Genomic DNA, 50,225 nt, shown 5'->3' with positions numbered 1-50,225 from the left:
TGAGAAAAACAATCTTGACACAATGAAGATTAATCACGCTATCTCTCCGTTGGAGGATACTTCCAAGATTAGCAAGACCAGAAGGGATATCGCTCTTATGATCACTATCCTTGCTGAAAAAGAAAAACAAAACTAAAAGATTATGGAAAGAAATCTTCGCAAGGAAAGAATCGGAGTAGTGGTCAGCAACAAGATGGACAAGACCATCATCGTTGCCGTAGAGATAAAGGAGAAGCATCCCCTCTATGGAAAGTTCGTAAAGAAGACCACGAAGTTTGTTGCCCAGGACGAGAAGAACGAGTGCGGTGAGGGTGATACCGTCCGCATTATGGAGACCCGTCCCCTGAGCAAGACCAAGAACTGGAGACTCGTAGAAATTGTAGAAAAAGCTAAGTAATTATGATACAGCAGGAAACACGTTTACAGGTGGCTGACAACAGCGGTGCGAAGGAAGTTCTTTGCATCCGTGTGCTTGGAGGTACACGCCACCGTTATGCGACAGTCGGAGATGAGATTGTCGTATCCATCAAGAGTGCAATTCCGGGCTCAGAAGCCAAGAAGGGTACAGTTTCAAAGGCTGTAGTCGTACGCACAAAGAAGGAAATTCGCCGTCCCGACGGATCTTATATCCGCTTCGACGACAATGCCTGCGTTCTTCTGAACCAGGCCGGTGAACTCGTCGGTACACGTATCTTTGGACCAGTTGCCAGAGAGTTGCGTGAAAAGAATTTCATGAAAATAGTTTCGCTCGCTCCAGAAGTATTGTAATTAAAAATTCGAATCAACTATGAGTAAATTACATGTAAAGAAAGGCGACACTGTTTTGGTCCTTTCAGGCAATGACAAAGGCAAACAGGGTAAGGTCATGAGCGTCGATGTCGAAAAGAATAGAGCTGTCGTCGAAGGCGTCAGAATCATTTCGAAGCACACACGCCCTAACACCGAACATCCACAAGGCGGCATCATCAAACAGGAAGCCCCTATCCACATCTCCAACCTGATGGTTGTCGACAAGAGCGGCAAACCTACCAGAATTGGCCGTAAGAAAGACGAAAACGGCAAATCAGTCCGTTATTCAAAGAAAACAGGCGAAATCATAAAGTAATATGAACTATCAACCCAGACTTAGAGGACAATACAAGAGTGAAATCGTGCCTGCATTGATGGAAGAATTCCACTACAAATCAGTGATGCAGGTTCCACGGCTTTTGAAAATTTCACTTAATCAGGGTATCGGCGCAGCTTTGGCCGATAAGAAACTGATTGACTATGGTGTAGAGGAAATGACAGCTATCACCGGTCAGAAAGCCGTACCGACTATTTCTAAGCACGACGTCAGTAACTTCAAACTGCGCCGTGGCAACCCGATTGGCGTGCACGTAACGCTGCGCGGTGACAAGATGTACGAATTTCTCGAACGTTTAGTCTGCGTAGCCCTTCCACGTGTCCGTGACTTCAGGGGTATCAACGACAAAGGCTTTGATGGCCGTGGCAATTACAGCTTCGGTATCACCGAACAGATCATTTTCCCGGAAATCGATATCGAAAAGGTTAACAAACTGAACGGTATGAACATCACCTTCGTCACTTCAGCCAATACTGACCAAGAGGCTTTGGCTTTGTTGAAAAAATTCGGTCTTCCTTTTAAAAATCAAAAAAAGTAAACCATGGCAAAAGAGTCAATGAAAGCGCGCGAGCGCAAAAGAGCACAAATGGTGGCCAAATACGCCGCTAAGCGTGCAGCCTTGAAGGAAGCTGGCGATTATGAAGCTTTGCAGAAACTGCCTAAGAACGCTTCACCAGTCCGTTTGCACAACCGTTGCCAACTCACTGGCCGTCCAAAGGGCTATATGAGACAGTTCGGCATCTCACGTATCAATTTCCGTGAAATGGCACTGAAAGGCTTGATCCCAGGTGTTAAGAAAGCTAGTTGGTAAACATTTAAGATTAGATTAAAGATGAATACAGACCCTATAGCAGATTATTTGACACGTATTCGCAATGCTGTCAATGCAAAGCATAGAATCGTTGAAATCCCGGCTTCAAACATTAAGAAGGCTATGACCCAGATCCTTTTCGAAAAGGGCTACATCCTCAACTATAAGTTTGAAGAAGGCGAAAAGAAATCACAGAATGTCATTAAGATCGCTCTTAAGTATCATCCTGTGACCAAAGTGCCTGCAATCACAACCATCGACCGCGTTTCACGTCCTGGTTTGAGAAGATATGCAGACAGCGAAAACCTCCCAAGAGTGATGAATGGCCTCGGTATCGCCATCATTTCCACTTCTCAGGGTGTTATGACTGACAAGGAAGCCCGTAAGCTCCACATCGGTGGCGAAGTTTTGTGTTACGTTAGCTAATTAAAGGAAGGAGATAGAGAATATGTCACGTATTGGTAAATTGCCTATCGCCATTCCGGCCGGCGTTACAGTGAACATCGACAACGATGCTCAGGTCATTACAGTTAAAGGTAAACTCGGTGAACTTTCACAGAAATTCTACGATCATGTCATCCTCGAAATCGAAGGCGACCAGATCCATGTCAAGCCAAACGAAGCAGTTGCTGAAGCTGGCTCAAAGCATGGCCTCTATCGCGCTTTGATCGCCAACATGGTCAAGGGTGTAAGCGAAGGTTTCGAAACCGTTCAGGAATTTGTCGGCGTCGGCTACAAGGCTGAAGCTAAGGGACAGATCCTTGAATTAGGTCTTGGTTTCTCTCACAACATCTTCTTCGAGATGCCGGCAGAGATTAAAATTGAAACCATCAACGAAAGAGGTAAGAATCCTATTTTGAAGATGCGTTCATACGACAAACAACTTCTTGGTCAGGTGGCCGCAAAGATTCGTTCAATGCGTGAGCCTGAACCTTATAAGGGTAAGGGTATCAAGTTCGAAGGCGAAGTCCTGAGACGTAAGGCAGGTAAAGCTGCTGGTAAGTAATCATTAATACCTCAGTAAGAAAATGGCAAAAACTAAAGAAGAAAGAAGACAAATCATCAAGAAGAGCATCAGAAAGAAAATCTCTGGTACTGCTGCCCGTCCACGCATGAGCGTCTTCAGAAGCAACAAGCAAATCTATGTGCAGCTGATTGACGACGAAGTCGGCAAGACATTGGCTGCTGCCAGCTCACGCGAGAATGGCATCGAAAATGAAAAGATTACGAAGATCGAACAGGCCGCTAAGGTTGGCACCCTGATCGCCGAAAAGGCTAAGGCTGCCGGCATCGAAGCCGTAGTGTTCGACCGTAACGGTTATTTGTATCATGGTAGAGTCAAGTCACTGGCTGACGGCGCTCGTAATGGAGGATTAAAATTCTAATTGTCATGGCAGAAGTTAACGTAAAAAGAGTAAAATCTAGCGAAATCGAGTTCAAGGAACGTCTCGTTAGCATCAACCGCGTCACAAAGGTGACAAAGGGCGGTCGTACTTTCACATTTGCTGCTCTTGTTGTCGTAGGCAATGAGAATGGTGTCGTCGGTTACGGTCTCGGCAAAGCCAAGGAAGCTACCGCCGCCATCCAGAAGGGCGTCGATGATGCAAAGAAAAACCTCGTTAAGGTTCCAGTATTGAATGGAACATTGCCTCACGAACAGTATGGTAAATACAGCGGCGCTTACGTTTACATCCAGCCAGCTACTCCTGGTACCGGTGTCATCGCAGGTGGTGCTATGCGTGCCGTGCTCGAAAGTGTCGGCGTGAAGAACGTGATGGCTAAGTCAAAAGGTTCTTCCAACCCTCACTCAGTGGTTAAGGCTACATTCGATGCTCTCACAAGAATGCGCGATGCTTATACTGTCGCCGAACTGAGAGGTGTGGATTTGGATACTGTGTTTAACGGATAAAACTTTTGAAACGATGAAAAAAGTAAGAATCACCCAAATCAGAAGTGGTATCGGAAGACCACAAGATCAGAAGGACACATTGAAATCACTCGGTCTGAGAAAGATGCACCAGTCAGCAGAAGTTGACATGGACAACCCTTGCCTGGCCGGTATGGTGAACAAGGTAGCTCACCTTCTTAAGATCGAAGAAATTTAATTGTTGAACTTAATCAAATCTGCAATATTATGGATTTAAGTAATCTCAAACCAGCAAAAGGTTCTGTAAAGAACAAGACAAGAAAAGGCCGTGGCCAAGGTTCGGGAAAAGGTGGCACATCTACACGTGGTCATAAGGGTGCTCAGGCACGCTCTGGCGCAAAGAACAAGATTGGCTTCCAAGGCGGTCAAATGCCTCTCGTCCGTTTGGTTCCTAAGTTCGGTTTCAAAAACCTGAATCGCGTGGAGTATTGCCCGGTTAACCTCTCAACTTTGCAGAAACTTGCTGAAAACGGCGTTTCAGTGATCACTCCTGAAGTGCTTGTCGAAAAAGGTATCACTCACAAGAAAGAACTCGTCAAGATTCTTGGCCGTGGTGAACTGACTGCAAAATTAGAAGTTAAAGCACACGCATTTTCCGCTAAGGCTCAGCAGGCTATCGAAGCTGCCGGCGGAACCTGCGAAAAATACTAATTCGCGATGAACAGATTAATAGAAACTATAAGGAACATCTTTAAGATCGAAGAACTTCGTAAACGTATACTGTTTACGTTGCTCATCATCTTGATCTACCGCTTCGGTTCGTTCGTTGTCCTTCCAGGCATCGACCCGAACCAATTGTCTGCGCTACAGAACAGCAGTAGCCAAGGCCTTCTCGGATTGCTCAACATGTTCTCCGGCGGCGCTTTCGGTAATGCTTCTATCTTCGCATTGGGCATCATGCCTTACATCACAGCGTCCATCATCATCCAACTGCTCGGCATGGCTGTCCCGTACTTCCAGCGCCTGCAGAAGGAAGGTGAAAGCGGCCGTAAGAAGATGAACCAGATTATGCGTTATCTGACTGTCATAATCGTCATCGTTCAGGCTCCTGGCTACATCAGAAACGTTATTTATCAATTGGGTCCAGCTGCTAAATTTGCTATCACTCCTTTTGATGGTGTTTCTAATCCAGGTTTCTTCTTCTGGTTCTCATCTGTCGTCCTTCTTGTCGCCGGCACCCTGTTCATCATGTGGCTCGGTGAAAAGATTACGGACAAGGGTATCGGCAATGGTATCTCCCTGATCATTATGATCGGTATCATTGCACGTCTCCCCGGTGCTTTCGTCGGTGAATGCGCAGCCCGCTTCGCACAAGGCGGCACTGGCCTTCTGGTTCTCGTTATTGAACTGATCGTTCTGTTCTTTGTCATGATCGGCACCATCGCCCTCGTGCAAGGCACCAGAAAGATTCCGGTACAGTATGCCAAGCGTGTTGTCGGTAACCGTCAGTACGGCGGTGTCCGTCAGTACATCCCGCTGAAAGTGAATGCTGCCGGCGTTATGCCTATCATCTTCGCTCAGGCTATCATGTTCCTGCCTATCACCATCGCCGGTTTCAGACAGACTGAGAGCTTGACAGGTTTCGCAGCTGCTTTCACCAATGTCAACGGTTTCTGGTACAACTTCGTTTTCTTCATCCTCATCATCGCCTTCACGTATTTCTATACGGCAGTTACCATCAACTGCAACCAGATGGCCGAAGATATCAAGAAGAACGGTGGCTTCATCCCTGGCGTCAAGCCTGGTAAGAAGACCGCTGAATACCTTGACAACATCATGTCAAGAATCACGTTGCCAGGATCAATTTTCCTCGCCATCGTCGCTATCATGCCTGCTATCGTTTCCCTCATGGGCGTCAGCTCGTCATTCTCACACTTCTATGGCGGTACTTCACTGTTGATTCTCGTTGGCGTTGTGCTCGACACATTGCAACAAATCGAAAGCCACCTCCTGATGCGCCACTACGATGGTCTGACCAAGTCGGGTCGTATCAAGGGTCGTGTAGGCAGAATGTAAGATTGAACTTCAGGCTTCGAGCCTCGCTATAATTCAGGAAGCCTCTGCTTCTTCAGTGGAAACAGAGGTCTCCTGAATCTTAGGTAAAATCCTCACCGACAGTGCCGTTTTTTGAAAATTATTGAAAAAATGACATCAGTTTGGAAAAGAATTACTACCTTTGCCGCCCGAAATAGCGTAGGACAATAGCGTTTTAAGCTCGTTGTCAGTATTTTAATAAAGAAAAAAGTAAAAGTAGAAGAATAAAGTATGGTAAAACAATTGTCAATAGAACAGGAAGGCACCGTTGTCGAAGCATTAGGTAATGCCATGTTCCGCGTCGAACTGGAAAACGGTCTGGTCATCACGGCCACTATTTCCGGAAAGATGCGTATGCACTACATCAAGATATTGCCAGGCGACAAGGTTAAGGTAGAAATGTCTCCTTACGATTTGACAAAAGGCCGTATCACATTCAGATACAAGAATTAATCGCGAACAATTAATAAGAATAGATATGAAAGTTCAAGCATCTGTAAAGAAGAGATCTGCCGACTGCATCATTGTGAAGCGTAAGGGCAGAGTGTACGTTATTAATAAGAAGAACCCTAAGGAAAATCAGCGTCAGGGTTAATCGAGTAGAATTACTAATTTAAGCATTAAGATAATATGGCAAGAATCGCTGGTGTAGATATCCCGAGCAATAAAGCTGGAGAAATCTCTTTAACCTACATTTACGGTATCGGAAGATCTTTGTCGAAGGAAATCCTGGCCAAGGCTGGTGTTGAACCAAGCAAGAAAGTTCAGGATTGGACCGACGAGGAACAGAACACTGTTCGTAACATCATTGCCGAACAGTACAAGACCGAAGGTGAACTTCGCGGTGAAGTTCAGATGAACATTAAGCGTTTGATGGATATCGGTTGCTACAGAGGTGTCCGTCATCGTGCAGGTCTGCCAGTGCGCGGACAAAGCACCAAGAACAACGCACGTACCCGTAAGGGCCGCAAGAAGACTGTTGCAAACAAGAAGAAAGCTACTAAGTAATCGTTAGGTAGTTGGATCATATTTAATTACAAAATCACAAATTACAAAATGGCAAAGACCAATAAAGTAACTAAGAAACGTGTTGTTAAGATTGAAGCTACGGGCATGGCTTTCGTGAAGGCTTCTTTCAATAACATTATCATTTCTTTGACTAACAATGAAGGACAAGTCATCTCTTGGGCATCAGCCGGCAAGATGGGTTTCAAGGGTTCGAAGAAGAACACCCCATACGCTGCACAAATGGCCGCTGAAGAATGCACCAAGACTGCCTATGACTTGGGATTACGTAAAGTTAAAGTTTATGTAAAGGGACCTGGTGCAGGACGTGAATCTGCAATCCGTGCTATCCACTCAATGGGTGTTGAAGTGACCGAAATCATCGACGTCACCCCATTGCCACACAACGGTTGCCGTCCTCCAAAACGTAGAAGAGTATAATAGTTGAACAATTAAAAAATTTGAATTATGGCTAGATATACAGGTCCTAAAACGAAAATAGCTCGTAAGTTCGGTGAACCTATCTTTGGTTCAGACAAGTACTTCGAAAAGAGAAACTATCCTCCTGGGATGCACGGCGCTGCTGCAAGAAGAAAGAAAGTATCTGAATATGGCACCCAGCTGAAGGAAAAGCAAAAGGCTAAATATACATACGGCGTTCTGGAAAAGCAATTCCGCAAGACCTTCGAATTGGCAAGACGTAAGGAAGGCGTCACAGGTTTGATCCTGATGCAGCTTATGGAATCACGTCTCGACAACCTCGTTTATCGTCTCGGCATCGCTCCAACCCGTGCAGCTGCACGTCAGCTCGTTAGCCACCGCCACATCACCGTCAACGGTGAAATCCTTGGCATCCCTTCATACCTCGCTAAGGTAGGTGATGTCATTGGCGTGCGTGAAAAATCTAAGAGCTTGGAAGTCATTACCAATTCAGTTGAAGGCCGTTCAACAAGCAGTCATGCTTGGCTTGAATGGGATGCTGCCAAGATGTGTGGTAAGTTCTTGAATTATCCTACCCGTGAGGAAATTCCTGAAAATATCAACGAACAGCTCATCGTCGAATTGTATTCTAAGTAATTGTTGATTTTTAACCTGGTAAATAAAGAAAATATGGCAATATTAGCGTTTCAAAAACCTGATGAGGTTATCATGGTTGAAAGCACCGATACCAAAGGTGTTTTTGAATTCAGACCTCTGGAACCAGGTTTCGGTATAACCATTGGAAATGCGCTGAGGAGAATACTGCTGTCTTCACTCGAAGGCTTCGCTATCACCTCTATCCGCATCGACGGTGTAAGTCATGAGTTCGCCTCCATTGATGGCGTTATCGAAGACGTTGCCGACATGGTCTTGAACTTCAAGCAAGTCCGTTTCAAGCAACTCGTCGTTGGCGAAAACCACGAAAAGATTAACGTCACCATCTGCGGTCAGGAACAGTTTGTCGCTGGCGACATCAACAAGTTCCTCGCCAACTTCCAGGTGCTCAATCCTGAACTCGTCATCTGCAATCTCGACCCGTCAGTGAAACTGAATGTCGAAATCACGATAGGCAAGGGCAGAGGTTATGTTCCTGCTGACGAAAACAAGACTTTAGGCGCTGCTGTCGATACTATCGCTATCGACTCCATTTTCACACCTATCCGTAACGTGAGCTTCAGAGTGGAAAACTGGCGTGTTGAACAAAAGACTGACTACGAAAAGCTCGTCATCGAAATCGACACCGATGGTTCCATCCACCCGAAAGAAGCTTTGAAAGAAGCTGCAAAGATTCTCATCTTCCACTTCATGCTGTTCTCCGACGAAAAGATTACCCTCGTCCCGGACGAAAAGACAGTCACTGAAGAATTCGATGAAACTTCTCTGCATACGCGTCAGCTGCTGAAGACCAAGCTCGTCGACATGGACCTCTCAGTCCGTGCACTGAACTGCCTGAAGGCTGCTGAAGTTGAAACGCTTGGTGAACTTGTCGCCTTCAACAAGGCCGACCTCCTCAAATTCCGCAATTTCGGTAAGAAATCTCTCACGGAACTTGAAGAACTGGTCCGCAGCCGTGGCCTCGAGTTCGGTATGAATGTCAGCAAATATAAATTAGATAAGGAATAAGAAAGATGAGACACAATAAGAAAATCAATCACTTGGGAAGAAAAAGCGCTCACCGCAAGGCTATGCTTTCAAACATGGCTTCATCGCTGATTCTTAACAAACGTATCATAACCACTACAGCTAAGGCTAAGGCTTTGAGAATGTATGTCGAACCTCTGATCACCCGTTCAAAGGAAGACAACACTGCTAACCGCCGTCTTGTTTTTGCTTACTTGCAAAACAAATTTGCTGTCACCGAATTGTTCCGCGAAGTCAGCACTAAGGTTGCTAACCGTCCTGGTGGCTATACCAGAATCATCCGTATGCCTTTCAACCGTGAGGGTGATGCCGCTGAAATGTGCATGATGGAACTCGTCGACTACAACGATGTCTACACTGGCACCGAAAAGAAGGCTGCCAAGGCTAAGACAACCCGTCGTAGCAGCAAGAAGGCCGCTCCAAAGGCTGAGGAAACTCCTGCCGTTGAAGCTACACCAGCAGAAGAAGTCAAGGAATAATATCCTTTATTTCATACTATTTAAAAAGGATGACCTGAAAAGGTCATCCTTTTTGATTTTTCAGAATGTTGTTTTGCAAATTCGCTTGTCAGAAATATCGTTTCCCAATCAAATAGTTTGTCACATAGTCGTTTACGCCGTCTTCCAAGGTGGTGAAAGTCTTGTCGTAACCGGCTTTGCGTAGTTTGTCCATTTTGGCTTCCGTAAAATACTGGTATTTGTCGCGAATGTCTAATGGCGTGTCGATGAATTCGATGTTTGTTTTCAAATGCAAGGCTTTGAAGGTGTTGTCGGCCAAATCGTAGAAAGAACGCGCTTTGCCTGTCCCTACATTGTACAGACCGCTTTCCGGCTTATGTTGCATGAGCCAGAGAATGACGTTGGCGACATCTTTTACATATACGAAATCTCGCAATTGCTGACCATCCTTATAATCAGGGCGATGCGAGCGGAACAACTTGACTTGTCCGGTCGTGTTGATTTGCCCAAAGGAATGAAGAATGACCGATGCCATGCGACCTTTGTGGTATTCGTTTGGACCGTAGACGTTGAAAAACTTCAAGCCTGCCCAAAATGGCGGACATTCTTCCTGTTTCAAAATCCACTTGTCGATTTCGTTTTTTGAACGTCCGTAGGCATTCAGCGGTTGCAAGTCGTTCACGATTTCGTGACTGTCGATGTAGCCTAATTCGCCCATGCCGTAGGTGGCTGCCGAAGATGCGTAAATCAAAGGAATCTGGTGTTCGGTGCAGATTTTCCAAATGGCGAGCGTGTAATCGACATTCAGTTTCTGAAACACATTGTAATCAAATTCCGTGGTGTCGGTGCGGGCGCCAAGATGAATGATGAAATCAATCTCATGGTGATGGTTTTCAAACCACGCGATAAATTCGTTCCTGTCAATCAGCGATTTGTATTTCTTGCTGGAATAGTTCTCCTTTTTTTGAGTCTTGTTGAAATCATCAACCAGGACCAAGTCCTCAAAACCGTTTTGGTTCAAGGTGCCGGCAACAACGCTGGCTATGAATCCTGCTGCTCCTGTAATGACTATCATATTTATTCTTCCATTAAATTTCTGGTTTTCATATAGTTTCTCCATTTTTCCAAGACGGCTTTCATGTCATTGGGCAATTCGGAAACGAACATCATGGTTTTGCCTGTGGTAGGGTGAATGAAACCTAATTCCTTGGCGTGCAGTGCATGGCGAGGGATGATTTTGAAGCAGTTGTCGATGAATTGCTTGTATTTCGAGAAAGTCGTACCTTTCAGAATCATGTCGCCGCCGTAAGTGGCATCGTTGAAAAGCGGATGACCGATATATTGCGAGTGGACGCGGATTTGGTGCGTGCGGCCTGTCTCCAAACGGTATTCGTTCAGCGTGACGTAACCGAAACGTTCCAAAACGTGCCAGTGTGTGATGGCTTCCTTGCCGTAGTCGCCGTTGGGGTAGACGGCCATTTTGCGGCGGTCGTTGGCGCTGCGGCCGATGTTGCCTTCAATGGTGCCGTCGTCCTCGTCGAAATCGCCCCAAACCAAGGCGTTGTAGCGGCGGTGAATGCTGTGTTCGAAAAATTGTCTTGCAAGGATGGCTTGCGCGGTCTCGTTTTTGGCTACCAAAAGTAATCCCGTTGTGTCCTTATCAATGCGGTGGACGAGGTAACCGAACTTGTTTTCAACGTTTTGGCGGGTCTGTTCGAAGTGATAAGCCAATCCATTCAGCAAGGTGCCATCAAAATTTCCGTGTCCAGGATGGACGACCAGTCCGGCCTGCTTGTTGATTACGATTACGTCATCGTCTTCGTAAACGATTTCAAGTGGAATTTGCTGCGGCTTTATGTCGGTTTCGCGTGGCGGATAGCTGAATACGATGCTGATGACATCATTCGGCTTCACCTTATAGTTCTGTTTTACAGCCTTTTCGTTGACCAAAATGTTGCCAGCCTTGGCAGCATTTTGCACGCGGTTGCGCGAAATGTTCTGAATATGGTTGGTCAGGAAAGTGTCGATGCGTTCCAAGGCTTGGCCTTTGTCGACAACGATGCGGATATGTTCGTACAATTCGCCGCCTTCTTCTTCGGCGGTTTCGTTTTCTAAAATTTCGTCAATGTTGGCTTCGCTCATTTCTCGATGATGAATTTTTGAGTAAAGTTTTGACCATCCAAGGTCGTGATTTGAATGAAATAAAGGCCATTGTTGAAATCGCTAATGGCAATCTGGTTTGTCGCTGCACCTTGATAAAGTTTGCGTCCCATTATGTCGTAAAGGCAGATGCTGCTGATTTCCGATGCTTCTATGCCGCTGATATTCAATGTTGAAGATGCAGGATTCGGGTAAAGGCTGATGGCATCTGTGTTTTGCTCATCTACACCTATATAATAGGATTCGCCGATCACTGGACGCATCATGATGCTACCTGGATATTGGCTTTGCATCCACGAGCCGGTCACGTTGTAGAACGTGTATTCGCGGTTGTCGTTTGAAGAGTCGAAACCGATGTTGATGACACCGCTGCTTTGCTGCACAAGGCCAATGTAGAAAATGCCTGTCATATCGACTTTTTTGTCAAATTCGTAATAACTGAATTTGTAGGGCTGTTCTTCCCAACGTGGGCGCTGGTTCTTCATGCGGTAGACTTCTTCTCCCGGATGTCCGTTTTGTTCTTTCCAGATGACGATGTCGAAATATTTGTCGTTGGCATCGTGAAGTGTATGATTGAAAAGGAGTTGCACACCGCAAATTTTGTCGGGACTGACCAATTCAAACTTCGTGGCAAAACTTCCGTTGGCGGGTTCAATGCCGTAGCCGAGTTCAGGTGTGCCGTCGTCGTAGGCAAAATAATTATAGAAACCTTGATGGTAAATCATGGAATCCATCATTGGCGGCATAGCCGTTGAATCGTAAATGTAATGACAGATCATATAGGAAGTTGTGTCGCGTAACGGGTCGATGCTGAAGGCTTGACCGACGTATGGGCATGCTGGCGATTCCGATTCATAATCACAAGGGAAGAACCCGATTTGCTGGTATGGTGCAATGGTTTCGGGGTCTAATTCTCTTTTGTAATGCTGGTTTCCATTGACTTGGTCAACAGTATAATAATAATTTAAGGTGTGTTCCTGATTGTCAAGGTTGGCAATGTCTAAATAAAAACTTTCGCTGATGGCAGCGGTATTGATGACTTTGTACTGCGAATAAGGCATGGCCTGATAGCGTTTCAGGAAACTTGGCGCTTTGCCCGAAAAGGCCAACATTGGAATTGAACCGTCGGTTTTGGTGCGATTGATGTTTAGGTAGACTAAATCAATGTTCCAGTTGTCTTCGTTGCCGCGACCGCTCGGCTGCAATGAGCTGACAATGCTGGCGTAGTTGTAGAAACGGAAATAGAAATCGGAACGGAAATAACGTGGGGCGGTAATAGGAATCATGACTTGCTTGAAATATTGTCCGTTGTTTTCAGCCATGAATTGCTCTAAAGTTTGTCCGGGAGCACTCCAAATGTGGTACCAGGTAGTGTCGGCGACGGTTTCAAAAATGGAATCGCATGGCATGGCAATGCTGCCTTGCGTGACGTGGGTCAGCGTGTCGCCGATGATGGCGAAAAGATTTGGATTGCAGCCGCCGAAACTCCAAACGGTATCGCCTGGAAACAGCGTGTCAACTTGCATTATGTCGAAAATCTCTTGAATGTCAACTTGCTGGTAATCAATGTAAAGAAATTCTTGCCTTTCGGTTGTGGTGCCGAATTGCAGGACGAGAGAATCTTGTCCCTCGGGTGCGTTCCCGTTGCCTTGCGGTTGGAAATAGAAACTGAAATAGACCGAATCGGCGGGCGTGATGGCTCTTGGTGTGGGCTCAAAGATGGAGTCGAGGCGGATGCGTGCCGAGGTGAGATATTCTGCAACAAACGGGTTGCTGATGGCATAGTCGTAGACTTCGCCGTTTTCGTCGAGAACGTCCAAAGTGACAGCATTTCGCGTTGGCGGATTCAAAGGGAAACCATCGTTGACCAAAACGTTTCTGTCCGTCCATTTCGTGGCATCAGGATAGACCCGCGACTTGCTGAAATCATCAAAAAACGGCAAAGTCACTACCGGACTTTTGGCGGTTTTTGTCGATGGGGCGGGCTTCGCTCCGGATTGGAATCCCGTCAGGATTTCCTGAGCTTGCGATTGATGGGCGAAAAAGCCCAAAATAAGTGCCAAAGCGGCTATTTTAAAACTCGTCTTCATATTCAATGTCTGTGGTTTCAATGTTTTCTTCTGCTTCTTCTTCAATTTCTTCAATTTCCTCTAAACTTGGCTTGTTGTTGATGGAATCCTCGTGCAAGAGGTTCTTGTATTCCTTGTCGAAATCAAATTTCTTGCTTGAACGGTACCAGATGTTGACAAATGTGCCGGCATCCACCAAAGCGGAACTTGGGCCAGGCTTCATTTTCGATACTTTCATGTATTGCAGACTGTCGCTGTCGTCGAAAAACTCTTCGCCGAGGTTCAGCCCTGCAACATTCAGCAAACGCTTGACTTCGACAGCCGGGCGACCGATGAGGTTCGGTATCTCGATTTTCTTTTTGTCCTGACCGAAACCAACGCGCAAGGAGATTTTGCTGCCTTTCACGATTTCGGTCCCTGGCTCGATGACTTGGCCTTGATAAAGTTGCTCAATGACGGCGTTTTTGGCGAAATAATCTTCGTAAATCAGCTTGTCGACTTCCAAGCCGTTTGATTCAAGCGTGCCGACAGCCTGTCGCAACGAAAGGTTTTTCAGATTGGGCATCTCTGTCTTTTCAGGCATCACGGCCACGATGATGCAATAAACGTTGCGTCCTTTTTTCACTTTTGAGTCGGGCAAAGGGTCTTGCTGGACAATCGATCCGGGCTCTTCGCCTTTTGGATAAACACTGTCGATGAGGATGAAATTGAAGTCGCGGTCGTATTCTTCCTGCACTTCAAGGTAGTTCTGACCAATGAAATTTGGCATCGTGTAAACCTTGTCGTGACGCGTATAACCATCTAACGACCTGAATGTTATCCACATAAGGACGAAAAACAGCAAAATGATAATCAGCAGGTGAATGTAGAATTTCTTTTGCTTTAAAAACTCAAAGTGTCCCATACTTTACTAAATTTGCGGCGTTATTTAAAACTCGATTTGAGCGTTTTTATTGTTTGCTAATTTAAACCGACAAAAATAGGAAAAAAAGTCGTTGAAACAGAAAGTTTTATCTTGAAAGAAGTTTGATGGCTGGTTTTCAGTCTTCAGTTATCGGTTCTCAGTATTTGGCAAACCGAAAAATGAAAACTGTAAACTGAAAACCGAGAACTGACAACCAATTTTTAAATATTAAATCTTGAATTTTTAAATCTAACGATATATGAAAAACGTAGCAATTATCTGCGGCGGCGATTCCGGTGAGTTTGAAATCTCCGTCAATAGCGCCCATGTGGTGAAGAAAAACCTGAACCCTGAAAAGTATCTGTCTTACATTCTGGTGGTTTCGAAGAAAGGTTGGTATGGCCTTTTGGACGATGGAACCAAGGTCGACATTGATAAAAACGACTTTTCCATCTGTGTCGATGGCAAAAAAATCGTTTTCGATGTGGCTTTCAATGCCGTTCATGGTGTGCCGGGCGAAAATGGTCCGCTGTCGGGGTATCTCGAACTGATGGGCATTCCTTGCACTTCGTCCGATTTGACCACTTGCGCCCTGACTTTCCACAAGGATTTCTGCAAGCGCGTGGTGGCTTCCTACGATGTCAACGTGTCGCCTTCGGTCTTGGTCAATGAAGGCGAAAAATATGATGCTCAGCAAATTGTGGATGAATTGGGACTGCCTTTGTTCATCAAGCCGACTTGCAATGGCTCAAGTGTCGGTGTGTCGAAGGTGAAGACAATGGAACAATTCGTTCCGGCTATGGAAAAGGCAATGGCGGCTGGCGGTCAGGTGATGTGCGAAAAGTTTGTCAGCGGTCGTGAATTTGGCTGTGGCGCCATGAAATATGATGGCAAAATGATGGTTTTTCCGCTGACCGAAATTTGCAGCAAGAACGAATTTTTCGATTACGAGGCGAAATATACCGCTGGAAAATGCGATGAAATCACGCCTGCCGAAGTTGATGAGGAAATCGAAATCGAAATCAAGGCGACGACGGCCATGCTGTACGAAAAACTTGAATGTAAGGGCTTTGTGCGTATGGATTACATCGTGAGCGACGAAGGCGTTTTCTTCATCGAAGCCAATATCGTTCCCGGCATGTCGGAGGCCAGCATCATTCCGGCTCAGGCGCGTTGCTTCGGCTTGACGCTTGACCATTTGTTCGATATGGCCATTGAAAATGTGCTGAAATAATCCTTATAGGTGAGTTTGGAGTGGAAATCGCCTTAAAAATCATAGATTTCCACTTCAAACTGACTAAATTTCGGTAGTTTGGAGTGGAAATCGTGTAAAAAAATCACGATTTCCACTTTTCGTATCTGTTTTTTGCTTTCCTTTGCAGAAAATTATGTTGCAATATGATTGGACGTGAAAAGGAACAACGGGAACTGCTTGATTTACTGGATAAAGATGAGTCGCAGTTTTGCGCGGTTTATGGCAGACGGCGTGTTGGAAAGACCTATTTGATACGGGAAACCTTCGACAATCATTTCGCTTTTTCCCATACGGGACTTGCGAATGTCGAAAAGGAACAGCAACTTGCTGAGTTTAAGGACTCCCTGAAACGGTATGGTGCAAAAAAAATCCGAACGCCGAAGGACTGGTTTGAGGCTTTTCATCAGTTGGAGCATCTTTTGGAGGCTTCCGAGGAAAACAAAAAAGTGGTTTTTATCGATGAATTGCCATGGATGGACACGACGAGCAGCAACTTTGTCAGTGCTTTGGAACATTTCTGGAACGGCTGGGCTAATATGCGTAAGGATATTGTGCTAATTGTCTGTGGCAGTGCTACTTCATGGATAATGAGCAAAATCGTCATGAATCATGGAGGTTTGTATGGCAGGCTCACGTCGCAGATTTTCCTGAAGCCTTTTTCGCTGCATGAATGTGAATCGTATGCCGAGTATTTGGGCGTAAACCTGTCGCGTAAGGACTTGGCTGAAGCCTACATGATTTTGGGTGGTGTGCCTTTTTATTGGTCGCATCTGAAGCGTGGGGAGAGCCTTGCTCAAAACATTGACAGACTGTTTTTTGCTGATGATGCAAAACTGGCCAACGAGTTTGATGCGTTGTACAAGTCGCTTTTTAAGTTTCCAGCACCTTATGTTACGATAGTTTCTGCGCTTGCTAAGAAAAAGGCTGGCATGACACGCAAAGAAATTCTTGATGAGACGAAACTGCTTGATAATGAGACTTTCATACGTGCGTTGCGTGAACTAGAACAATGCGGTTTCATTCGGAAATACACCATGTTGGGCCGCAAGGTTAAGGGTGCCATTTATCAGTTGATGGACAATTACACGCTTTTCTATTTCCAGTTTTTGCAGGATGGCAGGAAAGATGCGCATTTCTGGTCGAACAATATCGTTTCGCCGCAGCATTATGCTTGGTCGGGTTTGGCTTTCGAGCGCATCTGCCTGCAGCATTTGCCGCAAATCAAGCGGAAATTGGGCATTTCGGGTGTTGTCAGTAATGCGTATTCTTGGGCGTATAGCTTTAAGGATGAGGAAGATAAGATTGTGAAATTTCAGATAGATTTGCTGATTGACCGCAACGACAATATGATAAATCTTTGTGAAATGAAATTCTCGACTTCCGAATACGAGGTTTCAAAATCGGAAGAAGAACAGCTTCGTCGCCGTTTGTTGCGTTTCGTTGAGGCGACAAAGACTGAAAAATCAATCAATTACACGCTTGTAACGACTTGTGGACTGGTACCGACAAAGCATAGCAATGTTTTCCAGCAGGTTGTCGTTTTGGACGACCTTTTCGAAAAATCCATATAGGTGAGTTTGAAGTGGAAATCGCCTGAAAAATCATAGATTTCCACTTTAAACTGACTAAATTTTGGCAGTTTTGAGTGGAAATCGTGTAAAATATGATGGATTTCCACTTAAAACTGAAACACGAAAACGGAATCTCAGTTGAGGTTCCGTTTTCGTGTTGTGAATGTCTATGACTAATATTTTGGTAAGTAGGTGAGCAAAATTAGTTTACATATTAGTTCGATGCTTCGCCCCTTCGATGCTTCGGCAAGCTCAGCAAGCAAAGCTCAGGGAACGAAGCTCAGCAACCTGATTTGCAGCTTATTGAGTCTGTCGAAATGAGAAGATACTTTTGCAGTTTAATTATGAATGGTTACTTAATGAAAAAAATGTTGTTTTAATTGATTTGGTGCCTCTGTAGAGACGTTGCGTGCAACGTCTCCTGACTTGACAAACAATAATTTGGTTTGGAGACGTAGCTATGGAATTGAACTTTACATGCCGTAGTCATGGGCGTTTGGTAAAATATCAGATAAAATCAAAAAAGTTTGTAAGTTATAAAAGAAATTGTTTACCTTTGCAGGGTAAATTTTGTATTTGATATATGTTTTGATTTATGAAGTTGCATAAAGTATTGATATTGTTTCTTTTATTGATTCTGTGTGTGCTTTCAGATATGATTTATGCCCAAACAGATAGCATCAAATTATGTCAGGCAGATCTGATGGAGAAGATGGTTCTGATGGAGAAAAATATGCAGGAACTCTCTATCTCTTATCGAACTTTGCAGAAACAGAGTAGAAGAAATTCGGCTGAAATTCAAAATATTTCCAATGCTGTTGTTGCTGTTGATTGTTTACGACAAAAACAACATGATTCATTGAGAATTGTTATTGATAACTGCGAACAGCAACAAATGAAGCTTGATGAAAAAGTTACGGAAGCCAATCTTGATATGAGGAATAAGTTGTTGTCAATGGCAGATATTCTTGATTTCAGGACTTTAATAGGTGCAATTGCTGCACTTTGTCTTTTGGCAATTATCATTGTAATATGGATGCTCATACGTCGGCGTGTCAATCGGAATACTAAAGCTATTAATGATGTTGTTATGTCTCAAAAAGTGATTTTAGCAGAAAGCCAAAGTATCCAAGCAGAATTGTTGGCTTGTATTCGTGTCTTGACTATGGATACCTCTGCTAACAGTTTGGATGTTGAGCGTAGCATGGTTTTTCAGATTGCAGAAGGATTGGCCATTCTTGATACTAATATTTCTAATATTTTTCTTCTGAATTCCAATTGCGATGGTTGTGATAAGTTGAAGTTATTTGCAGATCAAGTTCGGACTGTATTGTCATCTATTGGTTATCAGGTAGATAATCTGATTGGAATGCCTTATGATGATAATCTTCATGTCGTAGCTACTTTTGTTAATGATTCGAGTTATAGCAAAGGTTCGCGTGTGATAACAGCAGTAAAAGTTCCTCATATAACCTTTCATGGTGTGACGGTGCAAAAAGCTCATGTTGTTGTTACACAGAATATATAAGGAAATGTTTAATCTAATATATATTATATGAAATACGATGTTTTTATCAGTTATGATGACGAAAATCAAAAAATAGTGGAAGCTTTGTCTCACTATTTGGAAGAACGTCATGTGAAATGTTTTGTCACATATCGTGACATTCCGCGTAGTGTTGACTATGACTCATTTACGATGGAGGCGATTGGTCAATCGCAGATGATGCTTGTGGTGTTTTCTGGCGTAGCCAAAATGAATGAAAACATGCTTCACAATCTGGAAGTTTGCACTGAAAAGGGGAAACCTGTTCTGAATTATCGTCTTATGAATTCTGCTATTTACAATCAGGATAAGAATCATTATAAGACTTTGAATTGGCTCGACAGTTTTCCGAAAACAGATGAGTGTTTTGAAGCCATATATAAGAACATATCTATGCTTATCAATGCTGATTAGTCAAATGGTAAAAAAGGTATTTTTATCTGATGAAACCAAAACTTTGGAATACTCAATGATAATGCCATGAAAAAATATGATGTATATATTAACTATGATTCAGGTGATCAAAAAATAGTGGAAGCTTTGTCTCACTATTTGGAAGAACGTCATGTGAAATGTTTTGTCACATATCGTGACATTCCGCGTGGTGTTGACTATGAGTCATTTACGATGGAGGCGATTGGTCAATCGCAGATGATGCTTGTGGTGTTTTCTGGCGTAGCCAAAATGAATGAAAACATGCTTCACAATCTGGAAGTTTGTACTGAGATGGGGAAACCCGTTTTGAGTTATCGTCTTATGAATTCTGCTCTCTATAATCAGAATAAGGATTACTATATGACATTAAACTGGCTTGTAAGTTTTCCGAATTTGGATGAATGTTTTGGAGCCGTTTTTAGGAATATACTCTCGCTTATTAGGCCTGAATTGGTTGATTATAAAGAGGTTATGACGAATGTCGATACCTGTCGTAAAAATGAACACCTGATAGGATTACAACAGAAATCAGATGGAGATTCAGATTCTGACTTCCTGCCAGAGACCGAGTTGGAATCGGATGGAGGGCCGGAGCCTGACTTCCTGCCAGAGACCGAGTTGGAGTCAGATGGAGAGCCGGAGGCTGACATCCTGCCAGAGACTGTGTTGGAATCGGATGGAGAGCCGGAGGCTGACTTCCAAAAGAATCCAGAAATGGAATCGGAAGGAGAGCCGGAGTTTGTTTTCCAACAGGAGTTAGAGATGGAATCGGAGGGAGAATCGAAGCTTGACTCTCAACTCGTAAATTTAGAAGACATTGCAAGTTTATTCGAAATGATACCAGTAAAAGGTGGCACATTTTTGATGGGTGCTCAAGCAGTGTCTTCCATGAAAGATAATTTTGATAATATGGCATATGGCGATGAAGAACCTGTTCATACTGTTGAATTGTCTGATTTCCAAATCAGTAAGACTGTAGTAACACAGGCTCAGTGGAAAGCTGTGATGGGTGATTTAAATGTCCAAGTCCAATTTGTTGGTGATAATTTGCCTGTTGATTCTGTTTCTTGGAACGTTGCCTGTGATTTTGTTTCTGAATTAAATGCCAAGACGGGTCTGAAATTCGGCTTTCCTACGGAAGCACAATGGGAGTTCGCTGCTCGTGGTGGCGTTTTGGGGAAATGTTATAAATATAGTGGAGGAAATGATCTTGATGCTGTGGGCTGGAATATTAGAAATAGTTCAGAAACGACCCATCCTGTTGCTCAGAAGTCGCCAAATGAACTTGGAATATTCGATATGAGTGGAAATGTTTGGGAATGGTGTGTTGATGACTATTGCGAGTATTCGAATAAGAGTCAGACAAATCCAATGATTAATAATAATGGTGATTTTCATGTTCTTAGGGGGGGATCTGCCAAGAATGATGATGTGTATTGCCGTGTTTCGAGTCGAAATGCTGGTTCTACTGATAAAGTTGGGCTTATCGGAATCCGTTTGGTGTTAAGGTAATGGTAGTTATGTGTGGTTGATAACATAATAGCAAAAGGGACTGACTATTTCATTGGTCAGTCCTTTTTTAATGAATAAAAGTGTTTTTATTAAAAGTGTTGATTTTTAAACCGTCAAGATGTCTTTTGATTTGAGTTCCACTGTATCGTCAATTTCCTTGATGTATATTTGTCGGTGAGTTTCTGAATCTCTTCTTGTCGTAGCACGCTACGTCTCTACCCGTTTCACAATCAGCACGCTAATCTCAAACAAAAGGTAGATTGGAATGGCCACAAGCGACAGCGTGAAGGCATCGGCAGTAGGGGTGATGATGGCGGCAAGCACCACGATGACCACAATGGCGTGACGACGGTATTGTTTCATTAAAGCGCTTTTCAGCACGCCCATCTTGGCCAGAAGCCAACTCAGTACGGGCAGCTCAAACACCAAACCAATCATCAGCGAAAGCATGAGCAGGGTGGAGGTAAATGACTCGAGCGAGATGAGATTGGCAACATCGTCGCTAACTTGATAGGAGCCAAGAAAGCGCACGGTGAGCGGAAAAATGAGGAAGTAATTAAGCAGTACACCTAAGATGAACATCAGGTAGCCGCTTGTCACGGCACGCACGGCAAAATGCTTTTCATTGTCGTACAGTGCTGGCGCAATGAATCCGAACAACACATATATTATATAGGGCGATGTTGCCAGCAACCCCACATACAATGCCACTTTCATGTGAACGATGAACTGTTGTGCAAGGTTCACATTGATAAGCGATAATGAAAATTGAGAGACATCACCCGACAGCCTTTGAAAGAGGCGGTAGGTGACGAAACCGGAATCTTTGGGTGCTAAGACCACAGCAAAGATGGCATCCTTGAAACAGAATGCCACCACGCTGGCCACTAAAGCGGCAATGAGGATTCGGAAAATACAATGCCGGAGTTCCTCAACATGATCCCAGAAGGTAAGATTCTCAGGCTTCTTTTCCTGACTCATTATTGTCTTTCTTTTCTTTCTTTTCGGCTGGTTCATCCATGCCGTCCATGCCGTCCTTGAAACTCTTCACGCCTTTGCCCAAGCCGCGCATGAGCTCAGGAATCTTTTTGCCGCCAAACAGCAGCAGGACAATCAAGGCGATGATGATGATTTCCTGGGTGCCAATAAATAACAGTGTCATAATCAAATCTCTTTAATGGTTTATTTCTTGCCTAACACTTCCACGACACGGTCGAGTTGCTCGCGGATGTTGATATGTTGCGGGCACACTTCCTCGCACTTGCCACACTTGATGCAAGCCGATGCGAAATTGAATCCTTTGCCTTTCACATAGAAGTCTTCCTGATCGAGGGCTTCGGTCATGTCGCCGTACAAGGTGTAGAAATTCAGTGCGTTGAATGAGCCTGAAATGCCGATGTTCATCGGGCACACCTTGGCGCAGTAGTTGCAATTGGTGCAAGGAACGGTCGGGATGGAAGCCAGAGCCTTGCAGGCATCATCGATGACCTTGGCCTGTTCGTCGGTCAGTTTGTCGAAATCCTTCATCGTGTGGATGTTGTCTTCCATCTGTTCCACATTACTCATGCCTGACAAGACGGTCATGATGCCTTCTGGCGAAGCTGCGTAACGCAAGGCCCATGAAGCATACGATTCATCGGGAGCGGCGTTGTCGAAGACTTCTTTCACCGGCTGTGGCGGATTGGCCAACATGCCGCCCTTGATAGGTTCCATGACGATGACGGGCTTGCCGTGGCGGCGTGCAATCTCATAACATTCGCGGGCTTTCACGGTCGGGTCTTCCCAGTCGGCATAGTTGATTTGCAATTGCACGAACTCGGCTTCAGGGTGTTTCACGAGTATCTCTTCCAGTTCTTCGGGCGTGGCATGGGCCGAGAAACCGACGTGCTTGATTTTGCCAGCGGCTTTTTGTTCGAAAGCCCAGGTCCATAAGTCGTAGTCGTCGAAGAAATGGGTGCGGTTGCCGCCGAGGTTGTGCAGCAGATAGAAGTCGAAATATCCGGCGCCGGTGCGTTCAAGCGAGGTCTCAAATTGGGCAATGGCCTGTTCGCGGTTTTCGCATTTTACCCAAGCGGCCAGTTTGGTTGCCAGGATGAACTTGTCTCTCGGATAGCGTTCCACCAAGGCTTGGCGTGTGGCGTCTTCGCTGCCGCCGTAAGCCCAGGCTGTGTCGAAGTAGTTGAATCCGGCTTGCATGAACAGGTCGACCATCTGCTTGGTCTGTTCGATGTCGATGGAACGGTCCTCGAGGCGTGGCAGACGCATGAGGCCGAAGCCGAGTTTGCCGATAGGCGGCAGGTCGTCGAAAAATGCCGCTGGCGCTTCGGCAATCAGTTCTTCAATCTTCTTGTTTCCTTTGCCTACGCAGGCGGAAAGCAAACCTGAGCTAGCCACGGCCATTCCGCCAATGGCAATCAAACTTTCTTTCAGAAATTCTCTTCTATCCATATTTGAGTGATTTAGTGTTTTAGTTTTGCAAAGGTAGGATTTTTTTTGGAATCCGTTTTTGATTTGTTCAAAATACTCATTTGGCTTTTTCTGACAAGTCCTGCTGTTGTTTGCGTGGTAATGGAGAACATCTGTACTTGAAAATAGAAGTTTTTCTCCAAAAAAACAGAAAAAGTTTCCTTGTAAGGAACAGTTTTGCTATTTTTGCAGTCTAATTGAAATAGAAAAGGTGTGGAAGCAAAAGCAATTTATCTGAAGGATGCCGTGAGTTTTCTCGAAAGCCTGCCGGAGAAGACGCAAAGAAAAATCTATTACAATATAGACTTAATTTGTGGTGGAGTGAAGGATGAAAGGCTGTTTAAGAAACTGGAAGGAACTGAAATATGGGAGGTCAGGTCTTTGTATGGTGGCAATGCTTATCGGTTGCTGTCATTTTGGGATAATGAGGAAGATACGCTCATCGTTGCCTCGAATGGATTTATCAAGAAAACAAATAAAACGCCAAGGAAAGAAATTGAAAAGGCGGAAAACATTAAGATTGAATACTTTAAAAACAAATAATTATGATAGAATACCGCACACATGAAGAAATGCTTGACAAGCATGTTGGCAAGAAAGGTTCACCCGAAAGAAAAGCTTACGACGAAGAAGTGAAAAAAGGTTTGGAGGGATACCGTATTGGTGAAGCCATTAGGCAAGCCCGCAAGCAACAGGGACTGACCCAAGAGGAACTTGGAAAGCGTATGGGTGTACAAAGGGCTCAAGTTTCGAAATTAGAGAATGGCAGGAACATCGCCTATGCTTCTATCATTAGAGCTTTCAAGGCACTTGGAGCTGAGACCGCTTGTATTGACCTTGGCAAACTTGGCCGCGTGGCTCTTTGGTAAAAGCGTCAATCTGTCAGGAAACAAAAAAAAGCCTGCCGAAGCAGGCTTTTTTTTGTATCGTTAGGAGAAAACATTACACCGTCAAGATGTCCTTTGACTTGAGTTCGACCAAGTCGTCAATCTTCTTGATGTATTTGTCGGTGAGTTTCTGAATTTCTTCCTGAAGCTGTTTCGACTCGTCTTCCGAGATGGTGTCTTTTTCCAGTTTCTTGGCGTCGTCGTTAGCGTTGCGGCGTATGCCACGGATGCCGACTTTTGCTTCTTCGGCAGCGGTCTTGGTGCGCTTGACGAGTTCGCGGCGGCGTTCTTCGGTCAAAGGCGGGACGCTGATGCGGAGGATTTCGCCGTTGTTCATCGGGTTGAAGCCTAAGTTGGCGTTCAGAATGGCCTTGGCGATGTTGTTGAGTGCGCTCTTGTCGAAAGGCTGAACCACAATCATTCTGGCATCGGTGCAGCCGATGTTGGCGGTCTGCTCAATCGGAACGGTGGTGCCGTAATATTCAACCATAACGCCGTTCAGCATGGCTGGACTGGCTTTGCCTGCCCTGATGCTCTGAAATTCGTGTTCCAGATGCTTGATGGTGTTGTCCATGCTCTCAGTGGCTTCGTCTAATACAAATTGAGAATCTTCTGTCATGTGTGCTAAAATTTGCGGACAAAAATAAATGTTTTTTCTTTTCCGTAGCGATTTCCTCGCTATTTTTTAATTGGTGTATGTTTTTACATTGTATAAAAAGATAAAAATCATGGGGCGTTTCAAAAAAGTTTGTAATTTTGCCGCCAGAAATCAATAGGGGAACAGTCCAGTTCAGACGTCCATAATTTGGCGATGACCTTCTTTGTGAGCCAGCCTGTCGATTTCTTTTTTTTTATGCCAAAATGGCGGTAATGCAATATTGCACCTTTTCTCCTGAACGTTTGACACCAACCATCATTTTAACAGTTTCGAAACCAACGAGTTCACAGTGCATTTCTTGCATTTGGCTGAATATTTCTTGATTTTTCACGCCTTTCTTGGGCGGTTTTGGTTTGCCGAATTTGACCGAATAACGCAAAATAGTATCAAGTTGGAGCATTGCTAGTGTAGAAGCATACGTCTTGGCAGCGTGACGTGAGGTTTCGCTAATGGAGAGGTAGCGAATGTTGATATAGTCTTTTAACGAACGGTTATACACACGCTTGTCAGGATTTTCTTCTGTCCATCGACGATACACTTGGTCTATTATTTCCTCTCGTTGTTTGAGATCTTCTTTGCTATTGCCCTGTGGTATATTCATTGTGTTTGGATGTCGTAATGTTGGTTGAAATTTTAATTCAATGGATCATACAATCCCGTCAAAATCGGGTCTTTCTTGCGGGTGTAATAACTCATTTTGCTCACTGTCAACGGACATTTGCCTATGTTCCAGATGTATGCCTTGACGGTTGCGCCTCTATCAATCCATTCGTCGTCAAGCAGAAGCGCATCGGCAACTACATTGTCGCCAGGCAGGAACTGACCTTCTTCGGCTTGCGAACCATGCCATAAAACCAGCGTGTCGGTTTCGGCATCATGGATTTCGATGACCATGGTGCATTTGTCGATGATGCTGTCGCAGTGAATGTTGGCAACCATGCCTAAGGCTTCGATGTCGGTAAAAGTGGAGTCGAGCGTGAAAGTGACGGTCTGCCCCCATTCCTGCCCTTCGGCATAGCCTGATGGTGAAAATGGAAGTTCGTTCAAAAGATAAGTTCCGCCTTCGTTCCCGGTCTTACTTAATGTAAGGTATCGCGAAGTGAACCAGTCTTTTGCAAACAGGCAATACGGATAATTTCCCACGGCGTAGGTCTCCCAAATCGGGTCAACATAATCGGTCCAGCCGAAGCCGAGCATCGCTTTCGGGTTGTCGTGCATCCATTTCGTGAAGTTGTTGAGGTGCTCGTAACGGTCGAAAATGATGCGGTCTTTCACATCGGTCTGAGCCTGATAAAACTCTGATGCCGTACCGATTTCGCTTCGCGTCGCAAAATGAATCTTTTCGCCGTATTGCTTGCTGTCGTCTTGCATCTTGGCGGCAATCTGGTCAAAGCCTTGATGATACATGAACTCGTAATGGCCGCGCGTGGTGATGAGCGTGCTGGTGCCTGCAAATAAAATGACTGCAATAACTGCAATGGTTTGCAATTTGGTCATCGTGTTGTTCTTGAACAGCGAGAAAGCGATGATAATCAGGAATGGATAGCTGAAAATCATCGTGCTTTGTTGTAAAATCGGTTCGCGAAGCAGTGAATAGATGTAAGCCATCCCGAAGGCAATAATGAACCAGGCGGCAGCTGCCCAACGGATGGGGTAGGAGCGTTTCTGGCGGCGTTGCAGGATGATGGGCAGAATGATGATGATGCCTGTGGCAAAGATGAACAGAGGCGAGTAGTTCATCGTATATCGCACGAAATTAATCAGGAAAGTGGATTTCGGCATGGTAAGCCAACCGCCAATGCCGCCTTCTTCGATAAGCTGATGATAGAAAATCGGGAAGTTTGGACTGTAAAGCGCCAAAGCCCCCATACCGCTCAGCCAATAGGCCTTGCGTCGTTCCTTTGGCAGGAAAAACAGACCGGTTAGGAACATGAGGCCTGCTTGCGCGGTGCTGAACGAATGGGCCAATGCCGCCAAAGCAGCCGCAATGGCAAAACCAATGCAAGTGCCAAGGCTTGGCTTCCTGATGTCGAAAAGGATTTTGTTCCAAAACACGGCAAAGAGCAGCACGAAAAACAGGCCTGCAATGTAAGGCCGTGCCAACTGGCTGTAGAACACCGTGAACTGGCTGACAGCAAAGAAGGCCGCTGCAAGCAGACCGACTTTGTTGTTGAACCATTGCTTGCCGACCTTGAAAACCAAATAGATGGAAGCAATACCCATCAAAGCGAAGGGCATTTTGACCCAGAACTCACTCCATCCGAAGAGTTTCACCCAAAGGTAAAGGAAAAACTGAACGCCGGCAGGGTGGGTGTCGGCAATGATGCCTTTTGTGACCAAATCGTGCAGGTTGTCGAAATCGGTGCGGATGAGCGCACTGAATTCATCGTGCATGAAAGGCACTTGGCCTAATTTCCATAATCTCAAAATGGCGGCAACGGCAATGATGATGCCTAACAGGATGTAATCCAACTTGTTGCTGGTCTTGTTCCTGATTTTGCGCAGATGGTGTTTCCTTTCCATGTGGGTATTCTTGTAGAGACGCGATTCATCGCGTCTCTATGTCATTTTAATATATATTTTGTGAGACGCGATGAGTCGCGTCTCTGATTTGATTGTGTTGTATAAGAGAGACGCGATGAATCGCGTCTCTACTATCGTCATTTCGACAAGCTCAATGAGCGAAAAAAATACTCCTAACTCCTAATTCCTAACTCCTCACTTCGTAACGATGGTTCCAATGTTTTCGCCCTTCAAAACCTTCATCAGGTTGCCGCGGGTGTTCATATCGAAGACGTACATTGGCATGTTGTTTTCCTTGCACAAGGTGAAGGCGGTCATGTCCATGACCTTGAGGTTACGGTCGTAGGCTTCGTCGTAGGTGATGTGGTCGAACTTCGTTGCGGTCGGGTCTTTTTCAGGGTCGGCGGTGTAGATGCCATCGACGCGTGTGCCTTTCAGAATGATGTCGGCCTTGATTTCGACGGCGCGGAGGGCTGAGCCAGTGTCGGTGGTGAAGAAAGGGTTGCCGGTGCCGGCACCCATCAGCACGATGTGGCCTTCGTTGAGCAGCTGTATGGCTTTGGCACTGCTCATGGTGTCGGCGATGCGGTCGATGTAAAGACCTGACAATAAGGTGGCTTTCTGGCCTTTGCCTTGCAGTGTCGATTGCAAAGCCATGCAGTTGATGACGGTGGCGAGCATACCCATGTAGTCGCCTTGGATGCGGTCCATGCCTTTGCTTGCACCTTGCAGGCCGCGGAAAATGTTGCCGCCGCCGATGACGATGCCAATCTGTACGCCGGTCTTGGCTGCTTCGATGATTTCGTCGGCATAGTCGTTCAGACGCTGTGGGTCGATGCCGTACTGCTGCTCACCCATGAGGGCTTCGCCGCTTAATTTCAAAAGTACTCTGTTGTATTTCATTTTCGTTGTATTTTATTGATTGTTTAACTCAAAACGTTTAGAATTTTCGGGACAAAGATAGTTGAATTGGCAATAGGTTGAAAACGAAATCTTGAAAAAAATTGTTTACCTGTAGAAATGCGATTTTTCGCTTTCCTAAAAAAGCAGGAGAAGTCTATCGCGTTATAAAAATATCGTGTTGTGAAAAAAGTAGACGATTTTTTTATGTGTTTTTCACGATGCTATTAAAAAAATCTTTATTTTTGCAGCCAATTTTGTGAAAAGTAACCATTTGTTGAATTAAAATACAGAAAATGAATCGAAAAGTGCCTGTTATGGGCACATAATGACTAACTTACATATCTAAGACATACGACGATAGCGTATAGCTTTATTTCTTGTTTCTTAAAATCGCCAGTTTTAAATGCTTCAAGAGAGATAAAGTGAAGCGCCCACGTCTTGTACATGGGCGCTATTTTTCAATTTGAAGCAGGGTGTTTGGCGATACCCAAGAAACAAAGATAGAGAATAGACTCCACGTATTTTTATGCCTTGCAGTTTCATGCGGCATTGACATAAGCAATGAGTCGAAATACGCTTCCCCGGCGGATTTCCGAGATGGAACACAATAAGCAAGACATAAAAAATGGAACAAGACACACCTATTATTAATGCAACGTTTTCATACATGCAGCAGGAAGAATTCGGCCATCATCCTGACATCAAGGTTGAGGTGGCTGCTTCTCCTTTCATGCAAAAAGACAGAAATGAAAGATTGAAATTGGCCATGAACGACCTGCGCATTGGCCAACGTATTCACGAGGAACTGAAGCAGCAAGGCCGCACAACTACCTGGCTCGCCAAGCAGCTTGGCATGGAGCGCACCAGCCTTTACTACACTTTCCGGCAAAACTCCATCGATATGGAGCTTTTGCTGCGCATCTCATGCTTTTTGGAACACAACTTCCTACAGGATGTGGCCGATGTGTTTAAGGCATACGGATTGTAATTCTTAAATCTTTAAATGTTAAGTTATTGAATGTCGAATAATTAAGTAATAAACAATAAAATCAAAATTAAAAGTAAAGAAAATGTTTAAGAAACTGACTTTGTTAATTACATTGGCCTTTGGCCTATGCTGGAGCGGCATCTCGGATATGATGGCGCAAACTCCTGACGAGTACATCTACTTCGACCTTGCGGCAGGAGATGTGATTTTCTTTGAAGGAAATTACACAGGTTATGTCTATGTGAATGGTATTTCAACAGAAGTGACAGCAACACACGACGCAGCCAACAAGTATTACATCTATCAGTCGTCAACCGTAAGCGGAAATAATGATAACAGTCATACTGGTTATGCTACGACCGAAGATTTCGCTGCCAGACAGAATTGCCGCGTGCCAAATTATCCTGCTGTTTCTTACGACGGCCGGGCTTGGAGCGATTATATCACCGACAACTCGGATGTGAATGCGGTGCAGGTCAATTGGAACAATGCGATTTCGGGCACTGAAAGAACAGGAACAGGAAAACGTATCTGTTTCAAAAATAATGGCACCTACGATGTCGTCCTGGACAATATCTTTACAACTTATGAAGAGGATGTAGTGGAACGACAAACTGGCGGCATTACCATCGGGTATACAGAGGCTGGCCCATTTGCTTCAGCTTTTCTGAGTGACTGCAAAGTTACATTGAAACTCAAAGGTGACAACCGAGTGGGCAACATTTACTATTACAGTGGAATAGATACTGACACAAGTGAACTGCATCTGACAAGTGCTGAAGGTGACGGAAACAATTCCGGGTCGATAACCGTGGCCTCTTATGTCACTAATTTTTCCAAGAACAATGCCAGCTGCATTGGCAGCGGGAAGGCGCTAATTGGCACAGTTAGCAATGCATGCTCCTATCGTACGTATTTCGATGGGGGGACTGTCTTTGCTGGAATGCCCAAATGTGGAGGTACTGGAGTTTGGCCAGACTCAGGCTATGTCACCCATGTCATCGGATCTCGTCATCATACTGGGGTCATTATCAATGGCGGCAGAATAACGGCCGTTTCAAACAGTACTGCAGCAGCCATCGGTGGCGGAGGTGGTTACACTGTGGCTGGCGGTGAGGCTACTGTAGACATCAATGGAGGTTACGTTTATGCCTATAATCATAGCATTTACGCAAAAGCATACAATCTTTTTGTACCATGCGTAGCCATCGGAGGAAGTTCGAGTGTGCAAGAACCAGCTACGTTAACCACCATCAACATTACAGGTGGTCATGTGTTTGCCCAAAGCAAGGGCGGCTGTGCTATTGGCGGCGGCGGTTCGGCTCAAAAGGCTGGTGGCCCGGCCAACATCAACATAAGCGGAGATGCGTATGTAGAAGCAAAGAGCCTTGCCGGTTCGATTGGCGGACACTCATTCCCTGTAGGATCCAGTATCGGTGGTGGTACGGGAGGCACAAATGCAAACATGAATGGTGGCAATGCAATCTTCCACATCGATGGTGGCACATTGCGTGCCGGCTCAGTCGGTGGTGGTTCAACCTTGAGTTCAACTGGCAACGTTGGCTATGTGGAGGCCTATATTACAGATGGTGACGTTCAGGCTCAGTTTATGATGGCTGCAGGATCGACCGAGCATTGCATCTTTGAAATGAGTGGCGGCACGCTTCATGGCAGCGACTATACGAGCACTTCCTATCCGCTGGTTAAAACCAATGGCGGAGTCTTGTGGATGGATGACCCTAATGGCGAAGTCACAATCTCTGGCGGCAAGATTTATGGAAACAAGGCCAACAATGGCGGTGCGATCTACATGACAGGCGGACAGCTTGAGATTGCAGGTGGCGAGATATACGGAAATACGGCACACATCAATGGCGGTGCGATCTACATGACAGGCGGACAGCTTGAGATTACAGGTGGCAAGATATACCAGAATGCGGCAACCACATTTGGCGGAAGTATCTACATGGGAAACGGTAACTTTGAAATGTCGGATGGTGAAATCAGCGGTAATACGGCAATCAGTGGGGGCGGCTTCTATGTAAATGGCGGCATCGTAGTGATAACAGGTGGCGATATTATGTATAATATTGCTACAGAAGGCAACGGCGGCGGATTCTACTCGGGTGGAGGCGCGGTGAACATCTCGAACGCCATCATTTCAGGCAACCATGCCGACAGTGGTTTCGGCGGTGGTCTTTACAGTGAGGCAGGCGTTATCGTAGGAACAGAGGCAATGGGAACAGGCGCAACCATTTCAGGCAACTATGCTAAAGGTGGTGCAGGTTTCTATGTGGCAGGAGAGTCAACTTCGGAGACAACCATCCAAAGCAGTAGCGTCATTTCGGACAACCTGGCTACCGAAGATGGTGCTGGCGCTTACATAGCATCAGGTAACTTAGTGATGAAAGATTCCGACATCAAGGGCAACACGGCTTTAAATAACGGCGGTGGCATCTTTGTCGATGGCGGCGAACTGACCCTTTGGGACGGAATTATCGGTGAAAGTGAAGCACCCAACCATGCCATCAACGGTGGCGGTTTCTACCTGCAAGGCGGCAATGCCAACATCAGTGGCGGTACGGTACAATACAATACGGCTACCAACGGTGCAGGCCTCTATATGAAAGGCAGCGATACCAGTTTGGCCACTGCCATTTTCAGTGACGGTGTCTTCATGCAAAATTCAGCCACCACTGCCGGCGGTGGCATCTACTTGGACGACTATTCCAAGTTGTTTATGTCGGGTGAATCTGCCATTACGCGTAACACTGCAGGCGAAAAAGGCGGCGGCGTGTTCAAGACTGCTGGCAATGAACACAGCATGTTGCAGATTAGCGGCACCAGCCTGATAGTGTTCGACAACATGGTTGGAGGCCAACGCAGCAACGTATACTTGGACAGCTATTCCGACTACATCACGGTAGATCCTGCTGACGGTATTTCCGACCAAATCAAAGTCGGTATTTCCGTCAATGTCAGCTGCTCTGCCGACCTGCCTACTCCGATCCTCCATTGCGATGATGTCAGCAAACTGAACGATATTTTCATTATGCTGAAAAACCCTGCCGGAACAAGTGGCCTGTTTGACGATGTGGGCAAATATCTCGCCGTATACCAGTCTGATCCGGATCCATTCAACGAAAATGAGATTTTCTTCATCACCACATGGGCAGCCGAAGTCACAGAACCTGAAAACTTCGATAGTAATAGGATTTCTACACCAGCTGAGCTGGCATGGTTCATGGTACTGGTCAACGGGCTGAGTGATCTGCTTGCTAATCCAAATCTTGACGGCACGTTGATTAACGACATCGACATGTCAGCCTATTACTGGACTCCGATAGGCGAGTGGGATAATGGCGACGAACAGGTTTTCCATGCCATTTATAATGGCACATTCGACGGTCAGGGACATACCATATCAGGAATAAAAACCTGTGGTATCATCAACTATTATAACTATGGCTTGTTTGGCCACACGGGTAGCGATGCCGACATCAAAAACATGGTGCTTGCCGACTGCGACATCACAGCGGGAGAGTCACAGCGCATGGGCAGCCTCATTGCCGTGATGGACGGTGGAAAGGTTTCTAACTGTGTCGTTTCGTGCAAACTCAACCCATCGGGGACTGAGACGGTAATAGAAGATGGACATTGTGATGAACATTATTGCGTAGTGGGTGGTCTCATCGGTGAGACGAAAAACAATGCAATCATACGTAATTGTATCGTAACCGGACAGATACAAGCCGAACCTGTTGATGATGATTTCTATCCGGGAACTCAAGCCTTCACCGTGGGAGGTCTTGTGGGAATGGCTTCTGACGGTACTTTCATTGCGAACTGCTTCGCCAATCCGGAAATACATCATGGCGGAAAAATGGGAAATGAAAACCCTGATATGAGCCCTAATCGTTACGTTGGCGGTCTCATCGGCGAAAATCGCGGCACCGTAGAGAACTGCTATTTGCGCCTTGAACGCAGCAACGAACTGACGGCTACCGTATCCAAGTTCGGCATGTTTGCAGGAAAGAACAACGGTACAATTGAACACTGTTTCTATCCGGAATCATCGCTGAGAAATATCATGGTCGGTTCCACATCAACACCAGATCAGCTTCTTATTAATGTAGGCAATAACCCAGCCAACTACGGCGAATACAACACCACCGTCACACCTTATTACTACAAGCACAACGACAACCTTGTGACGATGGACGACGAAAGCGCCCCAAGCGGCAGCCTGCTCGCCAAGCTGAACGAATGGGTGGAAGAGGCGAATACAGCCAATGGCGACAGCGACTATTCCTACTGGATGCGCACCAGCGCCAGCCCCATCAACGGCGACTACCCAGTGCTGGAATACGACAATCTGGCCAGCACGATGGGCTTCACGACCATCGCCTCACGCGACGGCATCAACATGGAGTACAACAAGAGCCTCGACAAAATGCTGGGCAAATACAACACCACTGGCAGCGCAGTGTTCGTATTCAAGACCCCTGACGAGGAAATCAAAAGCAGCAGCAGCATGCCGCTCTATGTCGGTGAAGATGTCGCCCTGCGGCTGAAGTCGAGAACCGAACTTTCCAACGCATACGTGGGCATCACCCTCGACAACTCGAGGCAGAAGACCGTAGGCTCGGAAACGGCAAACCAGTTCAACTGGCACATGTTCTCCACCCCGCTTGCCAACGCACCTCTTGGCGTGGACTACGAAGGAAACACCACTACATACAACTATTGGAATGGCCAGACGCTCCCGCAATTCAACTTCTATACAGAAAGTGATTATGACGGCTACTTCCCGAGCAAGGACTTTGGCGGAAATAATTACTATACCGACTGGGACTACTACTGCTACTCCGAGCCAGACTACCAGTGGATCAACTTCAAGCGCAACTCGGCAAGCCACTTCCACCAGGACACCGAAAATCCGCTCCATCCTAACCACGAGCAAATCTCCTACGATAACGAGCTAACCCTCGGCAAGGGCAAGGGCTACCTGCTGGCCACCAAGGAGGCGACCTTCCTACAGAGCCACGGTGAACTGAACAACGACAATGTGAAAGTCAAGCTTACGAAGACCAATGACGTGCAGCCATACTTCCAGGGCTACAACTTGATAGGCAACCCGTACCAGTCCTACCTCGATTTCAACCGGACTGGCTTAGAGTCGTATGTTATCCTCGATGAAGACGCAGGCGGCTATGTGGCATACACCAACAGAGCTTCCAAGAACGCCTATCCGACAGCATCTCCCGCTAAAGACGGCGGCGAAGTGCCTGCACCAGACCAGTACCTTCACATGCACCAGGGATTCTTCGTAGTGGCGGCATCAGACGGCCAGACGGTGACCTTTAGACCTGACATGTGCGTTACCAATGCCAGCTCCACCTTCCGTGGCGAAGAGCAGCCGGCCTATCCGCTGGTCAATCTCGCTGTCACCGAGTCCGACGGCAGCCGCGAGTTCGTCACCATCGAGCTTGACCGTCCCGACAACGGCGGCGCCGCCAAGATGAAGGGCTTGCGCAACGGCACGAGCCTCATCTACACCAGCATTGACGGCGAGGACTACAGCATTGCCTTCATGCCTGCTGGAACCACTTCGGCAGCCGTGCGCTTCGAGACTATTGAGGATGGCACTTTCACCATGAACTGGAACACGCAGAACGGCACCTTCAGCTACCTGCACCTCATCGACAATATGACAGGCATGGACATCGACTGTCTCGCCTCGAATGAATACAAGTTCACGGCTTCGCCTGACGACTACGATTCGCGCTTCAAGCTGGTGTTCAGCTACACGGGTGTCGAGGAGAACGAAGCCGCTTCGACAAGCTCAGCGAGCTTCGCCTTTATGATGAACGGCAACCTCGTGGTCAACGGCGAAGGCATGGCTGACATCTTCGACCTCACCGGTCGCTTGGTCAGCAGCACGCGCCTGACGGGAGATCAGAGCACCATCGGTCTGCCGACAGTGGCACGGGGCATTTACATGGTCCGACTGACCAACGACAACGGGAGTAAGGTACAGAAAGTGGTCATAGAATAATCAATCCTTAAACAAGACAAAAAATGAGAAAGAGAATAATGATAGTGGCAGCAGCACTGATGATGTCAGTCGCGGCAAATGCACAGGTTTTTATGTTAGAGGAAGATGCAAGTAACGACAGGAACGGTGAAAACGCCGAAATCCTGAACGGTTTCATTCCTGAAAACGGAGTGGAATACGACCAGGGCGAATACGTCTCTCTCGGCGGCGGCGCGCTGCTGCTTGCAGGCCTTGCCGGTGCTTACCTGCTGGGTAAGAAAAAAGAGAAATAAGGAAAATTACGAAGTTTCCATGCGTTGGAAATAAAGCGTATGAAACAATCTTTCGGGATTGTGGAAAGGGAAAAGCGGTGCAAACGCACCGCTTTTGCCGTATCATTAAGACAGCACTTTGTGAACAAGGAAAGTAATTTTTCTTGAAAAAGACTTGCAATCCATTTATTTTTCCTATCTTTGACCCGCTTTTTCAAGGCAAAATGAAAACGACACTTCAAATAGAAAAGCCGAACTATATCAATGTCAAGGAACGTGACCGTTTCTGAGGCTTTTATATTTGTTTTTTGCCTTTCCTCATATTATTTCGAACGCGTTGGCGTTTTTTATAAGTTAGGCAAATAATCTCCGTTTCGACAAGCTCAACGAGCCGCAACAATTAAACAATTCACAAACAGACAACAAGCGTCGTTTCGACAAGCTCATCGAGCGGTAACAATTAAACAGTTAAACAGTTAAACAATTCAACAATATTCAATAATCAATTAAACAACATTTATCATGGAAATACCATTTGCAGAAGCGTGGAAAATCAAGATGGTTGAACCTATCAAGAAATCCACTCGCGAAGAACGCGAACAATGGCTGGAAGAAGCCCACAACAACATCTTCATGCTGAAATCAGACCAAGTTTACATCGACCTTTGCACCGACTCAGGTACCGGCGCCATGAGCGACCGTCAGTGGAGCGCAATGATGATGGGCGATGAAAGTTATGCTGGTGCCCGTTCGTTCTTCCATTTCAAGGATACCGTGAACGAAATCACAGGTTTCCCATTCGTCATTCCTACCCACCAGGGCCGTGCTGCTGAAAACGTTTTGTTCAGCTATCTGGTAAAGGCTGGTAATGTCATTCCTGGCAATGCTCACTTCGATACCACAAAGGGTCACATCGAAAGCCGTAAGGCCTTCGCTATCGACGTCACCTGCGATGAAGCTCACGACACCCAGTTGGAAGTTCCTTTCAAGGGTAATGTCAGCCTCGAAAAGCTCGAAAAGGTGTTGGTTGAAAACAAGGGCAATGTTCCTTTCATGGTGCTTACCGTTACAAATAACACAGTCGGCGGCCAGCCAGTCAGTATGCAGAACATCCGCGAAACCTGCGAACTCTGCCACAAATACGGCGTGCCGGTCAACATGGATAGCGCCCGTTTCATCGAAAACGCATACTTCATCAAGACACGCGAAAAGGGCTACGAAAACAAGACCATCGCTGAAATCGCTAAGGAAATGTTCAGCTATGCCGACAGCATGACCATGTCAGCTAAGAAGGACGGTCTCGTCAACATGGGCGGTTTCATCGCTACCCGCAAGGAAGAATGGTACGAAGGCGCCAAGCGTTTCTGCATCCCATTCGAAGGCTTTTTGACCTACGGCGGTATGAACGGCCGCGATATGGACGCTCTGGCTGTCGGTCTCCGCGAAAACCTCGAATTCGATATGATTGAAACCCGCGTCAAGCAGGTTGAATATCTTGCAAAGAAACTCGATGAATACGGCATCCCTTATCAGCGTCCTGCTGGTGGTCACGCTATCTTCGTCGATGCCGACAAGGTTTTGACCAACGTGCCTAAGGAAGAGTTCCCGGCTCAGACCCTGACCTGCGAACTTTACCTCGAAAGCGGTATCCGTGCTTGCGAAATCGGCTACGTCCTCGCTGACCGCGACCCGGTCACCCGCCAGAACCGTTTCGGTGGCTTGGACTTCGTGCGTCTCTGCATCCCTCGCCGTGTCTACACCAACAACCACATGGATGTCATCGCTGCTTCATTGAAGAACGTCTACGACCGTCGCGAAAGCATCAAGCGTGGCTTGGAAATCACTTGGGAAGCTGAACTCATGCGTCACTTCACCTGCCAGTTCAGAAGACTGAAATAATTCTTTTCATTTTAATACATTTTTTTTGTGGGGTTGGCGTTCCTGAAAAGGGACGCCAATCGGTTTTTTAGTGACTTTAAATTACTGAAACCATGTCAGGTTATGAAATAAATGCTAATTTTGCAGTGCAAAATAATGAGAATATGGGATCAATATTTGTTATACAAGGTGTTTTAATTTACATGTATGCTTTTGACCACAACCCTCCTCATATTCACGTCCGCAGCGGTAATGGCGATTTTACAATAACGTTAAAAGACCGTATTGTTGAAGGTAGGGCAAAAGCAAAAACCATCCAGATTGTAAACGATTTTATTGATGAACATATTGCTGAATTGGAAGATTTGTGGGAAAAAGCGCAAAATGGAGAACCTATTAATAAAGTAAAGTGATATGATTTTGACAGTAAAAGACGTTGAATACGTTGGTGATTATACATTGATATGCACTTTCAGTGATGGAGTGACAAAAAGAGTTGATTTGGAGCCTTTGCTGAAGTTCCCCGCTTTTCAGGAACTGAGAGATAAGAGCCGGTTCATTCAGTTTGGCCTTGACCAGACTATTTTCTGGGCTAATGGTGCTGACATTGCTCCAGAGTATTTGTATGATAATGGAATTGCGGAGGCGTAAAATAGAAGATTGTTACAATGAAAGATATTCAAAAACTGACAGAAGAAGAAATTGCAAAACTGCGCAATATGGATTTTTCAAAAGCGGAAGGTTTTGTCAATGCAGAGGAAAGACTTTCAAAGGAGGTAGGAGAGCTTGGGTCAATAGAACGTGATGCGTTTAATGCTAAGGCACGGGCATGGTATTATGGAGAGGTGCTGCGTCAAAGAAGAAAGGAATTGAATCTGACACAAAAGGAGTTGGCTGAAAGAGTAGGTAAAGAACGTGCCTATATTTCTCGCCTTGAACAGGGAGAAACGGATTTGCAGCTGTCTTCTTTTATTCAGATTATTAATGCTTTAGGCCTTACTATTCGGCTCGATGCAATAGTGGCATAATTGAAGTTTTTTTATCTTGTTTTTTTATTATGTCCATTACCGCAATCATCATCTCAATAGTTTATTTGCTCTGTCTGACAGGCTGCTCTGCATCATGCTCCGTCGGATTGATTAGGCCTGACGACAAACCTTCGCAGCGTTACTTGGTGCCGCTCATTTTCGGCGCAACGCAAGGCGTCATGGCATTGCTCGGCATGTTGGTCGGCAAAGCCATCACTTATCTTTTCGATGCCGTCGGGCATTATTTGGTTTTCGTAATGATGCTCGTCGTCGCCGTCAAGTTGTTGGTCGATGCCTTTCAGATTCTCAAAGGCAAGCGTCTTTACACGTTCAGTTCCGATTGGGGCTTTCTGCTCCTTTCCATTGTGGCGAGCATCAACACTTTCCTGATGGCTTTGATGAGCGACTTTTTCCTGCCTTTCGGCAATTGGTTCTTCCTGTTCGTCGCCGTGGCAGGCTTTTTGTGGTCTTATTTCACCGTGAAAATCCAGTATTCGCCCAAAATAATGAAAACCATGAGTTTCTTTGAGTTTTCCGAGTCGGTTTTCATGGTGGTAATATCGATTTTATATATGTTTACAAATCTTCTTGCGTAATGAAAAGATTGTTTGTTTTGGTCGTTCTGACCTTTTTTGGAATCACTTCGATGGCTCAGCCGGCTAATTATTACAATTCGGCTAACGGATTGACTGGCAATCAGTTGAAAATTGCTTTGCATAATATCATCAAAGGCCATACTTCCATTTCGTATAGTCAGATTTTGAATGCTTATTGGAGTACAGATAACAAAGGCAATGGCGTGGTGTGGGACATGTATTCCGACCGTCCGGGCGGAACGCCAGCCTATACGTTTTATTTGGGTCAGGATGAGTGTGGCAGCTATAATAGCGAAGGCGACTGCTATAATCGTGAACACTCCTGGCCGCAAAGTTGGTTTAACGAGCAAACGACGCCTCGCACCGACTTGCATCACATTTATCCGACCGATGGTTATGTCAACAACCGCCGTAGCAATTATCCATTCGGTGAAGTGAAAAATGCCGAATGGACTTCCACAAACGGATCAAAATTGGGCTCTTGCAAGACTTCCGGATATTCGGGCACCGTTTTCGAGCCTATTGATGAATATAAAGGCGATTTTGCCCGTGCCTTGATGTATATGAGCGTACGCTACTACAGCGAGGACTCAGGCTGGAAGACTTCCGACATGACCAACAAATCGGAAATAAAGCCATGGGCCATTGACATGTTGTTGCGCTGGAACGACTCAGACCCTGTCAGCCAAAAGGAAATCAATCGTAACAATGCCATTTACAATGATTACCAGCATAACCGCAATCCTTTCATCGACCATCCGGAATATGCCCGCATGATTTGGGACCCGAATTGGCAGGGAACGACCTACACGGTAACGCTTTCGGCAGGTGTGGGTGGAACGATCTCACCTTCTGGCTCTCAGACTGTAAATGAAGGCGGCAGCCTGACTTTTACCGTCACGCCGAATAATTGTTATGCCGTTGATGTGGTGACCGTAAATGGCACTCCTGTCACTTTGAATAACAATAGCTATACGATTAGCAATATCAGGCAAAACACCACTGTTCAGGTGTCATTTGTCAATCAGGGCGTGTTCCAGATTTCGGCTTCTGCCGGACAGCATGGCTCCATCATGCCGGATGGCCTGGTTGAGGTCAATTGTGCCAATTCGGTCACTTTCAATATCATGCCTGATGAGGGTTATCGCATTTCCAATGTTGTTGTCGACGGAATAGCAAAGGGTGCTTTGACTTCTTACACATTCACGAGCGTCAATGCCGACCATACCATTTCTGCCAATTTCATTGAGCAAGGTGTCACTTCCTGCGAGGCGCCAGTTGGCCTGACTGCTTCGGTTTATCAGAACACTGTGAATTTGGTTTGGCAACCTGTGCCTGGAGCTACGGATTATGAAATCTATCGCGATGGCGGCAATGTGGCCATGGTTTCGGGCGTGACAAGTTGGACGGATAGGTATTTATCTGTCGGAGAACATTGTTATAAAGTAGTGGCATATTGCATGGAAGGTGTTTCTGACCCATCTGAAACGGTTTGTGCGACAATCACTTATCAAGGCGTTGGTGAGGATTTGGACGAGCCTGTTTATATTTTCCCGAATCCCGTTGAGCGAGGTCAGGAAATCCATCTGAGCGGCAACCGGTGGAATTTCGATTCCATTGTCATTTGTGATTTGTGCGGTCGCAAAATGTTGAAAGCCTCAGGAAAATCAGTCGGAGGCTTCTCGTTGCTGATTCCTGCCGATATGCAGCGTGGCTGCTATTTCGTCAAGTTGATGAAGGATGGCAGAACAGTTAAGGTTTTGAAATTGATTGTAAAATAATGGTTTATGGCTATGTTACGTTTGACAAAGATTTTCCATTTCGACATGGCGCATGTCCTGAAGGACTATGACGGCCCTTGCCGAAACATTCACGGACATTCCTATGAATTGCGCGTGACGGTGAAAGGCGAGCCGATTTGTGACCCGACCAATCCGAAAAACGGCATGGTGATGGATTTGCATGACTTGAAATGTTTGGTCAACGATAACATTGTCAGTAAATTGGATCATGCCTTTGTGGTGAGTTCCGCTATGCCTGCCGATTTCATCGCTGTCATCAAACGCGATTTCGAAAAAGTCGTTGTCGTCGATTACCAGCCTACCAGCGAAAACCTTATTTTGGATATGGTTATGCGGCTGCAAAAGGTTTTACCCCAGCAAGTTGCATTGCACAGCATCCGCTTGCAGGAAACGCCTGGTTCTTACGTTGAGTGGGAAGCGTGAATTTTGCTATTTGCTATTGGCAGCTGGCTATTGGCACGACAGTCCTTTAGTAAATTTATAAGTGTGTGTGAAATGATAAATGTGCCAAGAGCTAAAAGCCAAATGCCAGAAGCAAGACCAAAGAATCACATCATTTTCTTGTGGCGGAAATAGAAATAGAAGCTGACGGCAACGGCGACCATTACACCTAAAATGCCGTAGAAAGCCCATTGTTTTTCCTGGAAGGGCAGGAGAACGTTCATACCGTAAAGTCCTGTGATAAAGGTCAATGGCAGGATGATGGACGAAATCAGCGTGAGGATTTTCATCGTTTCGTTGGTCTTGTTGGTCTGCATCGAGTCGAATGTCTGTGAGAGGCCTTCAATCAATTCCTCGTAGTCTTCGGTCATATCCCACACCTTCTGGTAGTAGTCCAAAATGTTGCCCCAGTAGTCTTCCATGAACTCGACATCTTCGGTGAAGCCTGTGATTTTACCGTTTTCGAAGAGGTGGAAGAGCCGCAGCTGCGGTTTGAAGATTGTATTAATCAGGATGAGGTTCTTTCTTGTTACCGAAATTCGTTCGATAATTTTCACTTGCTTTTCTTGCAGCAGTTCACGGTTGATTAATTCCACATCCAAACCGACTTTGCGCAGGAGATATACCGATTCAGTCATCAGTTTTTCCAGAATGCGGTAAAGCAAGATATCCGAACTCTTGATGTTGACTTCTTCCTCGTTTTGGATGCGCTCTTCGTATTCATCAAAAAGCTGCGAAACGCCCCAAGGGTTTTTCTCTATGGAAATGATGTAATCTTTTCCCCAGAACATTTTCACCTCCTTGATTTTCACGAACTTATTCTGGCGGTCGAAGTTCGGGAAATGAAGGATGAGGAAATAATAATCGTCGTAAATGTCTATCTTGGGACGCTGGTTCACCGACTTGCAGTCTTCAATATCTAAGGGGTGAAAATGGAAGCGTTCTTTGAGAAATTCAAAATCTTCTTCCGTCGGATTGTTAAGGTGACGCCAAGTCAAGTTTCCGATTTTCAGGCTGTTAATCATAAGCCTTCCCCCTTTCTTTTTAAAAAATGAATACTACTTTCTACATCGGTGCAAGTGTTTTGCGCTGCGAAAATAGTCTTTTTCTTTGAAAGAAAGACGGTTTGGTGTAAAAATTTTGGCTGTTGGCATAGCTGTTAGCTACTGGCTAATGGTTAAAGGCTAACAGCTAACAGCCAAAATCTCTTATTTCCACTCAAAGGTATTAATCATCTGGTCAATGTCTTCGCGGATGTAATTAATGACAGGCTGCATGGAATCGTTGTTGGGCAGGAAATTGAAATATAAGGCGCCTCTGACGAAATTGCGCGTGCTGTCGGTCAGGTAGAACTGCATTGGTGTGGCAACACCTTTGCCGTCCATCTCGATGAGCATACCGTAAACGTGATGTTCATCGTTGATAATCAGGCTGTCGCGTATGCCGTTGGCTTTCTGGATGTGTTTGGTCAGCATGGTGTGGACATCTTCCAAATATTCGCTCAGATTTCCATGTACATCTTTGTGTGTCAGGTGAATGGAACCTTTGAAAATGGGCATTTCCACATTCACCCAGTTTTTCTGTTCGGGCGAGTAGGGATCGTTGGTCACCACGGCATATTGCGGACATTCAAAGCGGTAGCGTTCGATGGTGTCGACTGACTGATAGACTTTTTCTGGCAAATCGATGCGGAAATAGCCCCTCGGTTTGGGCATGTAATTCGTTTCTTCGCCGCACGAGGCAAATGTCACCGCCATCATAATGACGGCTAATATCTTGATTATTCTATTCATTTTCTATTATCGTCGTTTTTTACGGACGCACGCAGTGCGTCCCTACTTATATTTTGCAAAGGGTGTCGTTCGCCAGCGCTCACTTTGCCCTTTGCTGCATTAATCCGCCCTTTCAGGGCGAACGCGTGTCTAATTTTTCCTTCCTCCAATTTCCTCCTAGCTCCTCATTTCTAACTCCTAACTTTTCAAACTTTCCACTTCAACACTTTCCTCTTTGAAACTCCTGAATCGCCCCTTCGACAAGCTCAGGGAGCTAATTACTCATAACTCATCATTCCTAACTCCTAACCACTTTCACTTCCTTAATCCTCCTCAAATCCGCATCGGTGATTTCAAACACAAATTCCTCAAAATCAAACTTGAAACCTATTTCCGGAATACGCCCTTCAATTTCAAGAATCAATCCGGCAAGGGTGTCGGCTTCGCCTTGCATAGGCTCAAAATAATCTTCGTCGACACCGAAAATCTTGCAGAAATCGACGATACTTGTCTGCGCCTTGAATAAGAACGAGCCGTCGTCAAGTTTGGTATAATGTTGCTCCTGTTTTTCCTTGTCGAATTCATCGCTGATGTCGCCCACGATTTCCTCAATGACATCTTCCATGGTGATGAGGCCCGAAGTGCCGCCGTATTCGTCGACCACAATGGCGATATGGATTTTCTTTTCTCTGAAATCCTGAAACAAATCGTTGATTCTGCGGTTCTCAGGGACGAAGAATGCAGGTCGGATAAGTTTGTGCCATTCGTATGATTCAGCGTCCAAATAGGGGAGAAGGTCTTTCACATAAAGAATGCCGTTCATGTTGTCGAGGCTTTCCTGATAAACGGGAATCCTTGAAAATCCGCTCTTTATGACGGTTTCCAACATTTCGGTAAAAGGCATTCCGTAATCGATGCCGATGATGTCAATGCGTGGGCGCATTACGTTGCTTACTTCCTTTTCGCTGAACGAAGCAATGCCTTTCAGCATTTGGCGTTCTTCATCGAGGACTGATGTCTCGGTGGCGATGTCGACGGCTGTCGATAGGTCGTCAATGGAAATTTCGCCTTTCTTTTTCTCCAAATGTTTGTCCATGAATGAGGTCGACTTGACCAGAATGCGGCTCAAAGGCTTGAAAACCGCAATCAGGACATTCAATGGCCGTGCCATGAAACGTCCGATTTTCACGGCTTGTTTGCTGGCATAAATCTTTGGCGTGATTTCGCCGATAATCAGCAGCAACGAGGTCACGACAACCACTTCGAGAATGAATGACGCCATAGGGTAGTTCCTGATGTCGAATAGTTCGGCGATGATATAAGTCGAAAGCAATGTGATGGTCACATTGACTAAATTGTTGCCAATCAATATGGTGGCGAGAAGTGTCTTGGGTTTTTCACGCAGTTTCAGCAGCAGTTTGCTTTTGGCGTCGTCGCGCGATTCCAAATCGGCAATATCGGCAGGCTGCAAGGAGAAAATGGCCGTCTCGCTGCTCGAAATTAATGCAGATGCAATGAGCAGCAGGCATAGGACAATCAGTCCGATGATGGCATTCAATGAAAATCCGGTGAAAAAGCTGTTTAGGACAACGGATAAGATTTCCGTAAGAGGCTCAGGGTCAGGGTCTGGTGTTTCCAAAACTATTACGATTTAAAAATTACGCTGCAAAAGTACGGAATTTTTGAATACAAAAGATGCAGAATGTGATTTTCACACCCTGCATCTCGTTTCGTTTGTTAGAATGGAAGGTCATCGGCTGGCAAAGGATTGCTGGCGAATGGGTCAGCCGGAGCTGGCTGGGCTGGCGCCTGCTGGCTTGGCGCTCCGCTGTATCCTTGGTTGTATGACGACTGTTGTGGCGGTTTGGCTGGTGCCAATTGCATCATCTTGTCGACGTTCACTTCCGTAATGTAACGCACAATACCTTGCTGGTCAGTGTATTGGCGCGTTCTGAGTTTGCCTTCAATGTACATCAGGTCGCCTTTCACATAGTTGCGGCGATGGTCGGCGATGTCGTTGGCGAGGTTGCCCCAAACGACAATGTTGTGCCAATCGGTCTGTTCGACCCAGTTGTTGTCATGGTCGCGGTAGCGTTCAGAGGTCGCTAATGTCGCTGATACTTTTCTTGTTCCATTCTCAAAAGTGGTTACTTCAGGATCTTTTCCGAAACGGCCGATGAGGATTACTTTATTTAAGCTTGCCATAGAATTTGAGATTTAAGTTTATGTATTGATCAATTAATCGGGGGACTGGATATTTAACCAAATCCGTTTCAGTCGTCAAAAGTATATCTTTTGTTTCATATAGAGGTGGTTTTTTCTCAAGAAATATTTCAATGAATTGCGCAATTATGGTTTGATGCGTGAGTTTGTGAGTGAATTGTCTAGATATTCTGCCTATGGTGTAGCCGTTTCCTTCGATGAATTGCTTGAAAAAATCATTTTGCAGCAGTTGATTGATGTCGGTGGCTTTGGTTGTCTCTATAAGTGGGAAATCGTAAAGATTAATCCAGATGTCTTTGGCTGTGCGCTTGTGAATGTAAAGTTCTTCCGTGCTTTTTATTCTGAAAACCAAATAGTTGAAATAGCGTGTCCGTACTTTCAGTTTATCGAGTTTCACGGGCCGTTGCGCCACGGTGCCGTTGGCAAAGGCCAGGCAATGTGCTTGCAATGGACAATTCGTGCAGTCTTGATTTTTTGGTAGGCAATGCAAGGCACCGAATTCCATCATCGCCTGATTGTGTAGGCCAGGATGCTCACGGTCAAGCAGTTCGTCGGCCAATTGGGCGAATATTTTCTTGCCTTCATTAATATTAATAGGTGTATCGATGTCGAAAAGGCGTGAAAGGACGCGGTAGACGTTGCCATCGACAACAGCGTAGGGGAGGCCGAAGGCAATGGAAGCGATGGCTGCCGCCGTGTAGTCGCCAATGCCTTGCAGCCGGCGCAAGGCATCGTAGTCGGCGGGAAACTCGCCGCCGTGCTGCTCCACCACTTGCCGGGCGCAGCGGTGCAGGTTGCGTGCCCGTGAGTAATAGCCTAAGCCTTGCCACATTTTAAGTACTTCTTCCTCAGATGCTTGCGCCAGGTCTTTCAGCGTAGGCCATTTTTCGGTGAACCGCATGAAATAGTCATAGCCTTGGCTGACGCGCGTCTGTTGCAGGATGATTTCCGAAATCCAGACGAAATAAGATGTTGGCTGACTGCGCCAGGGCAAATCGCGTTTGTTGTCTGAAAACCATTCTGATAGTGTGCTTTGTATTGTTGTCATAGTTACTTCGCTGAAATTAATGTCCTTTTCTTGAGAATTAGGCCTAAAACCGTCATTCTTCACCGTCTTTTTCCTCCGCTTTTTTGCCTAAATGCTCAAATTATAGGATTTTAGATTAAAAAAATGAATAAAATTCGTCTCCGTATCGAAATTGTTTTTACCTTTGCCGCAAATTTACAACAAACATAATAAATAACCATTAAATAATAAGAAAAATGACAAAAGCAGAAATCGTAGCTGAAATCGCTAGCAAGACCGGTATCGAAAAAGGTGCAGTCCAGACAGTTGTTGAATACTTCATGGAATCCGTCAAGGCTGCTATGGCCAAGGGTGAAAACGTCTATCTGAGAGGCTTCGGCAGCTTCATCATCAAGACAAGAGCTGAAAAGACAGGCCGTAACATCTCCAAGAATGTTGCCATTACCATTCCCGCTCACAATATCCCAGCTTTCAAGCCAGCTAAGACTTTCATGACCGCCGTTAAATAATCGTTTGAAATATTTAAAATCATTATACTATGCCAAACGGTAAAAAACACAAAAGACACAAGATGTCGACTCACAAGCGTAAAAAACGCCTGAGAAAGGACAGACATAAGAAGAAATAACTTTCTCCTTATCCGATGTCAAGTAAACGATAACACAGCATTGGTATACAATGTTGTGTTATTGTTTTTAAAAAGAAAAGTCAACTTAAAAAAGCAAACTACATGTCCGAAGAACAACAAGAAGAAAGAATTGAAGTGAAGGAAGTGGTGCGCGACATTGTCATCAGTTCGCGTGCTTCGGAGGTTGACATCGCTCTGCTGGAGGACAACGTACTTGTCGAACTTCACAAAGAGAAGACTAACAACCAGTTTGCGGTTGGTGATGTGTATCTCGGCCGGGTTAAGAAAATACTTCCGGGCCTCAATGCGGCTTTTGTCGATGTGGGCTATTCGAAGGAAGCGTTTCTTCATTTCCTTGACCTCGGTCCGCAGATCAGTTCCTTGCAAAAATTCAAGAACTTGGTGATGTCGGGTGCCGATGGCGTTTCGATGGAGAACTTTAAACTTGAACCAGAAGTTCCTAAGAACGAGCGCATTGGCGATTATCTTAATGTTGGCGACCTCCTCCCCGTTCAAATTGCCAAGGAACCCATCTCGACAAAAGGCCCAAGAATTTCCGCCGAAATTTCATTCGCTGGACGCTTTTTGGTGCTCACGCCACTCACAAACCGCATTTCGGTATCACACAAAATCCGCAGCAATGCCGAACGCACCCGCCTCAAGAAACTCATCCAAAGCATTCGTCCCGAAAACTACGGTGTCATTGTGCGCACCGTCGCCGAGGACAAGAAAGTGGCTGAACTGGATGCCGACCTCAAGTCCCTCGTGGCCAAATGGGAACAGTGCGTGGCTGAAATGAAGAAAATGACTACTTTCGGGAAAATGGTCAGCGAGATGAACCAGACTTCCGTCATGCTGCGCGATTTGCTGAACGAGTCGTTCAACAGTATACATGTCGACGACCCGACGCTTTATGAAGAAATACAAGGCTACATCAAGTCTTTTGCGCCTGAAAAAGCCGACATTGTGAGTCTCTACAAGGGCAACGACCCTATCTTCGACTATTTCAATGTCAGCAAGCAAATCAAAGGCTTTTTCGGTCGCGTTGTCACCATCAGAAACGGTATCTACCTCATCATTGAACACACCGAGGCCATGCACGTCATCGACGTGAACAGCGGCCACCGCGTGAACAAGGACAACTCACAGGAGGAAAACGCACTTCAGGTCAATCTGGAAGCCGCCGTCGAAATCGCCCGCCAGCTGCGCCTGCGCGACATGGGCGGCATCATTATCGTCGACTTCATCGACATGACGGAAGCCAAACACCGCAAGGAACTTTACATTAAACTGTGCGAAGCCATGGCGCACGACCGCGCCAAGCACAACATCCTTCCGGCTACCAAGTTTGGACTGATTCAGATTACGCGCCAGCGCGTGCGCCCGGAGACCGAAATCCAAGTGCAGGAAAAATGCCCCGTGTGCGACGGCGAAGGCAAAATCCGCCCTGCCATCCTGTTCATCGACGAAATCGAAAACAACCTCAAGTACTTGCTCCTCGACCAAAACGAGAACCACATCACACTGCAAGTGCATCCTTTCATTCACGCCTACCTGACGAAAGGGCTGTTTTCAATCCGTTACAAGTGGATGCGGAAATACGGCAAATCCTTCAAGGTGCAGTCCATGTCCGATTTCCACGCCTTGCAGTACAATTTCCAGAACGCAAGCGGCGAAGACATCGCCCTCTGAGATTGGTGCTGAAAGAAAACATCAAAAAAAGCCTGTCCTTTTTGGGATAGGCTTTTTGATTTCTAAGTGGCTGTTCAAAGTCATTCTTTCATTTTATCAACTTACCCTTCCGGCAATATATTCAACGACCTCTCCAACTGTTTTAAAAGGAGCTTGCGTCTCAAACTGGAAATTGAATTTCTGTTCAATTGCCAACGACATCAGCAACATGGAAAGCGAATCCAAATAAAGGTCTTCGAGCAAGTTGGAATCCATGCCAATTGTGTTAATATCGACCTGTGGCCTAATGTTGGCGAAAATCACTTTCAAGCCAGCTAAAATTTCTTCTTGTGTCATGCCAAATCATTGATTACGTGAAACTTTCAGTGAACCTGTACGCCTAAAATCTTCAGTGCGGATTGTAAACTTCGCAACACGATGTGTTGATGGCAGTTCCGCATTCACCTTTTCGACCAAATCCTTAAAGAAAGCATGGATTTCTTCCTGACTCTTTCCTGCAAAAGCAGCTGGCTGAGGCAGGATTTCCATAGTAATGACAGGTAAACCATCGACTTCCTCTTGCCTCACAAGACAATCCTTGAGGGCATCGCACTTGTAGAAAGGTTCTTCGATGGTCTCCGGCGAAACATTTTCACCGTTAGCAAGGATAATCAGATTCTTGATACGTCCCGTGATGTAAACGAAACCATCTTCATCGATACGACCTAAATCACCACTTTTCACCCAACCGTCTTCAGTCAGGGTTTCCTTTGTCTTTTCGGGATCACCGTAATAGCCAAGGAATACATTGTCACCACGGAACCAGATTTCATCATTCACGATTTTGATTTCCTGTTCCGGATAAACCTTACCAACCGAAGTCGGATGCGTTTTCACATCGGCATTACCCGTTGTCAGATTAGCACCTTCCGTCATGCCGTAACCAGCCAGCAAACTGATGCCAAATTTGTCAAATTCAGTCATCAAACGCGGCGGCACATTGGCAGCCCCCGAAATAATCATTTTCAACTGACCACCAAGGAATTGAGGCCCGTACATCTTGGCAAGACCCATCAACACATCACAAAGGCCAGGAACCAAAATCAGGATTGTAGGCTTAATCATCGGCAATTTGCTAATGGTGGCCTTCATGTCTTCGGCCGAGAACCAGAGTGAGCCTGAATAGAATGCTGATAAAGTACTGCGAATCAAGCCGAAAACATGGCTCAACGGCAACAGGCAGATATATCTTTGTCCAAAGAGTTGGCTTCCTGGAGCAAAACAGCCGTTGAAACCACCTCTTGTCAAGGCACGATGCGGAAGGATTGCACCCTTTGGTGCGCCGGTGGTTCCACCGGTGAAGAAAATGGCGGCGGCATCGTTGCGGTCGACTTCAGCCACAGGAGCTTCAACTTCAGCCATGGATGAAGAAGAAATGACAACACAAGGAGCACCTTGCGTCCTATCCATAAATTCATCTCTAACTGCAAG

Annotated in this window: 57 protein-coding genes (1 of these 57 only partly in view); 39 read left to right on the top strand and 18 right to left on the bottom strand. The window is 45.7% G+C overall.

Annotated features, from left to right (window positions below; all coding sequences use genetic code 11):
• The 20 genes from rpmC to rplQ form a co-directional block, all read left to right on the top strand.
• Positions 1-136, top strand: a 136-nt coding sequence (gene rpmC, locus AC06MN_RS10245; RefSeq protein ID WP_475672280.1) for a 50S ribosomal protein L29, incomplete at its 5' end; no start/stop codon positions are given.
• 6 nt (positions 137-142) lie between these two features.
• Positions 143-397: a 30S ribosomal protein S17 gene (gene rpsQ / locus AC06MN_RS10240; RefSeq protein ID WP_475672277.1), complete on the top strand. Its 255-nt coding sequence runs from the start codon at positions 143-145 to the stop codon at positions 395-397.
• Positions 398-399: 2 nt separating this feature from the next.
• Entirely contained in the window at positions 400-768 is a 369-nt protein-coding gene (rplN, locus tag AC06MN_RS10235) for a 50S ribosomal protein L14 (RefSeq protein ID WP_475672276.1), read from the top strand.
• Between the two features lie 19 nt (positions 769-787).
• Positions 788-1,105, top strand: coding sequence for a 50S ribosomal protein L24 (gene rplX, locus AC06MN_RS10230; protein WP_475672275.1), 318 nt, complete (start codon positions 788-790; stop codon positions 1,103-1,105).
• A gap of 1 nt (position 1,106) precedes the next feature.
• Complete coding sequence (rplE, locus tag AC06MN_RS10225) at positions 1,107-1,664, top strand: 50S ribosomal protein L5 (RefSeq protein WP_475672274.1); 558 nt, start codon at positions 1,107-1,109, stop codon at positions 1,662-1,664.
• A 3-nt stretch (positions 1,665-1,667) separates the two neighbouring features.
• Positions 1,668-1,937 carry a 30S ribosomal protein S14 gene (gene rpsN / locus AC06MN_RS10220; RefSeq protein ID WP_475672273.1) on the top strand — a complete coding sequence of 90 codons (270 nt, stop codon included), beginning with the start codon at positions 1,668-1,670 and terminating at the stop codon, positions 1,935-1,937.
• 21 nt (positions 1,938-1,958) lie between these two features.
• Positions 1,959-2,363 carry a 30S ribosomal protein S8 gene (gene rpsH, locus AC06MN_RS10215; RefSeq protein ID WP_475672272.1) on the top strand — a complete coding sequence of 135 codons (405 nt, stop codon included), beginning with the start codon at positions 1,959-1,961 and terminating at the stop codon, positions 2,361-2,363.
• Between the two features lie 22 nt (positions 2,364-2,385).
• Complete coding sequence (gene rplF, locus AC06MN_RS10210) at positions 2,386-2,943, top strand: 50S ribosomal protein L6 (protein WP_475672271.1); 558 nt, start codon at positions 2,386-2,388, stop codon at positions 2,941-2,943.
• Positions 2,944-2,965: 22 nt separating this feature from the next.
• Positions 2,966-3,322, top strand: a complete 357-nt coding sequence (gene rplR / locus AC06MN_RS10205) for a 50S ribosomal protein L18 (RefSeq protein ID WP_475672270.1) — start codon at positions 2,966-2,968, stop codon at positions 3,320-3,322.
• Positions 3,323-3,327: 5 nt separating this feature from the next.
• A complete protein-coding gene (rpsE, locus tag AC06MN_RS10200; protein WP_475672269.1) occupies positions 3,328-3,846 on the top strand; it encodes a 30S ribosomal protein S5 in 519 nt (172 codons plus the stop codon).
• Between the two features lie 13 nt (positions 3,847-3,859).
• Positions 3,860-4,042, top strand: a complete 183-nt coding sequence (gene rpmD, locus AC06MN_RS10195; protein WP_475672268.1) for a 50S ribosomal protein L30 — start codon at positions 3,860-3,862, stop codon at positions 4,040-4,042.
• Positions 4,043-4,071: 29 nt separating this feature from the next.
• Positions 4,072-4,515 (top strand): 50S ribosomal protein L15, encoded by a 444-nt coding sequence (gene rplO, locus AC06MN_RS10190; protein WP_475672267.1) that lies wholly within the window; start codon positions 4,072-4,074, stop codon positions 4,513-4,515.
• Positions 4,516-4,521: 6 nt separating this feature from the next.
• Positions 4,522-5,880: a preprotein translocase subunit SecY gene (gene secY / locus AC06MN_RS10185; protein ID WP_475672266.1), complete on the top strand. Its 1,359-nt coding sequence runs from the start codon at positions 4,522-4,524 to the stop codon at positions 5,878-5,880.
• 249 nt (positions 5,881-6,129) lie between these two features.
• Entirely contained in the window at positions 6,130-6,351 is a 222-nt protein-coding gene (gene infA, locus AC06MN_RS10180) for a translation initiation factor IF-1 (RefSeq protein WP_475672265.1), read from the top strand.
• 25 nt (positions 6,352-6,376) lie between these two features.
• Positions 6,377-6,493, top strand: a complete 117-nt coding sequence (gene rpmJ, locus AC06MN_RS10175) for a 50S ribosomal protein L36 (RefSeq protein ID WP_475672264.1) — start codon at positions 6,377-6,379, stop codon at positions 6,491-6,493.
• Between the two features lie 35 nt (positions 6,494-6,528).
• Positions 6,529-6,906: a 30S ribosomal protein S13 gene (gene rpsM / locus AC06MN_RS10170; protein WP_475672263.1), complete on the top strand. Its 378-nt coding sequence runs from the start codon at positions 6,529-6,531 to the stop codon at positions 6,904-6,906.
• A 48-nt stretch (positions 6,907-6,954) separates the two neighbouring features.
• A complete protein-coding gene (gene rpsK, locus AC06MN_RS10165) occupies positions 6,955-7,344 on the top strand; it encodes a 30S ribosomal protein S11 (RefSeq protein ID WP_475672262.1) in 390 nt (129 codons plus the stop codon).
• A 27-nt stretch (positions 7,345-7,371) separates the two neighbouring features.
• Positions 7,372-7,980 carry a 30S ribosomal protein S4 gene (gene rpsD, locus AC06MN_RS10160; RefSeq protein WP_475672261.1) on the top strand — a complete coding sequence of 203 codons (609 nt, stop codon included), beginning with the start codon at positions 7,372-7,374 and terminating at the stop codon, positions 7,978-7,980.
• A 33-nt stretch (positions 7,981-8,013) separates the two neighbouring features.
• Positions 8,014-9,006 (top strand): DNA-directed RNA polymerase subunit alpha, encoded by a 993-nt coding sequence (locus tag AC06MN_RS10155; RefSeq protein WP_475672260.1) that lies wholly within the window; start codon positions 8,014-8,016, stop codon positions 9,004-9,006.
• A gap of 5 nt (positions 9,007-9,011) precedes the next feature.
• The gene (gene rplQ / locus AC06MN_RS10150; protein WP_475672259.1) at positions 9,012-9,503 is read left to right on the top strand and encodes a 50S ribosomal protein L17; all 492 of its coding nucleotides are present in this window, start codon (positions 9,012-9,014) and stop codon (positions 9,501-9,503) included.
• 88 nt (positions 9,504-9,591) lie between these two features.
• Here the strand turns inward: rplQ and rfaD are convergent, their stop codons facing one another.
• From rfaD to AC06MN_RS10130, 4 genes are read right to left on the bottom strand one after another with little or no spacing between them, the layout of a single operon-like run.
• Complete coding sequence (gene rfaD, locus AC06MN_RS10145) at positions 9,592-10,557, bottom strand: ADP-glyceromanno-heptose 6-epimerase (RefSeq protein ID WP_475672258.1); 966 nt, start codon at positions 10,555-10,557, stop codon at positions 9,592-9,594.
• 2 nt (positions 10,558-10,559) lie between these two features.
• Positions 10,560-11,624: an RluA family pseudouridine synthase gene (locus AC06MN_RS10140; protein ID WP_475672257.1), complete on the bottom strand. Its 1,065-nt coding sequence runs from the start codon at positions 11,622-11,624 to the stop codon at positions 10,560-10,562.
• The gene (locus AC06MN_RS10135) at positions 11,621-13,732 is read right to left on the bottom strand and encodes a T9SS type A sorting domain-containing protein (RefSeq protein ID WP_475672256.1); all 2,112 of its coding nucleotides are present in this window, start codon (positions 13,730-13,732) and stop codon (positions 11,621-11,623) included. Before AC06MN_RS10135 ends, AC06MN_RS10140 begins: the two co-directional genes overlap by 4 nt.
• Positions 13,716-14,615, bottom strand: a complete 900-nt coding sequence (locus AC06MN_RS10130) for a PASTA domain-containing protein (protein WP_475672255.1) — start codon at positions 14,613-14,615, stop codon at positions 13,716-13,718. The genes AC06MN_RS10135 and AC06MN_RS10130 overlap by 17 nt, the downstream gene beginning before the upstream one ends.
• Positions 14,616-14,874: 259 nt before the next feature.
• On the opposite strand from AC06MN_RS10130, the gene AC06MN_RS10125 reads away from it, so the two are divergent.
• The 5 genes from AC06MN_RS10125 to AC06MN_RS10105 all read left to right on the top strand — a co-directional run bounded on the left by AC06MN_RS10125 (position 14,875) and on the right by AC06MN_RS10105 (position 20,934).
• Complete coding sequence (locus AC06MN_RS10125) at positions 14,875-15,849, top strand: D-alanine--D-alanine ligase (protein WP_475672254.1); 975 nt, start codon at positions 14,875-14,877, stop codon at positions 15,847-15,849.
• 164 nt (positions 15,850-16,013) lie between these two features.
• Positions 16,014-17,441, top strand: a complete 1,428-nt coding sequence (locus AC06MN_RS10120) for an AAA family ATPase (RefSeq protein ID WP_475672253.1) — start codon at positions 16,014-16,016, stop codon at positions 17,439-17,441.
• Between the two features lie 595 nt (positions 17,442-18,036).
• A complete protein-coding gene (locus tag AC06MN_RS10115; protein ID WP_475672252.1) occupies positions 18,037-18,969 on the top strand; it encodes a hypothetical protein in 933 nt (310 codons plus the stop codon).
• Between the two features lie 27 nt (positions 18,970-18,996).
• On the top strand, positions 18,997-19,401 hold the full coding sequence (locus AC06MN_RS10110) for a toll/interleukin-1 receptor domain-containing protein (RefSeq protein WP_475672251.1): 405 nt from the start codon (positions 18,997-18,999) through the stop codon (positions 19,399-19,401).
• A gap of 66 nt (positions 19,402-19,467) precedes the next feature.
• Entirely contained in the window at positions 19,468-20,934 is a 1,467-nt protein-coding gene (locus tag AC06MN_RS10105; protein ID WP_475672250.1) for an SUMF1/EgtB/PvdO family nonheme iron enzyme, read from the top strand.
• A gap of 207 nt (positions 20,935-21,141) precedes the next feature.
• Here AC06MN_RS10105 and tatC read toward each other — a convergent pair whose 3' ends face one another.
• Genes tatC through AC06MN_RS10090 form a run of 3 tightly spaced genes read right to left on the bottom strand, consistent with a single transcriptional unit; the run spans position 21,142 to position 23,382 of the window.
• Complete coding sequence (gene tatC, locus AC06MN_RS10100; RefSeq protein ID WP_475672249.1) at positions 21,142-21,915, bottom strand: twin-arginine translocase subunit TatC; 774 nt, start codon at positions 21,913-21,915, stop codon at positions 21,142-21,144.
• Positions 21,893-22,102 (bottom strand): Sec-independent protein translocase subunit TatA/TatB, encoded by a 210-nt coding sequence (locus AC06MN_RS10095; RefSeq protein ID WP_475672248.1) that lies wholly within the window; start codon positions 22,100-22,102, stop codon positions 21,893-21,895. The genes tatC and AC06MN_RS10095 overlap by 23 nt, the downstream gene beginning before the upstream one ends.
• A 14-nt stretch (positions 22,103-22,116) precedes the next feature.
• Positions 22,117-23,382: an aldo/keto reductase gene (locus AC06MN_RS10090; protein ID WP_475672247.1), complete on the bottom strand. Its 1,266-nt coding sequence runs from the start codon at positions 23,380-23,382 to the stop codon at positions 22,117-22,119.
• Between the two features lie 231 nt (positions 23,383-23,613).
• On the opposite strand from AC06MN_RS10090, the gene AC06MN_RS10085 reads away from it, so the two are divergent.
• Together AC06MN_RS10085 and AC06MN_RS10080 are read left to right on the top strand one after the other, a co-directional pair.
• Positions 23,614-23,943, top strand: coding sequence for a type II toxin-antitoxin system RelE/ParE family toxin (locus AC06MN_RS10085; protein WP_475672246.1), 330 nt, complete (start codon positions 23,614-23,616; stop codon positions 23,941-23,943).
• A gap of 2 nt (positions 23,944-23,945) precedes the next feature.
• Positions 23,946-24,269, top strand: coding sequence for a helix-turn-helix domain-containing protein (locus AC06MN_RS10080; protein ID WP_475672245.1), 324 nt, complete (start codon positions 23,946-23,948; stop codon positions 24,267-24,269).
• Positions 24,270-24,342: 73 nt separating this feature from the next.
• Here the strand turns inward: AC06MN_RS10080 and frr are convergent, their stop codons facing one another.
• The 4 genes from frr to pyrH form a co-directional block, all read right to left on the bottom strand.
• On the bottom strand, positions 24,343-24,906 hold the full coding sequence (frr, locus tag AC06MN_RS10075) for a ribosome recycling factor (protein WP_475672244.1): 564 nt from the start codon (positions 24,904-24,906) through the stop codon (positions 24,343-24,345).
• A 232-nt stretch (positions 24,907-25,138) separates the two neighbouring features.
• Positions 25,139-25,546 carry a hypothetical protein gene (locus tag AC06MN_RS10070; protein WP_475672243.1) on the bottom strand — a complete coding sequence of 136 codons (408 nt, stop codon included), beginning with the start codon at positions 25,544-25,546 and terminating at the stop codon, positions 25,139-25,141.
• 32 nt (positions 25,547-25,578) lie between these two features.
• On the bottom strand, positions 25,579-27,468 hold the full coding sequence (locus AC06MN_RS10065; protein ID WP_475672242.1) for a glycosyltransferase family 39 protein: 1,890 nt from the start codon (positions 27,466-27,468) through the stop codon (positions 25,579-25,581).
• A gap of 195 nt (positions 27,469-27,663) precedes the next feature.
• Positions 27,664-28,371: a UMP kinase gene (gene pyrH / locus AC06MN_RS10060; protein WP_475672241.1), complete on the bottom strand. Its 708-nt coding sequence runs from the start codon at positions 28,369-28,371 to the stop codon at positions 27,664-27,666.
• A gap of 625 nt (positions 28,372-28,996) precedes the next feature.
• On the opposite strand from pyrH, the gene AC06MN_RS10055 reads away from it, so the two are divergent.
• The 10 genes from AC06MN_RS10055 to AC06MN_RS10010 all read left to right on the top strand — a co-directional run bounded on the left by AC06MN_RS10055 (position 28,997) and on the right by AC06MN_RS10010 (position 41,395).
• Entirely contained in the window at positions 28,997-29,359 is a 363-nt protein-coding gene (locus AC06MN_RS10055; RefSeq protein WP_475672240.1) for a hypothetical protein, read from the top strand.
• A gap of 82 nt (positions 29,360-29,441) precedes the next feature.
• Positions 29,442-35,417 (top strand): T9SS type A sorting domain-containing protein, encoded by a 5,976-nt coding sequence (locus AC06MN_RS10050; RefSeq protein ID WP_475672239.1) that lies wholly within the window; start codon positions 29,442-29,444, stop codon positions 35,415-35,417.
• A gap of 23 nt (positions 35,418-35,440) precedes the next feature.
• Complete coding sequence (locus AC06MN_RS10045; protein ID WP_475672238.1) at positions 35,441-35,689, top strand: hypothetical protein; 249 nt, start codon at positions 35,441-35,443, stop codon at positions 35,687-35,689.
• Between the two features lie 501 nt (positions 35,690-36,190).
• Positions 36,191-37,567, top strand: coding sequence for a tryptophanase (locus AC06MN_RS10040; protein WP_475672237.1), 1,377 nt, complete (start codon positions 36,191-36,193; stop codon positions 37,565-37,567).
• A gap of 92 nt (positions 37,568-37,659) precedes the next feature.
• Complete coding sequence (locus tag AC06MN_RS10035; RefSeq protein WP_475672236.1) at positions 37,660-37,959, top strand: DUF4160 domain-containing protein; 300 nt, start codon at positions 37,660-37,662, stop codon at positions 37,957-37,959.
• Between the two features lies 1 nt (position 37,960).
• The gene (locus tag AC06MN_RS10030; protein ID WP_475672235.1) at positions 37,961-38,197 is read left to right on the top strand and encodes a DUF2442 domain-containing protein; all 237 of its coding nucleotides are present in this window, start codon (positions 37,961-37,963) and stop codon (positions 38,195-38,197) included.
• Positions 38,198-38,214: 17 nt separating this feature from the next.
• Entirely contained in the window at positions 38,215-38,574 is a 360-nt protein-coding gene (locus AC06MN_RS10025; protein ID WP_475672234.1) for a helix-turn-helix domain-containing protein, read from the top strand.
• Positions 38,575-38,603: 29 nt separating this feature from the next.
• Entirely contained in the window at positions 38,604-39,170 is a 567-nt protein-coding gene (locus tag AC06MN_RS10020) for a manganese efflux pump (protein WP_475672233.1), read from the top strand.
• Positions 39,170-40,951 carry an endonuclease gene (locus AC06MN_RS10015; RefSeq protein ID WP_475672232.1) on the top strand — a complete coding sequence of 594 codons (1,782 nt, stop codon included), beginning with the start codon at positions 39,170-39,172 and terminating at the stop codon, positions 40,949-40,951. The genes AC06MN_RS10020 and AC06MN_RS10015 overlap by 1 nt, the downstream gene beginning before the upstream one ends.
• Positions 40,952-40,957: 6 nt before the next feature.
• A complete protein-coding gene (locus AC06MN_RS10010; protein WP_475672231.1) occupies positions 40,958-41,395 on the top strand; it encodes a 6-pyruvoyl trahydropterin synthase family protein in 438 nt (145 codons plus the stop codon).
• 125 nt (positions 41,396-41,520) lie between these two features.
• Here AC06MN_RS10010 and AC06MN_RS10005 read toward each other — a convergent pair whose 3' ends face one another.
• The 5 genes from AC06MN_RS10005 to mutY form a co-directional block, all read right to left on the bottom strand.
• Positions 41,521-42,438, bottom strand: a complete 918-nt coding sequence (locus AC06MN_RS10005; RefSeq protein ID WP_475672230.1) for a magnesium transporter CorA family protein — start codon at positions 42,436-42,438, stop codon at positions 41,521-41,523.
• Between the two features lie 183 nt (positions 42,439-42,621).
• On the bottom strand, positions 42,622-43,206 hold the full coding sequence (gldD, locus tag AC06MN_RS10000; RefSeq protein ID WP_475672229.1) for a gliding motility lipoprotein GldD: 585 nt from the start codon (positions 43,204-43,206) through the stop codon (positions 42,622-42,624).
• A 277-nt stretch (positions 43,207-43,483) separates the two neighbouring features.
• Positions 43,484-44,824: a gliding motility-associated protein GldE gene (gene gldE, locus AC06MN_RS09995; RefSeq protein WP_475672228.1), complete on the bottom strand. Its 1,341-nt coding sequence runs from the start codon at positions 44,822-44,824 to the stop codon at positions 43,484-43,486.
• 98 nt (positions 44,825-44,922) lie between these two features.
• A complete protein-coding gene (locus AC06MN_RS09990; protein WP_475672227.1) occupies positions 44,923-45,390 on the bottom strand; it encodes a single-stranded DNA-binding protein in 468 nt (155 codons plus the stop codon).
• On the bottom strand, positions 45,374-46,456 hold the full coding sequence (mutY, locus tag AC06MN_RS09985; protein WP_475672226.1) for an A/G-specific adenine glycosylase: 1,083 nt from the start codon (positions 46,454-46,456) through the stop codon (positions 45,374-45,376). Before mutY ends, AC06MN_RS09990 begins: the two co-directional genes overlap by 17 nt.
• A 215-nt stretch (positions 46,457-46,671) precedes the next feature.
• Here mutY and AC06MN_RS09980 point away from each other — a divergent pair, with 215 nt between their 5' ends.
• Positions 46,672-46,944 (top strand): HU family DNA-binding protein, encoded by a 273-nt coding sequence (locus AC06MN_RS09980; RefSeq protein ID WP_475672225.1) that lies wholly within the window; start codon positions 46,672-46,674, stop codon positions 46,942-46,944.
• A 263-nt stretch (positions 46,945-47,207) separates the two neighbouring features.
• The gene (locus tag AC06MN_RS09975) at positions 47,208-48,755 is read left to right on the top strand and encodes an Rne/Rng family ribonuclease (RefSeq protein ID WP_475672279.1); all 1,548 of its coding nucleotides are present in this window, start codon (positions 47,208-47,210) and stop codon (positions 48,753-48,755) included.
• Between the two features lie 96 nt (positions 48,756-48,851).
• On the opposite strand, the gene AC06MN_RS09970 is transcribed toward AC06MN_RS09975, so the two are convergent.
• Positions 48,852-49,091, bottom strand: a complete 240-nt coding sequence (locus AC06MN_RS09970) for an acyl carrier protein (protein ID WP_475672224.1) — start codon at positions 49,089-49,091, stop codon at positions 48,852-48,854.
• A 6-nt stretch (positions 49,092-49,097) separates the two neighbouring features.
• A protein-coding gene (locus AC06MN_RS09965) for a class I adenylate-forming enzyme family protein (RefSeq protein WP_475672223.1) crosses the window boundary here: on the bottom strand, positions 49,098-50,225 show its 3' portion. Its footprint extends 363 nt past the window's final position; 1,128 of the gene's 1,491 nt are visible here — the last part of the coding sequence; its start codon lies beyond the right edge, outside the window; it ends in the stop codon at positions 49,098-49,100.

Source organism: Candidatus Limimorpha sp. (assembly GCF_056203535.1).
Note: the sequence above shows the minus strand (reverse complement) of the source record. Positions and strands in the feature narration are given on the sequence as shown.

Coding starts and splice junctions, on each gene's coding strand:
- AC06MN_RS10035 (WP_475672236.1), top strand. CDS start 37,660: ATGTCAGGTTATGAAATAAATGCTAATTTTGCAGTGCAAAATAATGAG.
- AC06MN_RS10105 (WP_475672250.1), top strand. CDS start 19,468: ATGAAAAAATATGATGTATATATTAACTATGATTCAGGTGATCAAAAA.
- rpmD (WP_475672268.1), top strand. CDS start 3,860: ATGAAAAAAGTAAGAATCACCCAAATCAGAAGTGGTATCGGAAGACCA.
- AC06MN_RS10125 (WP_475672254.1), top strand. CDS start 14,875: ATGAAAAACGTAGCAATTATCTGCGGCGGCGATTCCGGTGAGTTTGAA.
- AC06MN_RS10115 (WP_475672252.1), top strand. CDS start 18,037: ATGAAGTTGCATAAAGTATTGATATTGTTTCTTTTATTGATTCTGTGT.
- AC06MN_RS10025 (WP_475672234.1), top strand. CDS start 38,215: ATGAAAGATATTCAAAAACTGACAGAAGAAGAAATTGCAAAACTGCGC.
- AC06MN_RS09980 (WP_475672225.1), top strand. CDS start 46,672: ATGACAAAAGCAGAAATCGTAGCTGAAATCGCTAGCAAGACCGGTATC.
- AC06MN_RS10155 (WP_475672260.1), top strand. CDS start 8,014: ATGGCAATATTAGCGTTTCAAAAACCTGATGAGGTTATCATGGTTGAA.
- AC06MN_RS10135 (WP_475672256.1), bottom strand. CDS start 13,732: ATGAAGACGAGTTTTAAAATAGCCGCTTTGGCACTTATTTTGGGCTTT.
- mutY (WP_475672226.1), bottom strand. CDS start 46,456: ATGACAACAATACAAAGCACACTATCAGAATGGTTTTCAGACAACAAA.
- rplN (WP_475672276.1), top strand. CDS start 400: ATGATACAGCAGGAAACACGTTTACAGGTGGCTGACAACAGCGGTGCG.
- rplR (WP_475672270.1), top strand. CDS start 2,966: ATGGCAAAAACTAAAGAAGAAAGAAGACAAATCATCAAGAAGAGCATC.
- AC06MN_RS10055 (WP_475672240.1), top strand. CDS start 28,997: ATGGAACAAGACACACCTATTATTAATGCAACGTTTTCATACATGCAG.
- AC06MN_RS10065 (WP_475672242.1), bottom strand. CDS start 27,468: ATGGAAAGGAAACACCATCTGCGCAAAATCAGGAACAAGACCAGCAAC.
- AC06MN_RS10020 (WP_475672233.1), top strand. CDS start 38,604: ATGTCCATTACCGCAATCATCATCTCAATAGTTTATTTGCTCTGTCTG.
- AC06MN_RS10005 (WP_475672230.1), bottom strand. CDS start 42,438: ATGATTAACAGCCTGAAAATCGGAAACTTGACTTGGCGTCACCTTAAC.
- rpsK (WP_475672262.1), top strand. CDS start 6,955: ATGGCAAAGACCAATAAAGTAACTAAGAAACGTGTTGTTAAGATTGAA.
- AC06MN_RS10030 (WP_475672235.1), top strand. CDS start 37,961: ATGATTTTGACAGTAAAAGACGTTGAATACGTTGGTGATTATACATTG.
- rpmJ (WP_475672264.1), top strand. CDS start 6,377: ATGAAAGTTCAAGCATCTGTAAAGAAGAGATCTGCCGACTGCATCATT.
- rpsE (WP_475672269.1), top strand. CDS start 3,328: ATGGCAGAAGTTAACGTAAAAAGAGTAAAATCTAGCGAAATCGAGTTC.
- AC06MN_RS10050 (WP_475672239.1), top strand. CDS start 29,442: ATGTTTAAGAAACTGACTTTGTTAATTACATTGGCCTTTGGCCTATGC.
- rpsQ (WP_475672277.1), top strand. CDS start 143: ATGGAAAGAAATCTTCGCAAGGAAAGAATCGGAGTAGTGGTCAGCAAC.
- rplX (WP_475672275.1), top strand. CDS start 788: ATGAGTAAATTACATGTAAAGAAAGGCGACACTGTTTTGGTCCTTTCA.
- AC06MN_RS10110 (WP_475672251.1), top strand. CDS start 18,997: ATGAAATACGATGTTTTTATCAGTTATGATGACGAAAATCAAAAAATA.
- AC06MN_RS10040 (WP_475672237.1), top strand. CDS start 36,191: ATGGAAATACCATTTGCAGAAGCGTGGAAAATCAAGATGGTTGAACCT.
- AC06MN_RS09970 (WP_475672224.1), bottom strand. CDS start 49,091: ATGACACAAGAAGAAATTTTAGCTGGCTTGAAAGTGATTTTCGCCAAC.
- secY (WP_475672266.1), top strand. CDS start 4,522: ATGAACAGATTAATAGAAACTATAAGGAACATCTTTAAGATCGAAGAA.
- frr (WP_475672244.1), bottom strand. CDS start 24,906: ATGACAGAAGATTCTCAATTTGTATTAGACGAAGCCACTGAGAGCATG.
- AC06MN_RS10090 (WP_475672247.1), bottom strand. CDS start 23,382: ATGGATAGAAGAGAATTTCTGAAAGAAAGTTTGATTGCCATTGGCGGA.
- AC06MN_RS09990 (WP_475672227.1), bottom strand. CDS start 45,390: ATGGCAAGCTTAAATAAAGTAATCCTCATCGGCCGTTTCGGAAAAGAT.
- rplO (WP_475672267.1), top strand. CDS start 4,072: ATGGATTTAAGTAATCTCAAACCAGCAAAAGGTTCTGTAAAGAACAAG.
- rplQ (WP_475672259.1), top strand. CDS start 9,012: ATGAGACACAATAAGAAAATCAATCACTTGGGAAGAAAAAGCGCTCAC.
- infA (WP_475672265.1), top strand. CDS start 6,130: ATGGTAAAACAATTGTCAATAGAACAGGAAGGCACCGTTGTCGAAGCA.
- rplF (WP_475672271.1), top strand. CDS start 2,386: ATGTCACGTATTGGTAAATTGCCTATCGCCATTCCGGCCGGCGTTACA.
- tatC (WP_475672249.1), bottom strand. CDS start 21,915: ATGAGTCAGGAAAAGAAGCCTGAGAATCTTACCTTCTGGGATCATGTT.
- gldD (WP_475672229.1), bottom strand. CDS start 43,206: ATGAATAGAATAATCAAGATATTAGCCGTCATTATGATGGCGGTGACA.
- AC06MN_RS10120 (WP_475672253.1), top strand. CDS start 16,014: ATGATTGGACGTGAAAAGGAACAACGGGAACTGCTTGATTTACTGGAT.
- AC06MN_RS10080 (WP_475672245.1), top strand. CDS start 23,946: ATGATAGAATACCGCACACATGAAGAAATGCTTGACAAGCATGTTGGC.
- AC06MN_RS10070 (WP_475672243.1), bottom strand. CDS start 25,546: ATGAATATACCACAGGGCAATAGCAAAGAAGATCTCAAACAACGAGAG.
- rpsH (WP_475672272.1), top strand. CDS start 1,959: ATGAATACAGACCCTATAGCAGATTATTTGACACGTATTCGCAATGCT.
- rplE (WP_475672274.1), top strand. CDS start 1,107: ATGAACTATCAACCCAGACTTAGAGGACAATACAAGAGTGAAATCGTG.
- AC06MN_RS10130 (WP_475672255.1), bottom strand. CDS start 14,615: ATGGGACACTTTGAGTTTTTAAAGCAAAAGAAATTCTACATTCACCTG.
- AC06MN_RS10015 (WP_475672232.1), top strand. CDS start 39,170: ATGAAAAGATTGTTTGTTTTGGTCGTTCTGACCTTTTTTGGAATCACT.
- AC06MN_RS10010 (WP_475672231.1), top strand. CDS start 40,958: ATGGCTATGTTACGTTTGACAAAGATTTTCCATTTCGACATGGCGCAT.
- AC06MN_RS10140 (WP_475672257.1), bottom strand. CDS start 11,624: ATGAGCGAAGCCAACATTGACGAAATTTTAGAAAACGAAACCGCCGAA.
- pyrH (WP_475672241.1), bottom strand. CDS start 28,371: ATGAAATACAACAGAGTACTTTTGAAATTAAGCGGCGAAGCCCTCATG.
- AC06MN_RS10045 (WP_475672238.1), top strand. CDS start 35,441: ATGAGAAAGAGAATAATGATAGTGGCAGCAGCACTGATGATGTCAGTC.
- rpsD (WP_475672261.1), top strand. CDS start 7,372: ATGGCTAGATATACAGGTCCTAAAACGAAAATAGCTCGTAAGTTCGGT.
- rfaD (WP_475672258.1), bottom strand. CDS start 10,557: ATGATAGTCATTACAGGAGCAGCAGGATTCATAGCCAGCGTTGTTGCC.
- rpsM (WP_475672263.1), top strand. CDS start 6,529: ATGGCAAGAATCGCTGGTGTAGATATCCCGAGCAATAAAGCTGGAGAA.
- rpsN (WP_475672273.1), top strand. CDS start 1,668: ATGGCAAAAGAGTCAATGAAAGCGCGCGAGCGCAAAAGAGCACAAATG.